The sequence below is a fragment of the Pedobacter psychrodurus genome (assembly GCF_032678585.1).
Classification (GTDB): Bacteria; Bacteroidota; Bacteroidia; order Sphingobacteriales; family Sphingobacteriaceae; genus Pedobacter; species Pedobacter psychrodurus_A.
Genome location: NZ_JAVTSN010000038.1, coordinates 1 through 57671, shown reverse-complemented (window position 1 = coordinate 57671; position 57671 = coordinate 1). Strand labels below are relative to the sequence as shown.

The window sequence follows — 57671 nt, the reverse complement described above, 5'->3', positions numbered from 1 at the left end:
TATGAAGTTAATATTAATAACATTGCTGACAGGCACTTTCTATTTTAGTGCTCATGGACAGACTGCCGGAAAAGAACATAAGTCTTACAGGCGCGAAAAAAGCGTAGTGGATAGTAGTTTTATCAAACTGGTATCCGGGCTCAATCAATTGATAAAAGATAGGGTAAAGGCCGATTTTCCAAAATTCTCATCAGTGGCCTATTCCGATTATGTGATGATTGATCAAACCGAAAAAGTGAGCATGGATAGTTTATATAAATACAAACTAAAAGATTTCAAGAGTATCACCGTTTCTTTTGGGGAATCGCCTGCGCTTTATGGTGGGAAATCCGATTATGGGGTCATAATATTGAAAAGGAAAGATTAAAAGTGATCCTGCCATTTTAATTATCGCGATGATCAAGCCGGTTTTTTTGTAGAGCTATCATCAGTGCACTCTTTAAACCTACAGTCAACCGGAAGAATTTCCGGTAGCTGTAGGTTTACCCATATTTTTTCGCTAAAATGCATACTATCGTTTATCAAACAGGGTATGAAGAGTGAATGTTTACAGCGGGTATTTCAGGGAAAATAGCCAATATTGTGACCTGTCCTGAATTTACTTGTCCGTTGAGATATAAAAACGATTGCAAGGAGCCATAATTGCCCTCCTCTAATATGCCGGCTTAATTTTTTTCGAGCTCTTCCATAATCTGATCCTCCATTTTCTTTTTGAAACCGTTGTCAAGTTTGGTGACCATTCCTGCTGTAGTTACGGCTGTGTTTTCCAGTTAACGAATGGAACAGATAAGAATAATCATGGGCAGGCCTTGTTAAATTGCCTGCCCTTTTAAGTTGCTGGTTTAGCAACACTCCAACAAGCCAAGGGAACGGTGATGTTTTGGTATAAATTATAGGATGGATTCCAGTATTTTAGGTCGCGGAATATGTCCAATCCCTTTGTGTTGGATTACGATAGGTCTCAAAAAGCTAAATTCTTGTGGCGCACAACAGACATGCAAATTTGATAAGGCTATACCCAGTACTGGGTATTTTGATTAAAAGTATTCCAGAAAGTTTTGTATGATAGTTAATCTTCTTAAATTCAGTTGATTATTGTATGGTGAGCCTTGATATTTTTTTTTGCCAATGTTACCATCGTTTTTGTAAGATTTAATTCCCGGTTGGGAAAAACGGACACCAATATCTAAACCAAACGCTAAATATGCTCCTCCAATATCTAAAATGCTCAGTGCGTTTTTGCATTCCGCTCATCCTGTTGACCAGTTTTCAGGTCTGTGCCCAGACGGTAATAACAGAAAAGACCAAAATAAAAAAAGTTACCACCGGCGCGGTCGTGACAGGATCGTCAGAGGAAGTTGAGGTGGACCTTGGACAAAGAGGCTTCAAGACCTTTTTGCCTTTTGATACTCCCTTAAGGATTAAGCTTACGCTTACCGACAAGACCTTTATCAAGAAGGATGAGGCGCTATCGGTAAATGCCTATTATAATAAGATTTCCTTGGCAGGCACGCCTAGCATAGATTATATTAAGACTATAATTTCGGAAGCGGCTGCTAACCGCAAGGGGGTAAATTATCAGTGGAGAAAAGCAGAGGGTACCAGGGGTGGACCTGAGGATCCGTTCCATTTCTCGATTGGTAAGCTTCCCCCGAACCGTGACTTTACCTTTATTCTCGAGATCGAGAGGAAGCTTAAGCCCGGGGAAACGACAAAACTGCGGGAGATTGCCGGGGAAAAATTGAAATCTTTAAAGGATAAAAAGGGCACGTTCGGATTTTCCATTAAGGAAGTTGACAGTATTACTGGAATGCTTAAGGATAGTATAACACGTTACATGGCGAGCAAGGATCTTATCGCCAATTTTAAGGATAACAGAGACAGTGAAACAATAAAAGATTCCCTTCAAATTCTTTTGAGCCTGAAGGAAGGAACTGTCATATCTACGGATCCACTTACGCGTGCAAAGGCTTTGCTGGTGGATAATTTCAATTCGCTTAATGCTTTTGTCAAAAAATATGCTAAAAGCATAGACGGCAAGGATAAGAAAGGGGACCTGGCCTTACTCGGCAGATTGGCAGCAATGAAAAGTATTGAGTTGAAGACCCCACTTGTTGATACTGCTTTTACAAGAGCCGATATGGCTAAGCAGAAGCTGTCCTTTGATACTGTACGTATCATCCTTAAGCAGATGAAACTTCCCGGGAATAAAGAATTTGGGTCGATAAAGGCCAATATCACGGATGCATTGGAGGCTATCGGGATACAAACAGAAAACTATTTGAATAATGTGGACAAAGCCAAGGCTGCAACAACTGCAAATGCCAGAAAAATTGCGGATACTTTTGCGCAGGGCATCATCATGTATATGACTGTTTCGGGCACAAGCTTCAACCCTGATTTTGTGACCAGGGCAAATACCTACATCAGTGCGGATCTGGGGCTTGCACTGATTCCTTCTGCCGGAAAAATGGTGCCTTATCTGGGTACCAATATTTACTTTCGACCTGTAAATAGAAATGAGAAGATTACCTGGTCGAGCAATATGGGTAAACGTGTATCGCTATTGGTGGGCCTTTCGGTCGGCAGTATTGCCAAACCCAATTATAGGGATGATCTACTGGCCAATAGTTTCAATCTGATCACGGGCGTGGGCTTTCGGGTGGCTAGTTTTGTTCGCTTCAATGGAGGCTACCTGTGGTATACAAAGGTCAATGAGAACCCATTGAATACGAATAATTCGATAGCTGGGAAGCCATTTGTATCGCTATCCTTTGATATTGATGTGAGGACGGTTTTCAATGGGCTGTTTACCGCGGGACAGACGAAGATATTGACCGGTAAAGAATAAAATAAAAGCTTTTACTATAAACCTTTAAAATAGATAAATATGTCATATATATACCTGAGTGAAATTACGCCAGAGGTTCAGAAGATAACCCTTCCCGGGCTGGTTTCTATAGAATACACCATATCGGGTGGAAAAGATGTTGCTATTGACCTTTTTTACCAGTTGAACCACAGCAATAACATTTATTTTCTGGATGGGAACAATAAGCTTACCAAGGAAATCTCCCTGACTACGGTCCATAAGGGAGGGGATAAGAAAGTGAGCGTAAAGCTTAAGCTGATAAAAGAGCAGACCGGGGCCGATGATTATGATTACTGCTTTCTGTATGTTCAGGTGGTAAACAAGACGAACAAACTAAGTGATATCAAACATTGTATGATCCAGTTCTTATGAGAAAGATAACCTATTCCATACTTTGTTTGCTTGCCTTTCTCTTGGCTGCATGTAAGGATGAGCCGCTAGACTATTCTGATGTGATCAGATTTGAAAATCCGGCAGATGAGAGCATTCCTGCGGACAATCTCTCTACCTTGAAGGTGACTGTTCAGATAAAAGCAGATGCGGACCCGGATAAACGGGATGTTGTTTTTACTTCTGATATCGGGACTTTTACAAATGGGACGCCAACAATCACTATAATTGCCGATAAGGATGGCAGGGCAATTGCGTATCTAAAAAGTGCTGTGGCCGGCCTAAGTACTTTGAGCGCTCAGGTGAAGGACTTCAAAGTGAGCAAGACGGTGACCTTCACATCCTTTGGGGGTATTTCGCTTGAAAATCCAGCTGCAGAGAATTTGGCTGCGGATAATGTTTCGACATTGAAGATTGCGGCGCACATCAGCCCAGAGACAGATCCCTCGAAGCGTGCGATAGTTTTTTCAACCGATCTGGGGACCTTTGGCAACAATACCCCAACGGTAAGCATTGTTGCCGATAATTCGGGTAATGCGGTTGCTTATCTGAAGGGAGCTGCTATGGGGGTGGCTTCTGTCCGTATCTCGAACGAGGGCAACATTGCTACTAAAGTGGTAAACTTTACAGCGCCAGCCCCGGATAATGTATTTACTGTTCAGCCGATAACCGATAATGTGGCATCAGACAATGTCAGTAATGTGGTGATAACGGCAATGGTTAATAAGTCAATGCCGCTTGCTGCCCAGAAAATAACATTTGAAACTGATCAGGGTTCGTTTTCAAATGGTAATAAAACGATAGAGGTCAGTGCGGATATTGATGGGAAAGTTGTGGCCTATCTAAAGAACGATGAGCCTTCTGCCGCGCACGTCGGTCTTTCCTTGGCTGGTATCAACAGGAAATATACAGTTAATTTTATCAGGGCGCTACCGGATTATATCCAGTTGTCTTCAGCCGCTACATTGGCTTCAGGTCCAACCTCCAGTCTTGCTGTTTCAATTACTTTAAAGAGAAATGTGGGCAAGCCGAACGCAGATGTGGCATTGGAATATAGCGCAACGGACAGCAACGGGGCAGTGATCGGAAGTTTCAGTAACGGAACCTTGAGTACTGCTGAAGGCACGGCATCAGTAAATTTCAATCCGGGCGGAAGCACCTACAAAGGATTGGTCAGGATTACGGTCTGGGTGAAGGGACTTCCATCGGTGAAGTCCACGGTCGAGGTTATGCTTATTTAGGGGAAATTATACCAAATTCCAATCCTTGATCCGCATTGAGGTATTTACTTTAAATGACATAGTTTTCTTTAGTTTTAAGCTGATCAACTGTTCACTTTTTTAAAGCTGATTTTTTCTCTATCCGAATGTGAATGAATAGCAGTATTGGTTGTGTAATGAAAAAAAATGAGCGGATTTAAGACCGCTCATTAATTCAAGGTTATCTTATTTTTTAGTTATGAATAATCGGTTAATGAAATAACTCGATCCTGCTTTATCTTCCAGATACCATTCTCCTTTTGTAAAAAATAAACCCTGCTTGTTGACGACCGTCCAACTGTATCAGCTAATTCCAATATTGAAACAGCTAGATCACCATCTGTGCTCAAAATAATAGGTGCGAAGACCACGGTATGTTTCACTTTTCCCATATTTCTGAACCATGGCTTACCAGCGGTTGACAGTGAATAGTTGGAAACAGCAGAAGTATCAACACTGTTTAGAAAGTTTTTCCATTCAGACCTTTTCCAGATATTCGATGCAGATGTATCAATGCCATCTGGATTTTTGAAATCAAAGTTCCTTATCACATTTTTTTTCGTGGTACCATAGACTGTATATTTTCCCTCTGAAGATAAACTTTGCTGCAAGAGCTTGTGGATCTTGTAAAGTTCTTTTTTATCTGTTTGTGCGTGAGCCTGAATTCCTATAATGGATATTAACAGGCAGGTTATAAATAGTTTCATTAGCAATCTTTTTTAGTAGTTGAACCTTGTGTGTGCTTTGCTTCTTTAAGTACATTGGATTCTATCCGTGACTTGTTCGGTGCCGCTCGGTATGCCTTGGTACTCATCAACCCACCCCAAGCAAGATCTTTACAATATTCATCTATAGTTAAAGACGCATCTGGTGAAGTAATATTGTTTATCCTTGCATAAAAAGCCAACATACCTGCCAGTTGTTCAACGTATTTCTTTGCAATTAGCTCATGCTGCGCTTTTTCCGTGTCTTTTACTTCACCGCCATCCTTTTTAAACAAAAGATCATTAGCTGCAACAAAATCAGCATAACCCGGTTCATAGCTTCTTGCCATTCCATAAAGAAAATAAGCGTGCATGCTTTCGTGGATCATTGTCCGTGCAATCGAAAGGTTAGTACCTGCATTCAATAATGTTTTGTTAAAATCAATGTATACTCCTCCATTAAGTCCATAGGTATCGGCATTTACCTGGGTTACTGTTCCACTGAAATCATCAGTTCGGTCAGGAATGATTTTTTCTCCGATCTTAATATTCCAGCCAGGAGTAGTAGCAACCTTTTCAAATATGGCGGATACATTATTCATCCCTGTTTCATAGTTAAAGATCCTTTTAAGAGAAGAAAGAACATTGGCTGATGCCTTTAGGTCTAATAATATACTTTTTAAACAAGGTCTAGCCGAAGTGTCCAATGAAGCCTCTGGATATTCATAACTGTCCTCGCCTGAAGTATTACCTCCAGTGCCTCCGCCAGAACCGCCACCGTCACCATTACCCGTACCGGTACCTCCGCCGTTGTTTCCACCAGGCAGACCGATGGGGTCAACTGGGAATGTAGGATTGCTTGGCGTTGTTGGTGGGGGCGGAGGGGTGCCGTGGATTGTTACCTCTTCAAGGTCAATACCACCACCTTCTGCCATTACCGTATTCATAGGTGTTAAGCTTTGGAGAGTAGCAATTTTCAGCCTCGACTGTCTCATCACACCCCTATCTGAATCATATGCTCCTCCTGTTAAAAGATTTCCTGTACTTGAAAACATTTTTATATCAAGTTTATATTGATCATTCCTGTGATACTTCTTAATAATACCATAAGACTTGCCTTCAACTAAAACCACGTTCATTTCGACATACGTGGAGTCACTGTAAAACATTGGCACACCGATGACTTTTTGATGGTACGAATTATTACGGTATCTGGCCTTTGCCCACATTGGATTATACTCCTTAATATTAAAATCACCTGGCAGCACCGCTCTCGCCACTTTAAGCTGGTCTTGGCGCCATTGCTTTGCCGCTGCAAGTAAGTCGCTGTTGATTGGTTGCTCGGGAGCGGGATCTGATGAGTCTTTCCGACAGGCGTTAATGCCCAATAGTAGGGCAATCATGATGCTGAATAGCACATAAAATTTAGATCTGTTTTTCATTTTTTTTCTTTTTGTATTTAAGTATAGATGATTGTGTTTCGTTTTTTATTAAAATCGATTCGGGGTTTGCGATCTTGATGGGGGTCTGTTCGATCTCCCGGGCGGTTTCAAAGTATTTTTTCCAGTTTCTTGTTTTCTCATAGAGCTTAAACAGGGCAAATTTTTGGCTCAACATGCCGGGCACCATGTTGGCGGATCTTCTAAAATATTCTTCTGATTGTTGGTTATGCGCTATGTTTGCATAGGCCTGGCCAATTTGGTTGTTGATTAAAACGTTGTCCCCCAAATTCCTGCATTTTGTTAATGTATTGATTGCTTCAATTGTGTGTCCGTGCCTTAATAGCTCTGCACCGTAGTTGTACATGAAAGCCCAATTGTAAGAAAGGTTTTTCTCGATTTGCTTATACTCCTGCAATGCATGATACTCATTGTAATCCCACATCGTGCTGGTATTTCTCCATTTTTTTATTGAATAAATTGAGCGAAAAATAGGAGCAGATAGAAAGAGGTAAACTGGAATAATTATCCAAGCAAGCTTGGTAGATGCGGATTTCGCTATGACAGTTTTTGTTGGCATTATTGCGATTAGCGCAAAAAATAAGCAGCTGTTGCCTTCAACTGCAAATGGGTATGAAAAAACTGAAAAAATCAAGAAGGAGAAAATCGAAAGATACACCGGTATGGATTCTGACTTGGTAACTCGGATTGATCGCACCAACTGCACTATGATCAGGGTAAAAAATAATAAACCCATAACTCCTCCTTCAATTAGTATCCTTAGATATTCATTAAATGGGGTATATACGGTGGATGCAAGCATTTTTTCAGAAACAGTTCCCGATGAAGATGCAAAATAGGCACCCTGAAATGAATTGTAATTTGCAGCAAATCCCCCTGCTGCATAACCAAAGAAAGGCTTTTCAAGAAACATCTGAAAGCTGACCTTCCATATCAGCATGCGTCCTTGTACAGAAAGTGGGTTTAGGTAATATAACTTATAAAGTGTGAAAGTGATCAAACATAAAATCACACCTAGATATATCCAAACATACCTGTTCTTGAATATCTTGGACCAAGGAATATAATATATAACAAGAGGTACAGCTGCTGCGATCCAGGCGGTTCGTGATGAACTTAGGAATAATGCGATCCCGAAAATTATGATCAAGGTAACTTTGACCCATTTCAAGTTATTGGATGATGCTTTTATTGTAATTGTGAGCGGTATGGCACAGGCTATGAAACCACCCAACGATCCGGGGTTGGCAAAAAGTCCACTGACCATTTGTAAGCTGTTTGAAATCGGAATAACTTTGAAAAGTTGTAGTACAGCCACCAAAACATTGACCACGCATACCGCAAAAATTACGAGAATGACCGCTCGACCATTATTATCATGTTTATTTACAACCCTTACAATGCTGTATATAATTCCGTAGGAAAAATAAGTATAAAATTGTGATTGGTTAACCAATGGGGCGGAATTTTGTATTGTCCGCAATAGCATATATACGATGAAAACCAACACATACAGATCTAAAATTTTGATCACGATAATTCCAGACTTAAAAAAATAGCCAAAAAACACTACTGCTGCTCCAGCAAGGCAGAATGAATGAAATGAAGGTCCGTGCAGCTGCTTTATGAAGTTATCGCTTCCTGTATTGAACAGGAAGGATGAGAATATGCACACGGTAAAAACCGCTATGCCAATTGTTTTTGTAAATTTATATGAATTTCCAGCTAGCCCAAACATTATTATTCTCCAGTTGTCACTACGTAGATCGTATCAAGAAGTCTAGTAAATTGAATCTAATATATAGATATAAATTGTATTATTAAGCAACAAACATGGCTTGTTACATAGAAAGGTGTATTTCCATTATGAATCGTTTCAAATTCGGGACATGAGCTACAAAAGTTAAAGGGGAAAATTGTCGATCGTTCCGATACATGGCTTGACAAGTCGAAGTTTAGGTAATAACGATAATTATAAGGATAAGTTAATCAAACGTATGTAACAGTTAAACATTACTATGGACAAAAAAAGCAATAGACGACATATTTGGAAGTAGTAAAAAAATGAAACAAAGGACAGGAAGAATACCCGGCTTGCAGCCATTTTGCAGAATGTCCACTGGTTTTAGGACTGCCTGGATAAAATCCTAGTTTTGTTCCAAAACTATTTCTTAGAAATTTATGCTCTCACTTATCAACTGCCCAGTACTACAGTGCGTCATAGTCTATTGTAAGCAATAAAACGAATTGGAATAAATTTCAATTTAATATTTATTTTGCTTGGATTCTTATAATTTTATCTTCAAATTGTTTGCCTAGGCTTCCGTCATCATTAACTTTAGCGACTTTTTCATAGGTAATTTCAATCATATCATTCTCTGGGACTTCAATAGGTAAAATTTCACGAATCGACTTAAGATTAAGTGCTTTTGCAATCAATCTCAGGTGGCGGACGCTGTATTTTTCAGGCTGTCCCAGGGCCTCTATTTTTCCAACAAAGCTTTTGCTTAGACCCATTAACTCACTGAGACTTCGTTGAGAAATACCGTGTTCTTCTCGCAATTTTTTAACGTTTAAAATGATTTTATGGTCAATTTCTGAAATAACTGCTTTAAGATAACTCATTTAATTTGAAAATAATGCTCCCTCTATTTGGAGCGTATGTTAAAATTTATTATACTTGTATTAATTATTGCGACAATCATAAAAGATGGATTTCTATCTTTTTAACGATGTCTCTCGTTCGAAAATCGCCAGTTACCCTCGAGAGTACCGTGAGTTCGCCATTTCTATTGGATATTTCTATCTTTGTGATAATATATTCAATAGGGCGATTCTCATGTTAGTCTTCTGAGGGAACAATTTTCCGCAAGGTTTTTTGTAGGTGTCTGGCGATACCACGAACAGAAGCTTTGAGATCGCCTTATTGATTTCAATTAGGCTCAACAAGCTTCTGAGGGAAGATTTCGTTTATAGAACATTTATAAACCGTCATGAAAACGAAAACATTAACCGCAAAGATCTTGTGCCTGTATTGCACCTATATCTCGTTTGCTCAACAATTGTTAATAAAGAACGTAATCTGTACACCAGAATAGTGTTCGCTATTATCAGAAAGACATACGGGGCAAATCTGTCCAAAACCTAAAAAGCCATTAAGCTTTTGGTTGGTTTAAACAATTGAAGGCCTCTCAGTATGTCTTTTGTATTCCAATAAACTATTTGAAATGAAACTCTATTAAAGTTCTATTTCGGGTTTTTAGCGATTCCTTAAAATTAGACTTTTTTAGCTCAGTTTCAAAATTTATAATCTATTGGAAAGAGGAAATAGATATCTGTGCATATGGGCACAGCGGTTAATCTTAAATAAATTTGTATGAATTCTCTTTTTAACACGTATCCTTTTGATAGGCTTTATGCATTGAAGCCGAAGAACCCGGTTTAGGCGTTTGAATCGGGCAGGGGCCAATAATGGTTAATGATAAATAGGTTCTTTATAATGTCCCTGCCTCTTTCTATAATGCAACTCCCTCCATGGACAGTACGCTCTCTTCTCCCCGTTTTCCTTAAATCAACTAACTAAAAATTTTATGAAAAAATCGATAATATTAATCGTACTGGCTTTGCTTTGCCTAAATTTTTATGGAAAAGCACAAGAAAAGACCATTGCCAAACAAGGGCTGAAAATCGGCGAAAAAGTGCCGGAAGAATTTTGGCAGATTCAGCATGTAGTCTACAAGAATGGTAAGGTTACAAGGCAGAATTTCGAAGCTTACAGAGGTAAGCTGATTATTGTAGATTTCATGGGAACCTACTGCGCCCCGTGCATTGAAGCAATGCCTAAAATGCTCAAAATCCAGACTGATCTACACGACAAGCTTCAGTTCTTTGTTACCTCTGCTCAAAAAGGTGAAGAAATTCTTAAGTTTTTGGAGCGGCCTGATATTGCAAAAAAAAGGCTGTTCGAATTAACCTTTGTGTTGGAAGACCGATCGTTGGACAAATATTTTCCTCATTTTCTCGTCCCGCATTATGCTTGGATCGGAGCAGACGGTATCGTAAAGGCTATCACCTCAGAAGCTGAAATCAATGAAAAAAATATCCGCTCTGTAATTAAAAATGAGAAGGTAAACTATGCACAGAAAAAGGATATCAATGTTGATCATCCCCTTTTTCTTGTAGAGGAGTATCCTAAAAATCTGGAACATTATTCAATTTCTTTCAAGGGGGCGATCGGTGGGACCGGAAGCAGCAAAAGACTCAGGAAAACTGACCGTACCACTGGAATAGTTTTTGCAAATGCCCCTTTGATCAACATGATCGACATCTGCGCAAAAAAACTCATTGCGGGATACGATCGCAAAATGAGAATAATTGAAGGTGTTTCAAACTTAGAACTTTTTGCACCAACGGAGAAAATTGCAAGAAAAAAATGGTTTGAAGAAAATGACTATTCTCTGGATTTCAATATACCGCTCCGCGATTCTGCCAAACTTTACCAGTCTTTATTAGAAGAAATATGCCGTTTTTCTCCTTACTCGGTAGATATTGAGAAACGAAAACAGAAATATTACACCATTAAGGAGATTAAAGGCAATACAGGATTTATTAGCAAAGGCGGGGCCTTTAAAGCTTCAACAGATTCTGTAAAAGGTATCCAGATAACCAATGCTCCGGTAACTCACTTGATTGGGTCGCTTAATAATCTGAAATCCCTTCAATACCCATTGTTTAGCCATATCAAATACGCTGGAGGGATGGATATCCATATCCCACCAGGGAAACAGGATTATGGATCACTCAAGGAATTATTACAAGGATATGGGCTCAATCTCAAAGAAAAGACAGGTGAAATTGATATGCTGGTAATCCGCAGGAAAAGTGCAGTTAAAACAGATTCAAGATGAAAAAAATTATTTATGCCATAATACTGACCATGTGCGCAAATATGCTTTTTGCCCAGAACAGAGTAGAGGGGCTAATTGTGTCGGCAGCGGATCAGCTTCCAGTGGCTGGAGCTACGATAAAAATCGAAGGGAATGCCTTGACACTGAAAAGTGATGAAAACGGAACCTTTGCACTCAGTCTTCCATCAGGGAAAGCCATTCTTGAGATTAACTCGGTAGGCTTTAACACAAAGCTTATTGAGGTTTTGGTACCACTGCAGGGGAAATTAAAAATTCAGCTTGAAGTATCAGAAAACCTTTTACAGGAAGTGACCGTGTCGACAGGTTATCAGGAAATTCCAAAGGAACGCAGTACAGGCTCTTTTACCAAGATAGATGAAAAGTTATTTAGCCAGCAGGTCGGCCCAACAGTAATCAGCCGCTTGGAAGCGGTAGCAAACGGACTGAGCGTAGACCGAAGGACCAATACCGCCGGCATATCCATCAGGGGGCTCAGCACCATACAGGGGATCAGCACGCCGCTAATCGTAGTTGACAATTTTCCCTACGAAGGGAATCTTGACAATATCAATCCCAACGAGGTGGGGAGCATCAGTATACTTAAAGACGCTGCAGCGACATCGATATGGGGAACGAAAGCTGGCAATGGGGTAATTGTAATCACCACTAAAAAGTCCAGATTCAATCAGCCGCTTTCAATAGAGCTGAATTCAAACCTGACCCTGATTGGGAAACCTGATCTGTCGCATGTCAACAGGATTTCTTCTGCTGAATATATCGAGCTTGAAAAGATGCTCTATTTTAAAGGTTATTATGCCTCACTGATCAATTCTGCCAGCAAACCTGCGCTATCCCCGGTGATAGAACTGCTCATCAGCCGGGAAAATGCATCTGTTGATGAAGCCGCATCGATTGATACGCAGATCGAGTCACTTAAAAATAAGGATGTTCTTAACGATTTTAAAGATTATGTGTATTCGACATCAGTCAACCAGCAGTATTCCCTTTCATTAAGAGCAGGTAGCGATAAGGTACGCTGGGGGATTTCGACAGGATATGATAATAATATCAGTAACCTGGACGGGAAATATGACAGGTTAAACCTGGCTTACAAGCTGAGTTATAAACCTGTTAAAAGACTGGAACTCTCAAGTGAACTTTATTTTACAAAATCCGCGGCGCAGAGCCCACGGCCGGGTTACGGGGATATGAGTTATGGCAGATATCCCTATACTGCTCTAGCAGTTGAAAATGGCAAACCGCTTGCTATTCCAAAGGGGATACGGAGCAGTTACCTCAATTCCATCAGTGACGGAAAGCTGCTGGATTGGAAATATTATCCACTCACCGATTATCTCAATGATCGGACCAAGACGGGTATTCAGGATGTTCTGATCAATACCGCTGCTAAATACAGTATGACTGACTGGTTATCGACGGAAATAAAATACCAGTATCAAAATCAACAGACAGATATCAGCACCGTCCATAGTCTTGAAAGCTATTTTACCAGAGACCTGGTGAACCGCTTTACGCAGATCAGTTCCACTGGCTCAGTCACCTATAAGATCCCAAATGGAGGTATTTACGATTTTTCGGCAGCCGAGCTGAATGCATATAATCTCCGTGGCCAGTTATCAGTAAACAAAAAGTGGAAAAAACATAGCCTAGTTGCAATTGCGGGAGCTGAACTGCGTGAAGCTAGGATTTCTGGAAACAGCAATAGATACTATGGTATAGATGAAAATACGCTGAAAGGAGGGAAAGTTGATTACACCAGTCCATATCCGAACATTATCACCGGAAGTACAGAATACATTCCTTACATCGATGGCCTGTCAGAAAATGTAACGCGATATGTTTCCTTATTTTCCAATGCGGCCTACACATATCTTGATAAATACACACTCTCTCTTAGCGGAAGAAGGGATGCATCAAACCTGTTCGGGGTAAGTACCAACGATAAATGGACACCGCTCTGGTCCAGCGGTGCTGCCTGGGACATTTCAAAGGAAGGTTTCTATCATTTAGACTGGCTGCCGTTTTTAAAACTGCGTGCAACTTATGGCTTTAGCGGAAATGTTGATCAGAGCAGGTCAGCACTGACGACAATATCGTTTTTGGGAAGCTCAGTTTATACCCAGATGCCGTTTGCAATGATTGCCAGGGATGCAAATCCCGATCTGAGGTGGGAGCGGGTTTCAATGCAGAATATCGGTCTTGATTTTTCCAGCAGAAACCAGCGCATCAGTGGTAGTGTAGAATATTACGAAAAAAAAGGAACAGATCTCTTTGGTCCAAGCGTGTTAGACTATACGACGGGTATATCTTCCATCAGCAAAAATGTGGCGGCGATGCGAGGCCGCGGATTGGATATTCAGCTGAACAGTATCAATCTGCAGGGGAAGCTGAAATGGGTAACTACGTTGAATCTCAATACATACCATGACAGGGTCACCCAATATTATCTCTCTTCTCTTCAGGGAAGTAATTTCATTGGTACGAGTAGTCTAATAGGTATATCTGGCCTTACCGGTAAACCCGTCCATGGCATTTTTTCCTATAGATGGGGCGGACTGGACCCGGCTACAGGAGATCCTAGGGGTTTTGTCGCGGGTCAGGTAAGTAAGGACTATACCAAGTTAACCGGGGCCTCCACTCAGCTCTCTGATCTGGTATATCATGGATCCGCTCTGCCCACCACATTTGGCTCAATAGGCAATTCATTTACCTTCAAAGACCTGACCCTTGATATCCGTCTGATGTATAAGCTTGGGTATTTTTTCTTTAGGCCATCCATTGCCTATAGCACGCTTTATAGTTCGGGTATTGGCCTTAATGAGTATTCCAGCCGATGGCAAAAGCCAGGCGATGAAGCCCTGACAAATGTTCCCGGTGCAATTTATCCCTCAAACTCGGCAAGGGATGCATTTTATAATGGCGCAGAGGTCAATGTACTCAAAGGGGATCATCTCAGACTGCAGTATATTACCTTAAGTTATGACCTGAAATCCAAAGGGCTCGTTAAGTTAAATATCAAAAAGATAAACCTTTATGCTTCAGCAAATAATTTAGGGATAATATGGCGGGCAAATAAAGAACACATCGATCCAGAATACCCGATAGGAACAGTACTGCTGTCTCCAAGCTATTCAATCGGTTTAAGGGCAATTCTTTAAAAAAACTAAAAATATGGAAATGAAAAATTTTAAATTGATAATCCAGCTTGTGTCATTGGTATGGCTGAGCAGCTGCGAAAAATTCCTGGATGAAAAGCCTGTGAAATCTTATGCAACGCCTTCCAAAGTGGTTAATCTTCAGGCCATACTGGATTACTATCCATCGATGAATACCTCAGATATATCGGGCGGCGAGATAAGTGCCAGTGATTATTATCTATCCGATGCCCAATGGGCGGCGCTTGCAACCGAAAACTTTCGAAATATGTATGTCTGGTCTGCCAAAGATGTTTACCCTCTGGGTTCAAATGACTGGTCAAATGCATATAAATCTGTTTATATTGCCAATACCGCAATCGATGGGCTCAATAAAATTAAAGCGGACCAATCAGGATTTGAATGGAATAATGTCATGGGGCAGGCACTGGCATTCCGTGCCAAGTTTTTCCTGCAGATTGCGTCGGTCTGGTCCATGTCTTTTGATTCAAACAGTGCTGCTGCAGATCTTGGCATTCCCTTGAGATTAAATTCTGATTTTAATGAGCTCTCAGTGCGTTCCTCCCTCCAGCAAACCTATGATCAGATCTTGAAAGATCTTAAGGCCGCAGTGCTGTTGTTGCCTGTTAGTCAGGTGAGCCCGCTCCGCCCGTCAAGGCCTGCCGCTTACGGCCTTTTGGCCAGGACTTACCTGAGCATGAGAGACTATGTTTCTGCAGGAAAATATGCGGATTCATGTCTTCAGCTCTCTAATCAGATTTTGGATTTCAATACCCTCAATCCAAGCGCTGCTTACCCCGTTCCAAAACTTAATACAGAGGTAATTTTTGAAAGTTATATGACCACCGCTGGCCCGATCAATCCAACCCGGTCTTTTATAGACCTGGATTTGTATAACTCATATGCTGCAGATGATCTTCGAAAGGTTGTTTTCTATAAGGACAACAACAATGGGACTTATGCGTTTAAGGGAAGTTATGAGGGGAGCGCAGTACTTTTTTCAGGTCTGGCAACGAACGAAATATATCTGACCAGGGCGGAGTGCGCTGCGAGGGCGGGAAGGTTGCAAGATGCGATGAACGATGTCAATACATTGCTCTCCAAAAGATGGAACAAATCGAAACCGTACGTACCTTACACGGCTAGTTCTATTAAAGAAGCCTTGGACATTGTACTCAAAGAGCGAAGAAAAGAATTGGTGATGAGGGGACTTCGGTGGATTGATATTAAAAGGCTGAATAGGGAAGGAGCTGGAATTGTTCAGTCTAGGCAACTAAATGGAATAACCTATACATTACCTCCTAACGATCCCAGATATGCACTGGCTATTCCTGAAGATATTATTACCCTGTCCGGAATCCAGCAAAATCCCAGATAAAATTAAAGGGTAAGCGCAGCTGCGCTTATCCTTTAACCTAAGGGTTATTAGGGTTATTGAATCGGTTTTTTTTCGATTGCATCATCCCTTACATCTGCTGCAGGTGTTGCCATCAAATAGTTCTCCAACGGTGTATGGCCAGGGGTAGAATAATCATCTGCCTCAAAACGGATTTCACATGGAAGTTCAGGGTCGAGCTCAGGACATCCCGTTACAGGCGGTGTTGCAGAATATAACGAGGCAGTATTGACATCTGTCAGGGTATTTCCTGTATAAAACCAAGTCTGTACGGCTCTGGAGTTATTGATCTCGTTAGCTGACTTAGTTGAAAGGGTAGTAAACGCACTTCCTAAAATAGCTAAAACAATGGCACTTGTGCCCAAAATGTACTTTTTCATAATGTTAAAATTTAATTTGAAATAATGGTTTTTATTTACGGTGAGGTGGTAATCCTGTTTTTCCGGCTTACTTTAAGCCAGCAAAGCGTATAGTTTTATCTATTTCTCGCCCCGACCTCCCGCTTTAGATAAATAAAACCCGAACGATGAAAGGGATATAAAGATGATATTAAACCAAAGGTGGGCCTTGAAACCCATTGACTTTAATACCCCTCCACAGCTGCATGGAGTCTTTTCAAAATAACCCAGTAAAACAAGGCCGATATATATACTGAAAATGATCAGGATAAGGGAAGAGATTAAAAACCCCGTCCGTCTGGTTCTGCTGAAAAAAAGCAGGACGGAAATTGCGGTTTCGATAGGAGGAAGGGACCAGATCAGCAGTACCTTCAACCATCCGGCAAATGGTTTGGCCATCATTTCATTTGCATATCCTTTAAAGTCAGCTAATTTGCTGAAGGTAGTATAGAGAAATAGCAGGATTAGTACCGATGACAACAGATCTGTCATTAACGGTTTAAATTCCTTAGTGCGTTTCGCCGTTCTATTTTCTGATAACCTGTTAATTGTTTCCATGTTCCGATATATTTTCTGCCTGTTTATTTTTCTGAAAACCGTTCAGTTGTTGAGCCGATAATCTTTCAAAAGTTTTCTTTAATGGTATATCTGCCAAGCGACCTATCATATCTGATCTCGTGTCCGGAGTCCCTGAGTTTTGAGAGATAGTTTTTAATGGTGCGTTCACTGCAGCTCAATTGTGCCGCTGCCTGTTTAGCAGTTTTTAATCTGTTGTGGCGGACCATAAAGAGCATCCGCTGCAGTTTCTCACGGTGAGCTATAATTGACATCTTTTTTCCATTGTCCATACAAATTTGGAAGACATGGGGGAAAGCAGGCATTCGGAAACCAAATAAATTTTAGTGAGTTTTCTTCGGTTTATAAAGAAGCTCCTTTAGAATTCCGCTCATTGTGGGAGCGGAAACCCCAAGATAGGAGGCAATATGCTTTTGACTGATCAGATTTGTAATCCCGGGGAACTCACTGCATAGAAAAAGATATTTTTCAACGGTAGTGGCCTTACGGAACAATGCCCTTTCCATGTCATACTTCAGCAGTGATTCGCGAAGAATTTTATTGCTCAGCATTAAAAAATCAGAAGAGAGATCCTCCAGTGCGAGCCAGTCATAATAGCTGATGCGCAATAGCGAAGCTGATTTTTCACATATAATTCCCTCTTCTCCTTTGGTTTGCAGCACAAAACTTTTAACCGAGGTCAGAAGTTGCCCCGTCCCGGAAAAACCGACGGTTTCCTCAATTCCCTCTAAGTACCTGTAGCTTCTGAAGAACCCTTCATTGATGAAATAAATATGTTTGCACACCTCTCCGGGAAATAAAATCTGGCTGCCTTTTTTAAATTCAACTTCGCTCATCCTTGAGCGTAATGCCGATCCCAGTTCTTCTTCCATGGAGAGATGATGGCAGATGTATTCGTTGAAAAAATCAAATTTCATAGGTATAGATTTTAATAGTTAATCAAATTTTTAGTTCACCTTTTCTGTTCTAACTTGCTTCAGCTCTCCATTTATGTTTAACCAAGCTTTTGTCATTATGTACTCAGATCTTTTTTCAAAAATGGAAAATCTCGCACAGCTACTTGAGAAAATCCTTTCTACCATTCAGTCCAAAGAACCACCTTCTGTCAAAAAAGTGGAAGAGTGGCTTGACAATGCAGATATCAAGATGCGGCTTAATATCAGCGATAGCTCAGTTTACAGACTGAGGAAAAAGAAGGTTCTTCCTTCCAGGCGTATATCCGGAAAATGGTATTATCAACTTCCCGATTTTAAATCCGGCACTGATGATGGACGGCACCCTGATAAAATATCTGGTAGTGAATGAGATCCCATTTATGTTGAATTTCGATCTTTTTTTGAAAGAACGTCAGAATTTATGTCAATAGGCAGTTTGTAATTGTGAATCCGGATAAAGTCCATGTTAACCCACGATTTTCCAGTGTTTTGTGCCGATGATATGTTGGTTTTTAGTAAAGCTGATTTTTAGTTTATTCCTGAAATGTTTAAATTATGCTTTTTTAAAAGGAATCGCTATGGAAAACAAACTCAGATGTGCCGTCGTTGACGACGAGCAAAATGATATCAAACCACTCAAAAAGCTGATCATTGATCACCCCCATCTATCTCTGGTCGCAACCTATACAGACCCTTTACGGGCGCTGGCCTCCATTTCCAGCAGAAGGGATATCGACCTGCTTTTTTTGGATATTGATATGCCTGTAATAAATGGCATTACACTCGCGGAGCAGATCCGTGACAGGATTACTTTTCTTGTTTTTACTACTGCTCATGCAGACTACGCACTTAAGGGTTATTCGGTTAATGCTGATAATTTTTTGGTTAAGCCAATCACTCCGTTTAATTTTCTCACTGCCATCAACAACCTCAGAGAGATAAATAATTCAGTTACCCAGGCCTCAGATTCGAAAAGGATCGATGACGGTTTATATTTCAGGGTCGAAAATAAAAGTAAAACAGTGAGGGTCGCGCGTAATGAGGTACGCAGTATCGAACCACTTAAGGGACTTAATTATATGAAAGTGACACTCTTTGAAGAGGAGCATGTTTTTGGATCAAGTCTCAACCATCTAGAGGAATTTCTCCTAGACGACAAACGCTTTATGAGGGTTAACAGAAGCTCAATTATCAATCTGACAAGGATTAAGGGAGTTGAGGGAAACCGCATTACGCTGGATAATGGTCACGAAGTGCCAATTGGCGTGGGTTACCGGGAAACTTTGATGGAGTATATTACTGAAAAACTTGGAAGCCATTCCGCGGACCGGATATAATAGAGGACCGGTCCGCGCAAGAGCTAAATTACGTGTGAGGTTACCGAAGAGGTAGTCACTGTGGGATCGGTTGATGATACTGTAGTTTCAGTTGTTCTTTTTTCGTCCCTCACTTTTGTTCTTCTAAATACAAAAACTGTTCTTGCAGTTAGTTTTGTGTTGTTCTTTTTCATCTTTTTTCTTCCAACCTAGTCAGGGAAGATGACGTGAAAAAGGTTTCTCTGTCAGTGGCAGCATTAGCCATGTTAACTTAAAAATACCCCATATGAATAAATTGCAAAAACTGTCTAATTACCGGTTCCATATAATTTTTTGGTGCCTGTATGCGATTTTAGATTATACACTTGGTGTATATTTCACAGGTAAGCCGATACCATTTTTTGGTGCACTGTTACATTACCTTTTAAATATTGCCTTTTTCTACCTGTTAGCTAACTGGGCCTTTCCCTTTGCTCTTAACCAAAGGAGGCTGATACCCTACCGTTTTCCTGTTATAATCATGGTGTTGATTATTTATGTGGCAGCAAAATTTTTGTTGGATGTTATTTTTGGGTACCATACTACAGTCAATATCTTGGAAAGCCTGGTTTCTAAGAAGATAATAGCAGGATATCTGTTTAGGTTCCTATCTTTTGCCTTTTTAGCTTTTGGAAGTTATTATCAAGTTAGATATTATAAGGAACGCGAGGAACGGTACAGTTTTATGGAAAAACAGTTCAATGCCATGATTAATCCGCCTAAGGAAATTAATAAAGAATTTCAGCTTCGCAATGATATCATTGAAAGGCACCCAGATGTGCATTTTGTATTTTCAACATTAAGTTACCTTTTTACAAGACTGTCGAAAAAAAATGCGGTTGCTGCCCGGATAATTGAGGGCCTTAGTGAGCTTATGAGATATCCTTTAAAGTTTTCTGACCGTTTTGCAAGTTCAGTGCTATCAGATGAAATTCATCAATTAAAAACCCGCATTGAAATTAATCGATTGATGGGGAAGGACAATCATGATCTCTTGATCAACATCCCAAAAGAGTTAATGAATAGATTAATACCGGCAGGGATATTGATGCCCATTATGGTAGGGATAATGAAGACCGGGAGGTCTGGAAGGCCGGTGAGTCTCGATTTGATCCTTGATAATGAAAGTCTGTTCATCTCTTTTTCCAATTTTAAAATAATAAGCAGCTCTGAAAAATTTACAGAGGATCTGGAATGGATCAGGGAAAGGTTAACAGAGGAATATGGGGCTTATGCCTACCTTGAAATTAATATTAGAGAGCCTTCTGACAATATTTTTATTCGGATTGATAGGTTTGAATAGGCGGTTTTTACCCTGGTATTAAAGAACAGCAAAAGAAATCTTTTTTTTCTTTGAAATGAGATATAAAAGAAATTTTGGTAATTGCAGAATTTTCTCAAATGCTTTCATAAACTTTCAAACTAGGTCAGACATTCGCTAGTGCTTTCTTTTTTTTTTCCATTGCCTTAGCTTTAAGTAATTACTGTATTGTGTGGCTGTTATTTTTAGATTACTGAAAAACTTACAGTGGAACGGGCTGGAAAGTCATAAATTTTTGATGGACAGCTATTTATGAGTATAAGTATATCCGCACAATATGAGTTGTTAGGTTGAACATTTACCCATTATATGATGATGAAGAAACTATGTGAAAAACTATACGGGAGAATGAAAGAGACTTTGGAAAAGCTTGAAGAAGAAAAAGACACTAAACTGGAGGTTCTAAAAAGGTCGATACTGACCGTTCAAAAATATCTTGATGAATTAAAAGAACTGGTTGACCGTTATGCCTTTGCCAATGAAGATGAAGAAATCTGGTTTTTTAAGTCTGAAAAACCCAGGTTCTACCGCTGGCTCATCTTTTATTCCGAACTACTCAATATCGAGAGCACAAAACCCATAGCCAGGGAAGGAAAAATAAAGGATCATTACCGTGAACAGATGCGCTACATCAACTGTTTTTTTAGATCCTATGAATTTCAGTACCAGTATTACAGGTTAGGTACTGATGAACTCGACCATTTGTTTTTCCTTCGTGGAGGCTGTTCCAAGGATATCCGCCTTAGCTCAATACCCAGGATAGATCCCTCATTCGGTACAGGACATGAATATCTTTTTTCAAGGTTTAAAGCTTGCGAAATGCTTCAGAAACATTTGACTGGACTCCTTATCAAGCAGCAATACGCCGGTTCTGTAGACAAACAGCGCAATGTGGATAGTAGCAGACTACGATGGACTGGAGATAGTCTCAATCTGATTGAAGTCCTTTACGGCCTCTACAGCACCGGGCAGATCAATAACGGGAAAATCGGACTCTCGGAAATTGCGGAGGTTTTCCAGCATGTTTTTCAGATCAATTTAAACAGGTATCACAGACGCTTTGTCGAAATCAAACAGCGCAAAGGGATGAGCAAGACCAGGTTTCTGGATGAAATGCGTGACGGCATACTTAAAAAAGTCGATGAGTCGGATTCCTTCGGGCCAGAAAAAGGGAGGTAGCATAGGCATTGAAGATAAGAATTGTCCCTAAAGAATTTTATATTTTCAGGATGGACGTAGAAGGTTTCACGATATTAAAATTAACCACCTTTACGGCCACTGCCGTTGGTATCATCTACAGGCAACTTTCTTATGGTTCATCGGCTTCTTGAGCTGTTGATTCGTCCAGCAGAACTTCTTTTGCGGTTTCCGGCGGATGGGGCGATAGGGTCTCATCTGGCAGATTCAGAGCCATATTTTTGGCAATATCCTTCATTTGTTTTCGGTTTTAAGTTGGCAGGTAATCCCTCTGGACACCGATGATCAAATTTACAATTAATCTGTCTTTATCCCGGCGTGCAAAACTTTTCTACCAAGGTTAATCTCTTATTCATTTTAATGCTCAAGCTCTTGAGATCAGTAAACGTTATTTTCCCAGTTTAATACTTCTTTCTCTGACCGGGAGCAGAGGGTTTGGCTGATTTAGAGCCGGTGCCTTTTTTTGCTTGTCCGGGAGGAACTTTCCCACTGTTTCCGGCAGTTCTGGAAGTATAACATGAACTGGTAAGAAGAATGATTGATATAGCAAAAATAAAGTAGGTATTTTTCATATCTGTTAGCGGAGCTATTATTGTGCCATAATTCGCAGGCAAATAAGATTGGAAAATCAGAGCTGAAATTTTTATTTTTACCAAAAGGTGTAGCGGCAGGGAGGGGATCTGCGTTTACCTATAAAATTAATACCTAAACCACTAATGAAAAAATTACTTCCAATAGTGCTGCTCTTGTTCTTCATCAGCAGCTGCAAAAAAGATAAACAGGGGGATTATTCAGAGACCATTACCACAGGAGAAAAATGGGGAATTAAAATCGGAAGTTCCCATGCCGAAGTATTTGCCCAGCTCAAGAATGCCGGGCCGACGCTTGACTTTCAGAATGTGGCAATAGTTGGCCACAAGCCTTATAGCTCTCCTGCAAGTCTCGAGCAGCTTCTTCCATATTATTATGCACTTACCATTTACAACGACACCGGAACCTTGGATCGTGTAGTGCTGCTTTTTACAGGCGATAAGGTGCAGCAAATTGCCACAGGTGGTGGACTTACCGTTAATGTGACCAAATGGCCCGAGAGTGCCGCTGATGATACCGCGATCAAAACCGATGATCCTGTTTCAGGCTTGGCCGCAAAGTTGGCAAAGATCCGTCAGTTGCCAGCCTATGCTACTTACGGATTTGTACTCTCGGATAAACCTTTAAATAAGCCCTTTGATCCCGACCTTGTTAATTACAATGACTGGCAGTTTGCATTTTCCGATTTTGTGAGCGCAAGCGTGACCGGATCTTCAACGGTGAAACTGCACTTTAATGCCGGTAAACTGGAACGTATAGACCATGACTATCGTGAAGGGCAGATCTTTAATTAGCTTGCAATAGGCTAAAATAAAAAAGCGGATGTATCCAGAAAATGAAATGTCGCCTTAAAGTTTTTATCCAACTTTAAGGCGACACCTCAAAAACAATGTTTGGTACCTACTGCTTAAGCTAATAATTCTTCCATTCCAAATAGCGTTAAGCCTTTCCCGTATTGCTCCGCTATAGCCTGGTTTGTGGCTTCAACAAATTCTCCCGTAATTGGATCCACAACAGTACGTAATGGTCTTTTGCCTTTTTCTAAACCGATCAGTTTAACAATGGCATCTGCCACATCCTGCGGATTAGGATTGTGGGCTTGGATCAGTCCGCCGATGGCGTCCATCATTTTGCCAGGAACATCAGCAATAGCACTGTAACCCTCATAAACCGATGCATCTGAGGCTGGATTTGTTTTTTGCGACATTTCAGTAGGGAAGGCGCCTGGCTCAACGATGGCTACATCCACACCTAAAGGCCTGACTTCGTAATGAAGGCCCTCGCTCAATCCTTCCAGGCCGAATTTGGAAGCGCTATATACCGAAGCGAATGGGAAAGAAAACCTTCCAAATCCGCTGGTTACATTAATGATCAGCCCTTCTCCCTGTTTACGCATTGCCGGTAATACCTGCTTGATTAATCTCCAGGGCGCGAAAACATTTACCTCGAACACGGCCTGCACATCAGCCGTAGTAAAACTTTCCGCTACACCGTTCATCGAAAAACCGGCATTATTAACCAGCACATCTATTCTTCCTTCTTTAGCAATTAAGCTGTCGACTGCTTGCTTAACGCTTTCATCATCGGTAATGGTAATATCTAAAACGGTCACATTTTCTACCGCCGATAGGGCTTTTGCTTTTTCTGCATTCTTACCCTTTGTATCTCTCATGGTCGCGTAAACCTGATGCCCCAAGGCGGCAACGCTGTGGGCAGTAAGCCAGCCAAAACCACTGTTTGTTCCTGTTATCAATACGATTTTTTTGCTCATCTTCTTTTTGTTTAATGAATAAAGCAAATGTTGGCAACAGAAAGATAAAAACATTTACCATTTGGTAAAAAGTGAATTTAGCGGATATTTCTTCGTATCCTGCTTAGTGATTGCTGGGTGATGCCTAGGTAAGATGCTACATAGGATAACGGTATACGGTTAATAAGGGCGGGAAAGTTTTCAATAAATGACAGATATCGGGTGGTGGCATCTTCCGAAACCAATGGACTTCTCCGTTCCATCGCCAACATCAAACATTTCTTAACCACATTGGCTTTGATCATTTCAAAACCAATGATGGTGTTAGAAAGATCATCCCAGTCTTTTTTTGTGAATGTAAGTACCTTACAGTCGGTAACCGCCTGTACATATTCTGAAGCCTCTAACTGTAATTCAAACTTCTGGTTATCCACCACAAAGTTACCCTCGTCGATAAAATAATTGGTGATCTCTTCGCTTTTGTTGTTGTAATAACAAAAACGGAATACGCCCTCCAAAACAAACCCGACATACCTGGGCACTTTACCGGCTTCTGAAAAATACTCGTCCTTTTTGAGTTCAAGAATTTTAGTCTTGCTCAAAATCAGGTCGATCTGCTGTTTATTCAGATCCCCAAATTGCAGAATGAGATCAATTAGCGCTTTCATGGGCGAAATATAGAATTTACCGGGTGTACTTCATTTACCAAATGGTAAAAAATGAAATTTAGTAAACATAAGCGGGAGGTAGATAAGACTCGAATAGTGGTTTCGATTGTTATCGGCACATTTGTAAAAAAATAAGATCAAATTAAAAATGTCTAAATAGCAGTTACCATTAGATTTTATTGTTCAGTCGATTTTTTAGTGTTTTTACTGTTTCCTATTACTTGCAACGCAATTGCTAAAAATGCAATATCTTTGATCACAAAGAAGTCTGTTACTATAATTCCATCGCTGAATTTCCAGACCCCGGGAGTTGTGATCAAAAAGCTCAATGTCGTCAGGAAAATAATAACGGTTAAATATCCTGCAATTTCTCCCACTTTACTGCTCCAGAATGATCCAACCAATAGTATGGCGGTTACAATTTCATAAATGCCAATGATATTTGATACGCCTTGAACAGAAGTGATGCTATATAACCAATTCATCAAAAAGCTGTGAGATACATAACCTTTTATCGCCATTGCTTCAGGGGGAGTGAATTTTAATAATCCAATCCAAAAAAGTACAATAATTACGGAAATCACGCCTAGCGTGTATCCTGATTTTTTTAAATCTAAATTCTTCATCATGTTTTTTCCTGTTTGGTCGGATCAGATCAAGAATCCTTACAGATAAATTAAATCATTTTATACGCCTAAAAATCATCAGCCCAAAATTTACTTTAACTTTTTTGTAAGGAATTGAAACAGGATTCGACAAAGGGGGAAAAAACAATTATGAATAGCACAAAAATTACAACCTTATTCGCGCTAGCGGTGCTGGCATCAACCTTTGTAGCATGTAAAAAAGATAATGTTGGCTTACCAGACTCAGCAGCAGAAAAAACGGCCGTTTCAATTGAAAATGTACTTAACGCTAAGCCACTTGTAGAATCTGGTGTTTTTCAAGGTCCGGTAACACCGCTCATCCTACCCGGGCAATCGACCACAATTCAATTCTCTGCAGCAAAGGGCGAGGCCATATCGTTTGCAACAATGTATGGCGCTTCGAACGATCTGTTTTTTGCGCCTGAAAATCCGGGTATCCAGGTGTACACCGGTGATGGAATACCAATTGAAGGAGATGTATCCACACAAGTGAAATTATGGGATAACGGTACACGGATAAATCAAAAGCCTGGAGCTTCAGTTTCGCACCCCGGTGTTGCTGAAAATAAGAATGTTAGTGAAGTTATTGCAACCGACGCTCAGGGTAATCCTTATCTTTCTGCAGCTAAATTGGTTAAGGCTACCTTAAAGTATAACGGTAACTCTGTTTTTACCTTAACGCTCGAAAATACTTCCGGCGGAACAGCAAATGAAACACCATTAAGTCCTGGTGTTTGGTCGGTATCTTACATCGTGGGTGGAAATCTGCTGAATGCAGCGCCCTTATTTGCTAAAGATAAACCCACAGCAAATGGCCTGACCTCAATTGCCGAAGCTGGGGATAATGGCGCATTATCTACTTATTTGAAAAGCATTACCGGGATATTCACACCACTTTCACCGATCTTGGTCGTAGTTTACAACGGAATTGATAACCCGCTTTATAAAGTCGGAGAGAATGACCGTAATCAGGGACTTAAAGATCTCGCCCAAAAGGGAGATGCCAGTATTTTAGCTGCATTTTTAAAGGGTAAAAGTGGTATAAAATCAGTGTATGTGCTTGCGGCTTCCGGAACAACCGTATTGCTTCCAAAAATCAATGGTCAAGCAGGCAGCAAGGTATCGCAGGAATTATCCGTTACCAAGGGCGATCGCATTGCAATAGCCACTATGTATGGGTTCTCGAATGATTGGTTTTTTGCAAGTGGTGCTGAAGGGATTGATCCATTCAAAAAAGGAGATGCATCAGCTAATATGGCACTTTATAATAACGGAACTGCCCTTGATCAATTCCCTGGTGCGGGTATAACACAGTTTAACCTTGCCGGAACGCCATTGGCCGAAAGTAAGCTAATTACTGCCGTGCCTAATCCAAATCCGTTTACAACTTTACCCGATATTCAGGATTTTATAAAAGTGAGTATACAATAAATTTGACGGTACAGATTGCAGCGCACTAATGGTGATGGCGTGCAAATTTTGCAGTGGGATCCGATTATTGAAAAAGAACCTGTTTACTGCTAAATATAATCTTAAAGGAGATGTGGCACATTGACGATATTGTGCCGCATCTTTGCTTTTGACCCAAAATTCACAAATGAAAAATATAAAAGAGCAGATGATTAACGCTGAGTTAATTGATCCACATTCATGGGTAGTAAGATATGCAGATTACCTGTTTACCTATGCAGTTTCCAGGCTAAACGATGAAGAAGTTGCCAAAGACCTGGTTCAGGAAACCTTTCTGGCCGCCCTGGAGCGTTTAGACAAGTTTGAAGGCAACTGTTCAGAAAAAACCTGGCTCACAGCTATCCTTAAATACAAGGTGATTGATGTGTACCGAAAGAAGGCAAGGGGACTTGATCAAGAAATGAAAAAGGTGAAAAATGGTGAAGAGGAAGATGAATTCTTTTACCCTGAGGAGGGAAATTGGAGAGTTGAGCATTGGCCACAAGAAATGGGTATTGAAGAACCCGACGCCCTCATTAGCAAGGAGTTTATGGAGATTTTGCAGAACTGCATGAAAAAGCTGCCCCAATTGTGGCTTGCAATATTTACAATGAAACATATGGATGAAGAAGAAACTTCAGAGATATGCAGCGCGTTAAGTGTCACCTCGGCTAATTTTTGGGTAATTATTCACCGAACAAAGGTTAATCTTAGGGCATGCCTTCAAAAAAACTGGATGTAATCTTAGAGAAAAATGAAAGAGACAGAGATCCGAAAAATAGCCTATAATTGTCGCAAAGCGACATTTTTAATAGAAAAACAGCAGCTAACGGCTATAACAATCAGAGAAAAGCTCGAGCTGAAGATACATTTGGCCGGATGTTCCATTTGCAGAACATTCATGCAGCAAAGTATTACCATTAACAAAGTGGTCCGTAATATATTCCAATCCTCTGCCAGAACAGATCTAAAACTCAATGCACACTTTAAAGAAGAGTTGGAATTGATTATAAAGGAGAAACTGGATAAAAAATAAAATAATTTGATGGCGTCAAAAAAAGCAGGCATAAAAAAAACGAGGCTTATCACAGCCTCGTTTTAATATATATGATAAGGTTACTTAGCCAGTGAAGCAGTTTGTATCATAGCTTCCGGTGTGTTCATCTCAGTTTTTAATGATGCAAATTTATCCAGGTTTAATTTTTGGGTTTTGCCCATTACCAGGCTGTGGTTTTTGGTAGCACCAGATAATTTTAAGTCCGAATTGCCCTCAATTACAGTGTATAAACTTTCAGAGTTTGAGTTGATTTGTGCAACTGCGTTTCCTTTTAAAAATACCTGAAGATAGGCCACGTTCAGTTTCCCGTCTGTTTTTACCACTGCATCATCTGATGCCTGAACCCTGTAGATATTTTTTACATAAACGGTGATTTTAGCAGGGGCTTTATCTTCCGAGCTGATCTTAAGTGCATATCCGTCCTGGATTACTTTTACTTTTCCGGTATTGTCGTCGTTATAACTTACGCCTTCTCTGCCGTTTTGGATCAGGGTAACTTCTACATTTCCGCTTACGATCAATTTATTAAAGCTGTTTGGTGCAGAAATTTTAACCGGTTGTTTTTCATCTGCTGAAACGGTGGTAGCGAAGATCGATGAAGTTAAAACGATTGCTGCGAATAAAGATTTTGCTAGGGTTTTGATTGAGGTTTTCATAATGCTGTTGTTTTATATTTTTATAATATTTTGTTTCTGTTTTAATGATAAGACGCCAGTAGGACAGAAACGTTGCAACAGAATTAGGGGTATTATACCAACACTACTATATTGTCGACGAACAGCTTTTAAAATCGGGCGAACAAAAGATTTATGATGCAGATTTTCTGGTATCATCTTTATCCCGGATGGAAACCGGGGGTTAGTTTTTTGCCCAAATGGGGAATAAGCCAGATGGCTTTAACAGAAAACGGGAACTATCTGATCGATAGTCCCCGTTTTGACCTAAATTTTGCAACAGTCGATGACGTATGTGCACCTGCAACCGTATACTATTTATTATTAAATTTCTGTTCCGGAATCCTGATTGCGGGGATTTCCTTCTGGAAAATTCTGTTTGTCAAAATGGTGGTGACGGTAAAAATTTGCACGGTCGATCTCTACAATTTCATCTTCTATACGCAATGCCGCAGGGCTTCCGATCACCGAACGGATTTCGTTCTCAATCTGAGGCGTTACCTCACCGATGATATACCTTGGCAATGCCCTAAATTGATCTAAATGGATATCGGGTAAAACTACCTCTTTTTTATCCTCACCCAAATCAGCCAGTCCGATCGGGATCAGTACAGCTTTTTCCTCCAGATCTTCACCCAGATCGGCAAGTTCTACAATAACATATCTAACCGCATTTTGCTCTGGATCAAATAAAAGATCACGCACTTTACCTACCGCATCTCCGGCCTCGTTTCTAACGGGCCAGCCTTTAATATCAGCTTCACCATCAGTTAATTGATAAATACTTTTTGAGAGCTCCTCTAAATTACTATATACAATTGTTCCTGAATCCATAACTTGTTTTTTTAAAGGGACGTTACTATTGTGTCCATTTTTACAACAAGTTTAGCAGGATATGGTTTTGGTACAAATAAAGCAGCTAAAGAATATGAACAAAGAAAACAGCTTATTATTTAAGTTTGTTTTTGCTGTAAATGTTTGTTTTTTAGTGTTTTGTAAACCTGTTGTATAGCGGGCAAATGAACAGGATATCGGCCGAAAATTATTTTTTTATGAGATGCATTTGACGCTGTTTATGTCCTTTTCGCATCACAATTTTTAAAATGTTTTACGAAAATTCAGGCTTTGGAACATCATTTATAGCTGCAGCAACCGCGCTCAAAACTTTGGCACTAAAAGGATGTTTCCCAATCAGCCATCTCTTGATTTCATCCGGATTAATATCCAGTAAGGTAGCGAGGTCGAGATCTGATAAACCTTTTTCAGCCTGGGTTTTTGCAGTTTTAGCTGCAAGCTGCTGATTCATCTCTGTTAATTTCTCAATTGCCGGATTTCCGGTTTCTTCAAGCCAGATGGAAACAAAATCGTTTTCTTCCATTTTGTGGTTATATTGTTTTGGTATAAGATGTTGAAACTGTTCTGTGTTTCAAATTTAATTACGGCCGCAAAATTAAACATTAAGCCTGTTTTTACAAATCAGCTGAGAAAATGTTTTCATATAAGCAACTTCTATGTTTATTTTGTATAATCGCTTAAATAGAAATCCATCGTTAATGAAAAATATATCAGAATTTAAATTGTCTTTAGAAAAGGATAGCCCTGATAGTGACTTATCTATCCAGCTCCTGGCCTTATGGTACGATGCAAAGGGCGATTGGAATACCGCCCACAAACAGGTCGATCATTTAAATGATCGCGCCTCAGCCCGGATTCATGCTTACCTGCACCGTAAAGAAGGCGATATCTGGAATGCCGATTATTGGTATGCCAAAGCGGGAGAGAAACGGCCTCAAATTTCGCTAGATGGGGAATTGGATGAACTTATACAGCGTTTTCTGTAAAAAGCGGGAAATATTCCGAAGGCCTTCACCATTTATCGTTTATTCCCCGCATTAATCCTTAGCTTATTTAGTTGGCATTTTAAATGATGGTGGAAGCGAACTGTCATCAGATGCCCAAAGTTTGTTCGGGCGTTTCCCCATTACCAGTTCCAATTTTCCGCCTTTCATTAAATCCTCGTGAGAAAACCACGATTTGTTCCAAACCTGTCCGTTTAGCTTTGCCGATTGGATATATTTATTTTCAGGAGCATAGTTAATACAGTTCAGCTCAAATTTTTTGCCATTTCCCAGATCTAATTTTACGTTGGCAAATGTTGGGCTTCCAATCACATACATGGGTAAACCCGGGGTTATAGGGTAAAAACCCATTTCTGAGAATACCACAAAAGAGGTCAGGCCGCCGCCGTCTTCATCACCGGGGATACCCATTAGATCGTTACGGAACCATTGGGTAAGTAAACTGCGGACCCTTTTCTGGGTGCGCCATGGCTGTCCAGCATAATTATACAAATAAGGAATATGCATGGCAGGTTCATTTCCCATAGAAAACTGACCAACATTACCCGTATGATCAGGCAACTGGGAATAAAAATCATACCTGCTTTTTCCAAGCGGCGTATCGTACATTTTCTCCAGTTCATCAACAAAGGCCTGTTTACCACCGATCATATTAACCAGATCGCCCAGATTGTGCAGAACGTCCCATCTGTAAAGCCAGCCGTTATTTTCATCGTAAGTCTCTCTTGCGCCAAGTCCTCCCGAAAAACGGTAATCCAGCGGTTTAATAAATTTGCCCTCTGCATCTTTTGGGTGAAAAAATTTGGTGTCGGTATTAAATACAGTATGGTAGCTTGAACTTTTATCTAAAAAGTATTTTGCCTCATCGGTTTTACCCAACCTCTGGGCGATACTGCCCAGGCACCATTCATCGTACACTGTACCCAGCGTTACGGCTATTGGCTGGCGTTTTTCGAAATCATGAACTTCTGGCGCAGTCTCTTTTTCTCCGGCAGGTAAGGCTGGGAAGTATCCCTTGTCCTTAAAAAACTGATCTAGAACACCCGCTTTTTTCGATGACCATGGTGCTAAGGTTTTTTCGGTAATGCCAGCTTTACAATACTGATAAGCTTCTTCAAGATTAAAGCTTCTCAAACCTTTGTTATAGGCATCAATAATGGTGGCCACACCATGGTTACTGTTCATTCTGCGGCTATCGCCGGTAACTTCCGGGAAGGTCGGCATCCAGTGGTCGTTCATCTGTTGAGCCATGCGCAGGTAAGAATTAATCATATTGCCTTCCATTTTAGGCTCAATAATCACACGCAGCGGATGTGTTGCGCGGTAAGTATCCCAAATCCAGTCGTCGGTGAAAAAAGGAACACCATTGTCGTTGTGCACTTTTCCATCAAAAGCGCTGAAATATTTTCCGTCTTCGGATAAACTGATCATCCGTTCGTAAGTGCGGTAAAGAGAAGTATAAAAGATGGTTTTGGCTGTTTCATCAGTTCCGGTTACCATAATTTTTCCAAGGGTTGCATTCCAGATACTTTTTCCGGTTTGCGCCACCTGATCCAGGTTATAATCCTTTATTTCGCGGCGGAGATTATTTTTCGCCTGCTCCACGCTAATAAAGGAGATACCGTAACGCGCTTTGATCTGTTTGCTATTTGTTGGGTATTTTAAAATCAGATAAGCATCACGCCCTGAGGTAAACTGTTCTTTCGAATCAATCGTTTCACCTTTGTGGATTCCTGATTCAACGGGCGATAAATCGGTTTCCAAATAAAGGTATACTTTGGTGTTGTTGCCCAGTTTCTGAAAACCGCTCACTATATTTTGGTTAACCTTCAGCTCTCCGTTTCTGGTATTCAAAACCAGATATGCGGGAAGATTTTCCTGCGAAAAGTGGAGGGCATAAATTCCCGATTGGTGTGAAGGGGCAAACTGTACGTTTATACCATAGTCATCCAGGTCGACCTGGTAGTAATAAGGTTTAATCACCTCATTGTCGTAGCCGTAGGAAATTACACTACTGGCATTTTTTATATCACCCTGAAAAGGACTCAGATTGAAAGCCGAACTTCCCCTGTGACTCGTTACCACAACAGGAAGGCCATCGATGGTATTGCTTGTAAAATTATCACGCTCCGGATAAACCCGCAATAAACTGTTTGGTAAATGCACCGTAGGGTAGGTGGGTACAAGCAAATGACTGATGTTGCCGATATATGGATTAACATAATCCACAGGTTGTTTTTGCGTTTGGGCATTTGCCGGGTTGATGCAGATGTTAAGCAAAAGGATAGCGCTCAGTAAGGTATATGTATATTTTTTCATCTTTAAAATTTCCATAGGACGCGGCAAAATAACATTTTTTGAAAGAGATATTTGGCTATCCATCCACTCTGAATGTATTATTCTTGATGTAGATTTTTTATGTGGTGGTAAAAATAAGTAAAACGATTTATTAGTGCGCACTGGATGAACAAAAAAAGAGCGATGGATTATTTTCCACCGCTCTTTAGCATTATATTTTTGTTGATTATTTTGATAATGAAGCCGTTTGTGTTGTGCCGGTAGCTGGAGAGTTCATTTCTGTTTTTAAGGCAGCAAATTTATCTAAGTTTAATTTTGGTGTACTTCCCATTACCAGACTGTGGTTTTGAGTAGAACCGCTTAATTTTAGGTCTGCGCTTTCTTCCATTATGGTATATAAACTTTCTGTTTTAGAGTTGATCTGCGCAACAGCATTTCCTTTTAAAAATACCTGAAGATATTTTACATTCAGTTTGCCATCAGTTTTTACAACGGCATCATCCGAGGCCTGTACGCGATAAATGTTTTTTACATAAACGGTAATTTTTGCAGGGCTGTTATCGGCTGATGTGATTTTTAGTGCCGATCCATCCTGGATTACTTTTACTTTTCCGGTATTGTCATCGTTATAACTAACGCCCTCTCTGCCATTCTGGATCAGGGTAACTTCTACGTTTCCGCTTACCACAACTTTGTCGAAGCTTTTAGGAGCAGAAATTTTAACAGGTTGTTTTTCTTCTGCCGATACAGTAGTAGAAAAAATTGAAGCGCTTAATACTGCAGCTGCCAATAAAGATTTTGTTAGGGTTGTGATTGAAGTTTTCATAATGCTTTTATTTATATTTTTATAAAATGTTTTTGTGATTGTTTTGATAATGAGACGCTGGTAAGTGCAAAACGTTGCAGCTGTTTTCCTCGCTTTATACCAACGCAGTGTATTTCTCGACGAACGGCTTTTATAAATCGGCCAATAGGAATGTTTTTACACAGGTTTTAAAAGATTAAGGAGCTGTTCTTAAGGCGTGATAATAAAAAATAATCTTTTATCGATTCTTCAAGACAAGAGGTATTGCTTTTGATTACATATTGTTCTCTATCGAACAGATCGTTTTAAAACATTTTGAATGATCACTGTGTTCTGAGGGATAATGGGATTAATCCTGGCCTTTTTATATTCATGAGTGCATTCAAAACGTTTTTTTTGATGCATTATTTGCTTGTCAATGTCGTCAGGCGTGATAAGAAAAATCAAACTGTATCATGGGAAAAACTAAACAGGTTAACTTGATTGAAGGAGAAAGCGCGCTCAAATGCAATGCTCATGATATAAGCGGGGCCGAGTACTAAAGTGCTCACCTCCCAATCGCAAGCTACTGTACCAATCACCGCTGGGATTTCATTTCTGGCCTCTATACAGCTGATCAGTTTCAGGTCATTGATCAAGCCTTTCCCCAGTCCTTTCAGAAAAGCTTCTTTCCTGGTCCACAAGCGAAAGAATTCCAGATGCGGATGATTACTTTTTTGTAAATAAACTGCTTCTGTTTCCGAAAATGCATATTCTACAATAGACTGGTATTCAAAACCGGTTTTCAGGAATTCCACATCTATTCCTACAGCTTGTTTTGCAATGGCAATAACAGCCCGGTTAGCTGAGTGGGATACATTAAAATGAACTTCGTTGTATTTGGCAAGAAATGGTTTTTTATTTTGAGCGCTAATAATATCAATTTCCTTTGGGTCCAAAGCCAATGCATCTGCCAGCAGTATCCTTAATACAGCACGGGTAATGATAAACTGCTGCGCATCTTTTTCCTGATGGAAACGTGCAGAACGGGCTACTTCTTCTTTATTAAGTAATTGCTTCAGTCCTGCCAGGCCAGGGAGCAGACTATCGATATCTATTGTACAGATATTAATTACGCCTTCAGATCTGTCGGGAAACCGGTTGTCTGTTTTGAGATTGATATCCCCGCAGTATAGGTAATAATTTTCCAATGCTTTTACTTATGAAACATTATCCAATACTTCCTGCAGTTTTCTGGCAAAGGATTTGTCGTATGGAGCCAGGAGCATGGTTTTGTGATCTCCGGGAACATCATAAACTTCAACTCCTTTTTTTGCATATTTTTTCCAACCCAGATATTTGTAGTCTTCTACAAAATAGATATTGTCAGTTGCCCTGAACAGGTGAATTTTTTCATCAAAAGGAGTAAGTTTATAGGCCTGGTAAGCGATCTCGTATTTCTCATCAATTCTACGCATAATCTCATAAATAGCGCCGTCGGGATGTTCCGCAGCATGATTCACTCCCGGTATAAAGTTTATTTTTTTAGAAAGCCAATAGCCCTGGTACTTAAGGGTCTTTTTGGGGTTACGGATAAATGATTTCACTATCCACCAGAATTTTGGCAGTTGTTTTTTTATTTTCTCCAGATATACAGTCATCCCATTTCCATGGAAATCGAGATTTTTTGCGTTGGTATCAAAAATTGCAAGTAGTTTAATGTCATGTCCAATCAGCCGCAACTGCCTTGCCATTTCGATCACCACATAGCCGCCAAATGAATACCCTGCAAGTGCATATGGGCCTGTGGGGTTCTGCGCAAGGATACTTTCGATGTAGTACCTTGCTATATCTTCCATATTGTCCATTGGTTCTTCGATACCATCAAGCCCCTGCGCCTGGATACCAAATACAGGCTGCTCGGTATCCACGTGTAATCCGATGCCGCTAAAGTTTAATACATTGTAACCACCACCGTGAACGATATAGATAGGCGTTTTTGAGCCCGAAGGTTTAATTGGTACCAGCGGGGTATAGGCTGTTGGTTTGTTCTGTCCGTCAAATAATCTGGCCAAAGTTCTTATTGTAGGATATTCAAAAAGGGTAGCCAGGGGCAGGCCATGACTATTAGTCTTTTCAATCTGGATCATGAACTGTACCGCAATCAGGGAGTGTCCCCCCATTTCAAAAAAGTTATCATCTATTCCGATATCCTTAATCTGGAGCAGTTCTTCCCAGATTTTTGCAATTTGTTTTTCTGTGTCTGTCTGCGGCGCAATACAAGTGCTCTGGTTTGCAAAATGAAGCTGATCTGGCGCAGGGAGCACCAGCCTGTCAATTTTGCCGCTGCTTGTCCGTGGAAATTCCTTGATCCATACAAACACTGAAGGGATCATATATACAGGTAATTTGTGCTGTATTTCCGCTCTTACGTAACCGGTATCTTCCTGCCCGTTAGCAGATGAAATATACGCCACCAGTCTTTTCTGGCTGTTGTGATCTTCTTTTGCTATAATGACGGCCTGCGCGATCCCTGGCACACGGTTGAGCATCACTTCAATCTCACCAACCTCAACCCTGTATCCCCGGATTTTCACCTGGTCATCGTTACGGCCAATAAATTCCAGGTTGCCGTCGCTTAAAACCCTGGCCAGATCTCCGGTGCGGTATACACGGGTCTGCCGGTTGTTCTCAATATTTAGTTGTAAAAATTTCTGACCGGTGAGCTCAGGTTTATTCAAATATCCTGAAACAAGGCTTGCTCCGGCAATGCACAGTTCCCCGATTTCTCCATCATCGAGGATCTCCATATTTTCACCGGTAATGTAAATTTCTGTATTGTCAATAGGATTACCAATATTTGGCAGACCCGGCCATTTGGCAGGATCTCCGCTGAGTTTCAATTGTGTGACTACATGGCATTCCGTAGGACCATATTGGTTATAGAGGACGCAGCCGGGAATTGCTTTGAAGAAATTCTCAATCTGTGGGGTAATCTTCAACTGCTCTCCTGCTGTCATGACCTCCTGCATGGCAGAAGGGAATGTACCAATGCTTCCCGCTGTTTCCGCAAGAAATTGAGGTGCCACGAAAGGCAAATATATCCTGTTGATTTTATCCCGTTCGATCTTTTCCAGCAGATTATCGGGGTTCAGCCGCATCACATCGTCTTTGTTAAACTGAGTCTTAATGGTGCCAATTCCATTCTGAATTGTATATTATCTTCCAGTCCATAACTCTCCCTAAAATGTCCAACAAGGTCAGCTATGTAGGTATGGATATCAATGAATACCATATCGTCAGTTTGATAAAGCCTTTGATGGATTAGTGCTATAGATTGCATCCTATGTTCGCTATCTTTAATAATGCTCAATGCAACTTTATTTTTAATGAACGACGATTGCCGATGTAAAAGTGCGGTAACGATCTGCAGGTTGTTTTTGACCCGATGGTGAATTTCTTTGATTAGCCACTGCTTTTCGGCTACAAGGTCATTGAGTTCATTATTCTTCCTGTTGATTTCACGACCGGATGACAGGCTCTTCCTATAACTCATGTAAAGAATAATGAGAATAACTGCTAGCCGGCATAATCCAATAATAGTTGCATTCCGGGTAAATTCCGCCCGCTTTAATGAACTGTTCTGGATGGTTCTCTGCTGCTTGAGTATTCTGATATCTTGTTCCTTTTGTTTTGTTTCGTATAATACCTGAAGCTTTTCTACTTCCCGGATCTTGGTTACATTGAAAATGGAGTCGTTTAACTGATTGAATATTTTATAATTTTTCAGTGCTGAGGAATAGTTGCCTGATGCGGAATCAATTTTATGCAGGAGATAAAAAATTTCTTTTTTGCGTGAAGCAGGAATTCCCGGGTAAAGGGCAGCTTTTAAATAAAATGCTCCCTTTGAATAATTACCGGTTTCAATATAAAAGCGCCCAAGATCCTGCCTGGCGATGTAGGCCATCTCGTTGCCAGGAACGTTATAGTTTTTTTCTGCGAATAGATAATATTTTTCTGCTAAACCATATTTCCCCAACGCTTTATAACAATTTGCTTTGATCTGGGCAATGAAAGCAGCCTCATGTTTCCCATCCGGCGGATGTCGCCTTTCATAAGCCAGGATCTGAGAAAGTGCTTCCTTACTTTTTTTAAGCCTGATAAGTCCTTCTGTCACAAATCCTACAGTCCTGATTAGGAATTCCTGTTTCAGGTATATCGTATCACGGAGGTATAAAGTTTTCTTATATGCCATGATGCTCTTTTCAGTCTGTCCGAGTTCCTGATAAATCAACCCAAGTTCTCCATAGTATAGATCTTGCCTCTCATAGTCATAATTTTTTTTCATCCAGTCTATACCTTGTAAAACGTATCGTAGCGCAAGGTTTAAGTTACCGTCATACCTCTCGAGTTTAGCCAGTAGATAATATAACCTGCCCACTGCAGGTGCCTGATATTTACTATATTCAGTAATATAAGCCTGAGCTATGTTTTTAACATTTTTTCTATCAACATTGATGATAAAATAAGTATCATAATAGGCCATCTCACAAGCTGCCTTGAAATTACGCTCGCCTTTAAAAATTGACATGGCATTATCTATGTAAATTTTAGCCCCGACGCGATTTTGTGTGTATGAGAAGATTTTTTTAACGGCTCTTGCCATTATCATCGCCTTACGATGTCGGTCTGATCCATCCCTGAGATAATTTAACGCTTCATTAAACCTATCAAATCCTTCGTGGGCATTGTTCCTTGCAAATTCGACCTCGCCAAGCATGCAAAGTGCTTCAACTGTCAGCGTTAATGCTGGACGATGCAGGCTCTTGCTGTCTGCCAGCGCGGCGTTGAAATATACAATTGCAGAGTCCATATCAGTGGCATCCTGTCCATGTCTCAGTTTAAGGTAATAGGATCCGATCATCAATCTGGCCTTAACTTTAGATTGAGGATCTATACTGTTGCGAAGATTTTTTTTTAGTTTAACAATATCTCCTGTCTTAAAAATCTGTTGGGCTGAAACATTTTCTGCCAAAAAAACAAAAACAATAAACAAATACGTTTTTAATAAGGAATGATGTTTTTGTGGGATTTTTTGCATAAGTGCTAATTTGCAGAACTAAGGTAACTATAAGCGCAATAAAATAAAACAAGCGGGATGCATACCTGGATATAAATTCAAACATCGCTTTGGCCAGTTTTATGGCCACCTGACCAAGCCCCCCAAATACTGATTATACCTGCTTTTGCCCGGTCTTCACACCAAAATGTTTAAGTGGTGAATAGGTTGTTACCCCGGCACAAAGAATAGGAGCTACTGACTTTATTTTGAGATTTTCGGATCTGGTCATTACGGATTTTTCCTGGGCAACGAGGTTGTTCGAATTACCGCCAAAGGTATTGAACTCCGGATCTGGCTTACTTGTAGCCTTTTAGTTCATTGTCTGGCCATTAAAGTATTCACAGAACTGTTCTTCCCCGTCCTGGCATGCTGGGCAGGTTTTACTCGATCGATCATGCATCCTACACCAACTTTTCGCCTGTTTTAAACCTGGTTACTGCTGATCCGGTCGAAATCATTTTTCCAATAATCTCATGATCACTGTGGTTAATTATTACACAATGGGAGTCTATTCCCGGTACTGAAATAACCCGGAGAACCTTTTTCTTTAAAGAAGGCCGTCTTTATGGTGCATTTTGAGTAACTAACATCTGCGAAGGGGTTGTGATGTCAGGTAGATCCTCAGGATGTAAGAATTTTTCTACTTAAATTTTACCAGCCGGTCCTGCGGCAGGTCATACTCGTAAATCAGGTCCGTGTCATTGTCAATGTACAGCCACTGAATGGCTTCAGCATGTTCTGCGGTAACAGCTGCTATGGATAGCAAAATGTATTCTTTTCCTTCCCTGGTCTGCATTTCGATAGAGTAACTTATCTCGCCCTTTTTTTTGATCTGCTGTTTCAATAGCGCATTGCTCGAATTTGCAATATAATATTCTGTGAGGATGTAGAGTTTGTCTAAATATGATTTAGTATAGTGCTCTTCCTGAGGCCAGGTGTATTTGAGCGGCTGCGGATAGTCTTTTCTAAATCTGGAAACATTTCCATCCTTTATTTTTTTTACTGAAATGATCCGTTCAGCTTCTACTCTGGTTTCACCGTCTCCTGCGATATAAATGCTATCCTTTTTCCAGGCGATATCAATAATGTCACCCCTCAAAAGGCTTCTGTCGTCGTTACTGTCGTTGATAAAAGAAAATGTTTGTTCTTTCTGTTTTGCGTTCAGTAAAAAATAATCCCCATCGTCATTATAGGATACAAATTCCATAGTGCCATTTGAAACTGGCTCAACTTTATTGATTTTTGTTGATGGAACTGATTTTTCAACAGTTTTGGAAACGATCGGTCTGTTTTTCCTTTCTGAATTCGAATGGCAGGAAACACAGCTGCAAACCAATAAAATTTTCCAGATACTTTTCATTTATCAAGTGAGAGTTATAAGATGTAAAAAGTAAATATATGTTTTGTGCCTGGAAAAATATAAAATGCTTTTTATTGGGCATAAAAAAAGCGACAAACCAATTGTCGCTTTTAAAAAGAAAAATGTATTATTTTTTATTTTGCTAAAGAAGCAGTTTGGATGTCACCTGTTTTCGGTGTGCTCACCTCTGTTTTTAATGCTGCAAATCTGTCCAAGTTTAATGTTGGGGTGCTTCCCATTACAAGAATGTGATCACCTGTAGCACCTGTCAATTTCAGATCTGCTCTTTCTTCCATCATGGTATATAAACTTTCTGTTTTAGAGTTGATCTCTGCAACTGCATTTCCTTTTAAAAATACCTGAAGATATTTTACCTCCAGTTTGCCATCAGTTTTTACAACAGCATCATCCGATGCCTGTACGCGGTAAATGTTTTTTACATAAACGGTAATTTTTGCAGGGCTGTTATCTGCAGAGGTAATTTTTAATGCAGATCCATCCTGTATCACTTTTACTTTTCCGGTATTGTCGTCGTTATAACTTACTCCTTCCCTGCCATTCTGGATCAGGGTAACTTCTACGTTTCCGCTTACCACAACTTTGTCAAAGTTATTCGGAGCAGAAATTTTAACGGGTTGTTTTTCTTCTGCTGATACAACAGTAGAGAAGATTGAAGCGCTTAATACTACAGCTGCCAATAAAGATTTTGTTAGGGTTGAGATTGAAGTTTTCATAATGCTGTTATTTATATTTTTATAAAATGTTTTTGTGATTGTTTTGATAATGAGACGCAGGAAGGGGCAAAACGTTGCAGCGGTTTTCGATCTTTATACCAACGCAGTGTAATTCTCGACCAACGGCTTTTATCATTCGTCCAATAGCTGTTCATTTTTTGATGAGATGTTGTAATTTTTGCTTTTCGGGTACAAAGTTAAGGGGCTAATTCCTATGCTATATTCCATCATTATTATCAATGCGTTAATAAATAATGAGCTTATACGGAGTGATCTGCCGCCCAATTCAATAGAAGAACATTAAATTAACATGCAGCGAACACCAGCTTAAACTCATGTTGATACCTTTGCCTTCACTGGCATTCAGGCCATTTTTTGATCCTTATGAAGAACAATTACCAAATCCTTAGCAATATATTATTATTCGCAACCCTCACATCTGTTTCCTTTGCACAGCGTCCGGCCGAAAAACTCAGTGCGGTTTTTCAGCAGAAAAACAAAACGGTACTAGTGGCTGCGCATAGGGGCGATTGGAGAAACGCTCCCGAAAATTCAATGCAGGCACTTTCCAACAGCATCGAAAAAGGCTTTGACCTGATGGAGCTCGATGTGAAAATGAGCCGTGATAGTGTGATGGTGGTGATGCATGACAATACCATCGACCGGACCACAAACGGTAAAGGAAAGGTAGGGGATTATACCCTGGAAGAATTGAAAAAGTTCAGGCTAAAAAATGGCCTTGGGCGTCTTACCGAACATCAGATTCCCACTATGCGCGAGATGATGCTGGCGGCCAAGGGCAAAATCCTGATCAATGTGGATAAAGGAAATGATCATCTCGATATGGTATTTAAGGTGCTGCGCGAAACTTCTACCATCGATCAGGCCATTGTTAACGTGGGCGATAACATCCCATATGGAGAACTGACAGCAAAAAACACCGTTCCAAAAGAAGCGTATCTGATGGTGGTTGTAAATGCAAAGAACAAAGATATGCAGGCGGTGATCAGCTCTTATGCGTCAAATAAAAAAACGGTCATTCAGCCTATTTTTGATACTGATACTTTAGTTAACCTAAAGTCTTTAAAAGAAACAAAAAATAAACCCCTGATCTGGCTGAACAGTTTATGGCCATCACTCAATGGGGGACATGATGATGACCGTGCGGTGGAAAAAAACGAAAAGGAAGAAAGCTGGGGTTGGCTGATTGCCTACCGGCCCATTTTCCTTCAGACCGACAGGCCTTCTGAACTGATGATTTACCTCAAAAAAAGAGGACTACACTTATAATAGCCCACTGTCCGCGGCTAAAATAATATCGCGATCACCTAGCAGGCCACTATTGTGTACCCCGCAAATTAACCCGATGACTTACCGTTTCGCCTTGCAGATGCAGTAATTACAGGCAACCAGATATTGCTGTAAGGTCAACTGTTACCGCTCCAATGGTAGTGGATTTTTTGGTCCATTATAAAGGTTTTAAAAATCCTTAGGCACTGTTACAGGACTGTCAGATAAATCCGCAAAATTTACAGGGTTGCATTCGGAACCTTTTTCCGCCCCCTTCTTGGGCTTAATTTTTCTCTCTACATAGCTTTCTTTGTTAGTGGCTTAACAGAATATTTAAATTGCCTGAGAAATGTTGCCTGTATGGGGTTTAAACAGCGCTCTGAAAAAAAATCGTTGGGTAGTGTTACAGGACTGTCAAAGAAAAATGTGCACATGTCAAACCTTTGTTCTGTCCCTGTGTGCAGACAGCAACCGTTGCCGCATCGGCGGACTGAAGGGTCTTTGACATGCAGGAACGAAACATTAACCCAGCTACGGCGGGAAATTTTGCGAAACCTTGAGATGACGTCAAAAAGGAGAAAGCGCATTGGCAGGCCCATGAGGCCCGGTCCGTAGGGGCTGACGCGAGTAGTTCCGGAATACTATAAATTCTGCGGGTTCACCGCCCGCAGGACCATTGGGCAGGCGCACAGCGTTATGCCCATTTTTTTTGGCCTTTCTACGGACAGATGTCATTCCCTGCAGTTGGTTGCTATGTCCGTGTACCATAACGCCTGGTTTTCTCTTCCGGTTATATAAGGGAATCAGATTTTACCCGATAAAGAGAAATTGACTTATGGAAGAGAACCGCTTTGACCTCAAAGGGATCAGGGAGCAGACAGATCTGGTTTCCCTGCTCTCAAAACTTGGCTTTGAGCCCCTGAAACGTTCAGGTGGAGAGCTTTTTTATCTCTCCATGCTCAGGGAAAATGACACCGCTCCATCGTTCTGCGTAAATGAAAAGCTCGGGCTCTGGTATGACCACGGGCTGGCAAAGGGAGGAACGGTTATCGATTTTGCACTCGCTTACTGGACCGGCTGCGATTTCCGTCAGGCCATGGAAAAACTGAATGAGGCTTCAGGAAGCCTTCAGTTGCCCCCGCCAATCAGGCCTGCGCAAATGGAAATACCTCTGCGGCACCCCAGCTACCAGATCAGGGAAATAAGGGAAAGCGTCGGCAATCCTGCAATCAGCGCTTATCTGTCCCAGCGCGGGATTTTAGAGGTGGCCGGGCCTTTTATCAAGGAAGTCTATTACAGCATTAAAAAAGAAAACGGCAGGCGCATGGAGCTCTTTGCTGCAGGCTGGCAGAACGATCTGGGGGGATGGGAGGTGAGAAACAGCCATTTCAAAGGGTGCCTTGGCAAAAAATCGATGCGCTTTATCAGTGGGGAAAGCCATTTGGCGGTATTCGAGGGCATGATGGATTTTTTGAGCTGGAAGCTTGAACATCCCAGTGATGCCGCCAGCGTGCTGATCCTGAATTCTGTCGCTTTTTTAAAGCCCGCTATGCGCTTCGCGCAGGGTTATTCTGCAGTGGAGCTTTTTTTTGACCATGACCCATCCGGGAAAAAGGCCAGCGGGGAATTTCTGAAAAACCTTCCCTGGGCGGCTGACCGCTCTGAACTCTACGAGGGCTTTAATGATTACAATGAAAAAATACAGCATATGACAGGGAAACGCATGAGCCGCGGCGGAGAGAAGCAGATCCCTGCAATAAAAGGGAAACAGAGGTAAGCCTGATTTTTTTACCGCAGGATCACATTTGAGCAATATTTACGCTAAAGTGCAGGCATATCCCGGGCTGCAAAAGAATAAAACCCATTACCAAAAACTTTACATTATGGCAAAAAGAAAAGAAGGCGGCCGAAGGGCCAACCTGGTCCGCTGCTACCTGACCGATGGGGAATATACCCGGCTGATGTCCTATACTACTTCCCTTAATATTTCAGTTTCAGACCTGATCAGGGCTAAGATAGTATATGGGGGCATGCTGGACGTTGACCCCGTAAAACTGCTTGATGTATTTGTGCAGATTGCAAGGGATATCGCCCGGATCAGCTCGTGTATCTCAGAGACCAAAGATCACCTATCACGGACAAAGGAAATATCTATCGGAAGCCCTATAGCAGATGCCTGTAGATACATGATGGAATACCAGGCCGATATCACCTGTCTGGAAAAAGCCATCAGGATGCTGCTGATCAGAATGGACAGAAAAGAAAAAATGTTATGAACACCATGATCGTAAAACTCTTTACCACCTCGGTGGGTTTTTCAGCCATCCGCTACAATATGGATAAAGTCCATGCCGGTGATGCAGAACTGCTCTGTAAAAGAAACCTTGAACTGCTGGATCTTTATTCTGCGCTCAGAACTGTAGATCTGGAACATTATTTCGGCGCATTGGCATCGCTAAACCCTACAAGCCGTTTCGATCAGTTCCATGCGGTTCTTTCCATCCGGGGCACAGATATCCATAAAAATGCATTTTTAACGGTTGCGGAAAAATGGCTTGCTGAAATGGGCTATGCCCGGCAGCCCTATCTGGTTTTTTTTCATACCGACACCAAAAACCGGCACCTCCATATCGTATCAACTGACGTGCGGCCGGACGGAACCAAGATATCGGATTCCTTTGACCGCGTGCGGGCCATAACACATCTCAACAGGCTCTGCGGGATTGATGAGGCCGAAGGCTTCAGAAAGGATATTTCCCGTCTGCTGGATTACCGTTGCAGCAGTACTTTTCAACTGCGCATCCTTTTTGAAAAAAGCGGCTATCGTTTTTTTTTACATAACCAACAGTTTTTAATCCGCAGGTACGGAAAGACCTTTCTCCGGCTCCCTTCGGCTGGTCTCCAGCGAAGCCTGCAGGCCTCTGTCAGGGACGATAAAAGGGCAGCAGAAATCCGCACGCTGATCACAGGGGCATTAGGGCTCCATAGCGGAAGAACCTTTCCTGTATATCAGGCAAGTGCGGGGAGAGGAAAAAAAAAGATCAAAGCATTTCGCTCGGACCTGGCCGATTTTCTTTTCAGTGCGGCAGGTCTTGAAATCTGTTATCTTTTCTCATCCACTGTGGTTAACGGTTTTATCCTGATCGACCACAAGCAACGCCAGCTCTTTGACAGCTGGCAGATCATGGAGCTCTCCAGGATAACTTCTTCTTCCGTCCTGAACCCGCAAGCAGAGCAGGCCAGGGCTTTTCAGCGTTAGGAAAACGAGTTTATCTAAAGGGGTCCCCTTAAAAAAAACTAAAAAAGAATATATGGTCATTGCATTTGGAAACACCAAAGCCGGGACAGGCAAGAGTTCCCTGCTGCTGCTTTTGGCAAGCTATCTCTCTTCTTTGCATCACCGGGTTTACCTGATTGAAGTAGGGGACAATGGTGCTCTTAACCAGTTTCATCAGCGCTCAAAGATTCTCGAGCACTCCCTGCCCTTTGAGTATTTTGCCTGTGGCCTTTCCGGTGCAAACCTGTTGATTTCCAGGCTCAGTGCAGAAGCGGAGACTTTTATACTCGTGGAATTTCCCTCTGAAGGCTATAATGAGGATATTGTGCCGCTGTTTTTGGCTGCCGACCTGCTGGTTATCCCATTTTGTTATGACGTCCCGACGCTGCATTCCTCTGTTTATTTTGCCTGTCTTTCCAGGCGCATCAAAAAAGGGATTTCCCTGCTTTTCCTGCCCAATAGGGTCAGTTCCAGGGCAGCCCATGATTTACGGGAAGAAACTGACCGGGTGCTCCGCCAGATTGCCCCGGTTTGCCCGGGGATCACTGAGCATATCGGTTTTCAGCGCATCAGCTCGATGAGCTTAGGTGCGGCATTTTTAAAAAGGAGCCTTCCCGTGCTTGATCTGATCTATCATCATTATCTGCCAAAACAGGCAGACCTTAACAATAAATCCTAAACATATATCAAAATGAACAACTGGAGCCAATTTATCTACTGCCTGAGCGCGGGCTATTTTCTTTATTATCTCTTCAACCTGGCCTACGACCTGTCAAGGGGAGGAAGATCAGGCCCTGCATCCACAGGATCATCCCTGATGCTAAATATCGCTGATCTGGACGTTCCTGTGGATGCTGACCTGATCAGTGTAGGCACCTCTCCAGGGCGGGAAGATCTGCCCGAAGGACTGCTGAGTTCAGGGCCCATCAGTTCAACTGGAGGGATAACACTCAAAGAGGCCATGGGAGATGCCCTTAAAGAAAGTATCCTTTACTCCTCACAGATCCCTTCTTAAATCCACAGCGGTATGGGCAAGGCTAATAAAGCTGTGGCTTTTCTGCTGCTGTTGACAGGGATCGGCCGGACTGGTGCTTTCGCGCAGGATCCTCCGGGCATCAATGAATTTTACCGGGCATCGGGCACTCTTCACGACTATTATTACAGTTTTTCAGATCTGAGCCTGGTGCTTGGGGCAATCGTGGGCCTGATTGGCGGACTGCGTGTATTTGCCAACTGGCAGTCGGGCAGGCACCATATAGATGCCCAGGTCACCGGTTGGTTTTATTCCTGTCTTTTTCTCCTTCTGACCGGGGTTTTTCTTCGTGGCCTGTTCGGACTGTAAACATTTTTATTCATCCATTAAATTCAATTTTATGAAAATTCTAAAATCAAGGGCCCTTTTTGTCCCTGCAATGCTGCTACTGTTTTCCCAGGGTGCCTTTGCTCAAGGGGGAGGAACAACGGGTATCAACGCAGCCACCTCATCGCTGGCTGCTTATGTGGATCCGGTGGGAAACCTGATCCTTGGCATCGGCGCGGTAGTCGGTCTGATCGGAGGGGTCATGGTCTACATCAAATGGAACTCCGGTGACCGTGACATCAGCAAGGAAGTGATGAGCTGGGGCGGATCCTGTATTTTTCTGGTACTGGTATCGGTGGTGATCAAGGCATTTTTCGGAGTATAGCTATGCGGCAGTATCCTATCTATAAAGGCCTGCAGAAGCCTTTGAGCTATAAAGGGCTAAAAGGAAAATTTATCGCTTGGGGCGCCGCTGCCCTTGCTTTGGGACTGCTGTCCGGCGGGCTAAGCGGAGCCCTGGTCAATATGTACCTGGGCTCAGCGGTTACCCTTTTGAGCATTCCGGTGATGTTTTCATTCATCCTTTACCGGCAGAAAAAGGGACTGCATTCCAGACAGCGGGACAGGGGCATTTTCATCCAGCCTTCAAGACTAAAAATAAGCTATGAAAACAAAAAACAGAACCTTTGAACTTCCCTATTCCGGGATTATCAGCGCGGAAGGCGTGGACCTGCTGTACTCCGGGCGCGGGGATTTTTCGGTCGTGATAGAAATGGTCAACCCCGTACTGCAATATGCCGCAGATGCTTCTGCATACCAGGAGTTCCACCACCTGTTGGTCAATATCATCAAGATCCTGGGAGAAGGGCACATGATCCAGAAACAGGATATTTTTTCCATGGAGCGCTATCAGGAAAACAGGGAGGGCGGTTTTCTGCAGCAGAGTTACCAGGAGCATTTTCTGGGCAGGACCTTTGCAAAAATCCATACTTATCTTACCCTGACCAGACTGATCAAAAAGGGAAGGTTTTATGTATACGAGGCCTCCGCCCAGGGTGATTTTCTCTCCAGGGTCAATAAGATCATGGACCTGCTCGCCCAGAACTCCCTTTCGCCCAGCCTGCTCAGCGCCCGGCAGATCCAGCTTTTTACCAGGCGTATATTGGCTATGGATTTTTCATCCGGCCACGTAGCCCTGGATAATATTCTGGCCGGAGATAATGGCCTGGAGCAGGGGGAGAAAAGTATCAAAAGCATCTCTTTCATCGATACCGATGCCATCGATCTCCCTTCAAGGCTCGGCACTTATCAGCAGAACAGCGATGGAAAGGCGTTCAGTGATTTTCCCATGGACAACCTGTCCTTCCTTCATCACGTGCCGCAATTCAGATGCATGGTCTACAACCAGCTCATCGAAATACCTGCACAAAGCTCAACCCTGTCCAGGCTGTCGCTCAAACGCAGGCGCCATGCCGGACTGACCGATCCTGCCAACCAGATGTGCGTAGAGGATATCGATCAGCTTCTTGAAGAGGTGGCAAGGGAAAACCAGATGCTTATCCATGCACATTATAACCTGGTGCTCTGCGCTGCCCCGGAGCTGCTTTCCAGGGCGGTGAACTTTGTCGAATCCTCGCTGTTTCAGCTTGGGATCATTCCTTCCAGGAATGCCTACAACCAGCTTGAACTCTTTTCCTCGGTCCTTCCCGGTAACGGGATATCACTAAAGGACTACGACTGGTATCTGCTGAGCTGCGAGGCGGCAGCCTGTCTGATATTCAAGGAGCGGCTCCAGGAAAGCGAACAGTCCGGTTTTCTGATCCGTTTTACCGACCGGCGGGGCATCCCTCTGGGCATTGACCCTGCTGATCTTCCCATGCGGAGCGGACGGATCGCCAACCGCTCTAAATTCGTCCTTGGCGGATCGGGATCCGGAAAGTCTTTTTTTATGAACGCACTCATCGAACAGTACATGCACTATAATATGGATGTGGTGATAGTGGACACCGGGCATTCCTATAGTGGGCTCTGCGCTTATTTTAAGGGGCGCTACCTGACATACAGCGAACAGCATCCCATCACCATGAACCCTTTTGCCATTACCATGGCAGAATATAATATAGAAAAAAAAGATTTCATTAAAACTTTGGTTTCCCTGCTGTTCAAAGGGGCTGAGGGAACAGTTTCCCAGGTGGAGGATACGGTGATATCCAGCGTGATCTCCTGTTATTATGCCCATTATTTTGCGATGGAAAATCCAGAATGGGGACTGTGCTTTGATTCTTTCTACCATTACTCCTGTACCCAGATCGCGCAGATCAGAAAGCAGGAGCGGATCAGTTTTGATCTGGATGAATACCGCTACGTGCTAAAAAAATTCTGCAGCGGGGGCGAATTCGGCCAGCTGCTCAATCAGCATGTTGATGCTTCCCTGTTCAGTGAGCGCTTCATCGTTTTTGAGATCGATGCGATCCGCGAGCATAAAACCCTTTTCCCAATTGTTACCCTGATCATCATGGATGTCTTCCTGCAAAAAATGAGGCACCGGAACCACCAGCGAAAGGCCATTATTCTGGAGGAGGCGTGGAAAGCAATCGCATCGCCACTGATGGCCTCTTATCTGGTCTATATGTACAAGACCGTCCGCAAGTTCTGGGGGGAGGCCATAGTGGTCACCCAGGAATTAGGGGATATCATCGGTAACCCCATCATCAAGGACAGCATCATCAGTAACTCCGATACCATCTGCCTGCTCGATCAGGGGAAATTCAGGGAAAACTACGGCCAGGTGGCCTCGCTTTTATCGCTGAGTGAAACCGAACAGAAGAAAATTTTTACCATTAACCGCCTGGACAACCGTGCCGGGCGGGCCAGGTTCAAAGAAGTCTACATCCGCAGGGGAATGACCGGAGAGGTTTACGGGGTAGAGGTCTCATTGCGGCAGTATATCACCTTTTCAACCGAAAAACCGGAAAAACAGGCACTCGAACACTACATATCAAAGCAGGGGTCCTATGAAAAGGGCCTTGATGCCTTTATTGCAGACCTGGAATCCTCGGGAGAGACCCTTGAGGCTTTTGTCGCCCGGGTCAATTCTTCATCCAATCCAAACGGTATATTATGAAAACAAGGATCTATTTAATTTATTTAATGCTCTTGGGGCCATTATTTTCTTCTGCCCAGATCTATGTTGACCCGGCCGTCTCGGCCGCAGTGGCGGCAGGATCGGGGGCAATGAATTCTCAGCTCAACAGAACAAACGACAGACTGACGCTGATCGGGAGATCCCAGCTTGCACTCACCGGTCAGCTTGCCTTTGCAAATGACCTGCAGGCAGGGCTATACAGGGGGCTGAGCGAGGTATCCGGAGTGATGCGCTCGCTGCTTTCCCTCAAAGATATCTATGAAATATCCCAGGACATCATCACTGATGCCTCGCGGGCGGTGAAACTTGCCGAAAATAATCCCGCCCTGCTTTTTTTTGCAGAAAGCGGGGCCAGGGAATTTAAGGCCCGTGCTACAGCCCTTGCAAGCGAAGTCTCCGCCTTTGCACTTAAAGGCGGAAAAAACGGGCTGATGGACTCTGGAGAGCGCGCCAGGCTGCTGGGAAGCATCTGCCAGCAGATGAGCATTCTTCGCGGGGTGGTTTATGGTCTCTACCGCTCGATGTACTGGGCAAAGCAGCGCGGGTTCTGGAATTCGCTAAATCCATATAGCGGGTTTATCAATCTGGATAAGCGAATCGCTGATGATATCCTGTTAAACGCCAAAATGCTCAGGCCATGAAAAAGTTCATTATTCTTATTTTCTGTTTGCTCCTCTGCAAGCTCACCTGGGCCCAGATCAATATTGCCCTGCTGCACCAGCTCGTCTCCGAGAGCAAATCAGAGCATTCCCTTCAGTCCAGGGCCAGGGACAACCAGGCTGCATCTACACTGGCTGAAGAATTCAACAGTGCATCGATGGGAAGCCTGAAAAAAACTTACCGTGAAATCAGGTCCCGCTTTTCTCTGCTGGGAAACGCAGCGGCTTTTCTGCAGACCGGCCTGGAAGCCCGCCCCCTGATCGGGGAAATCCATCAGGGCGAATCTGAGCTGATCGGGCTGTGCAGTGATGATCCCGCGCTGATCCCGCTAGTGGCAGTGGCCCAGGCGGATCTTGCCCGAAGGGCGGAAATGCTGCTAAGGTTTCTTTACGGGATCATCCTGAGTACGGGTGATCTGGGACAGATGAGCCAGAGCGGCCGCAGGCTTCTTTTCTCCCACGTGATAAATGAACTCCGGTCTATCAATGGATCCCTTAAAGGGCTCTGCCTGGTAGCCAGGGCGGCTAAGGAAAAATACCAGCTCAAAAAAAGCCCTTTCAGCGGCTTTGTGGACCGGGACCGGTCCCTGATCGAAAATATCCTTCAAAGGGCCAAAACCTTAAAAAACTAACCATGAAAACTATTCTCATCCTTTTGCTGCTGCTCTGCCAGAGGGGCTTTTCCCAGCGGATCATCCTGGACCGGGACCATTTAAAAGCCGTGATGGAAAATAACGCTGCCAGGATCTCTGCCGAGCTTTTCCATATCGGAAGCCTTGAAGACATCAATGGCCGTCAGAAGGAGATCAGTCGGAACCTTGGCGCGGTAATCCTGACCGAACAGCTCATCTTCAGTTCACTTACCCAGGTAGACCAGGGACTGAAAAGTGCGATGGCCGTCCGGCAGATAGGCCAGCTCAGCCTGGAGATTATCAGCGAAAGCAGGGCCGTGCTCGGGCAGGCTGCGGCGGCCCCTTATCTGCTTGCTTTTGCCGAGGCCACCTGCCGGCAGCTCTCTGACCGTGGGTTAAAGCTCGCAGGGGAAGTCTCCGTGCTAATATTAAAAGAGGGGAAGGACCTGCTGATAGATTTCGCAAAGCGCGATGCGCTGCTCAAAAAAATATCCTTAGAGCTCAAAACGATCCGGGCACTGCTGTTCAGTATCAAAAAATGCATGTACTGGGCCAGGGTCAAGGGCGTGCTGCACTCAGTAAACCCTTTTGGCGGGTTTGTCAATACCGATAAGCGGATGGTAGAAAATCTGCTGTTAGACCTTAAAACACTTAAACAAAAATGAAAAAGTTGCTATTTACCCTTTTCACCGCCATGCAGGTAATGTTCTGCAGCGCACAGCGGACCATCAGCGACGGCGCGGTCACCAACCAGCAGGAGCGCATGGTTTACAAACAATGGGACCGGGACAAGTTTACCCCCAAGCCGGGCTTTTTGGGACTCAATCCCAATTACTGGCTCACCTGGGCCCTGCACCCCAACTATCCCAAAACAGACCTCAGACCGCTTGGTCCTTCGGGGCCCCAGACCCAGCGCTTAGGTCTTGTCATAGCCATGGCAGAAAGTGAAAGGCGCTTCAGGTTACACAGTGATACCCTGCGGCAGCAGGCCCTGATCAAGGCGTCTGCGTATTCGGGGATGCTCAGCGATCTTGACCCTTTATGGAACCTGTATTACCGTCATGAATTTTCTCCGCTCCTTGTCAGCCCCGCTCCCCTGGACCTGGGCCATCTTGGAGAAAAGGAAAGGCAGTACCTGATATCCTCGGGACTGTCCGAGTGGTATTCTTCAGAGCGCAACAGTCTTGCCGAGCGGCTTTTCCTTACCCGTAAAACCACGCTTGAACGCAGTGAACGGCTCCTGTCCTATCAGCGGCTGCTCATGGAATACCGTACGATAGAGGCTTCCTGGTCCGAGAAAAAACGCCTGGCCTGGAAGTATATCTCCATATCCTCGGCCAGGTCCGCTATCAGGGATGATACCCAGGGGATCAGCCCGAGGGCAAAAGGGGACATTGAAATAGCAGACAGGATTTTAAAACATTCAAAACTATAATTATGCAGACCATAAGTTTTTTGACCGGCACCGCCGGTTTTTTTATGCAGTCCAACCCGGTCCAGGTGCCGGATTCGTTCAAGGATACTTTTAATTTCCTGCAGGGGAACGGGGTATACGAGGAGGGGATGATGCATTTTTTAAAACAGATGAAGTCCACCATCTGGACCCATTATGATGCCTTTATTGCCGATGCGCAGGCACTCAGCGCAATTTTTATGCTTATTTTTTTTGCCATTAAAAGCTATGAGATGATCTCTGGCGATAAAAGGCTGGAAATTATGCCCCTGCTCAGGCCCTTCGGCCTTGCCATGGTCATCCTCTGGTGGCCGGTCTTTACCAGGGTGGTTGCCTATCCCGAAGAAGTCGTGGAGGTACGCACTGCCGCGCTTTTTGAGGGCAGCCAGCAGAATATCAATTCCCTGCGCATGCAGCGTGCAAAGCTGATGGTGGAAGTGGCCGATGAGCTTCTGAAGGTTCAGGCAGAGACCGAGGTGGCCAGCAAGGAAGCTGACAGCTGGTATGAACATGCCTGGGAATCTGTAAAAAGTTCGGTCAAGGAAGGATTTTCCCAGGTCTGGAACCCGGTTGTGGAAATGCGCAACCGCCTGCAGATCGGCCTTCAGCTGCTGGCCACCTCTCTTTTGGAAACCCTGGCGATATGGATACTGAGGATCAGCGTGTATGTGATCTTTATCATGCAGATCATTTTTTCCACCATACTCATCATCCTGGGGCCCTTTTCCGTTGCAGCGAGTATCCTGCCCATGTTCAGGGATTCCTTTTCAACCTGGATTGCCCGGTTTGTTTCGGTCAATCTGTATTCGGGCATCGGTTTTCTGGTCATGTATGTGGCCTCCCTATTTCAGCATTACGCCCTGGAAGCCGAAATCAGCCGGTACCAGGAGCTGCTTGGCCCTTCGGGGGCGAGCATGGAAAAACTGGGCTGGTTTGCCGCCAACGGGGTGCTGTCCTTTGGCATGGTGATCATCACCTTTATCATCGGGGCCCTTACCATGTTTACCGTGCCGAGCATTTCCACCTGGATCGTCTCCACCTCGGGAGTGAGTTCTGCAGCCAGCGCGATGGGATCCGGCGCGAGCAGAATGGGAAATATGGCCACTCAGGCGATGGGAGGATGAGAATATGCTGATCAAAAATATCGAAAGCAAGGTACGCCTTGCTACTTTCCTTTCCCTGGGAAGTTTTATCCTGTGCTTCTCTATTGCCTCGGTAGTGTCTTTCTTTGCCTATCGGCAGGTAAGCGATTCCAGGAAAAGCATCTATCTGCTCGATAACGGCAATATTCCCATTATGGCCAAAAGAGTGGATGTGCAGGCGAACAGGGCCGCTGAGTACCGGGCACATATTGCCCGCTTCCACAGTCTTTTCTTTTCACTCATCCCCGATGAAAAATACATCGAGAGCCAGATGAGGCAGGCGATGTACCTGATTGATGAAAGCGGGGCGCAGCAGTACAACAACCTCAAGGAACGCAGTTTTTTCTCTTCTGTACTTTCTTCTTCGGCAGTGCTCACCATTCAGGCAGATTCTATCTTTTTAGATGAAAAGAACAGATATTTCCGCTACTATGGAACCCAGCGGATAGACCGTATGAGTTCGGTCATTACCCGTTCACTGCTCACCGAGGGCCACCTGAGCGATCTTTCGGCACGCTCGGAAAACAATCCCCACGCGGTAATCATCACCGGATGGAAGACCCTGGAAAACAGGGACCTTTCCAATACCGCCAAAAACCCGCTTTAATCAATTCCTTATCCTTATGAAAACGATGAATATCTTCTCTCAGCTCACCCGGCAGCTTTCCGTTTCCCGGGGCCGGGTTTCAGGTCATGCAGATCTGCTTTTTAAACGGCGTCCCAGGCTGATCTTTTGCCTGATGCTGCTCCTTCTTGCAGGTTCTGCGCTACTATGCTTTACCCTGCTCAGGAGCGGGCCGCTAAAACATCAGCAGTCTGCCCATATCCCGGACATGGCAGCAGGCCAGATCGGCGGTGCTTACCATGCTGCAGGCCAGCTTTCCGATGTGTTTAAAATGCAGGCTGAGCTCGGTGCGATGATGGCTGAAACCGGGCCCGGTGCAGCCGATAGCACGCGTATGGCGGAAATGATGGAAAAAATCAAAAAACTTCAGCTTAATATCCAAGACCATGAAAAAAATCAACCTTAAAAGTCCACGGTACGTCATCCCGCTGATCTGCCTGCCCTTTATTATCATACTGTACAGCGTTTTGCGGCAGCGGGAAGCTAATGGCCCGCAGGATCCTGCACTGTCAGCAGATTCCCTGCGCAGCGATATTGCCGGGGTGTCCCAGCAGATCAAAGGGCAAAAGCTCCAGGATAAGCTCCAGGCTTTTCAGGACCGTTACCGAAAAGGGGACGGCTATACCGCAGTTGGCAGTCTATCAGAAGAGCAGCAGGCTCCGGCGATGAGCGGCGCAGGCTATTCCGAGAAGGAAAAACGCATGCTCGACTCCATTGAATCCTCGATAAAGTCCCGTTATGGAATCGATCAGGCAGATGCCGTCCCAGTGCCCAAGGTCTCTTACAATTACCGCGGGCCAAATGAAAAACACATTTCCCCCAGCCTTTCCCAGGACCGCGCGCTTGCTGCAGCAATTGAGGCCATGAGGTCAGTCCAAAGCGAGGCTGCTGTTACAGAAAAAATAGATCCGGGAGATCCCATGGCAGTATTCAGGGCGCAGATGGCTATTGTGGACAGTATTGGAAAAGCAAACGATCCGGCCAAACGTAACCAGTTGATGCAGGGAAAAAAGCCTGCAGGGAATGGCGATTCCACCAGGGAAGTGAAGAACCTCACTGTATCCCTTGAGCGTGGAAGCCAGGGAACCTTTAATACCGTTAGGGCAGAGCAGGGTACGCCGGCTTATATCCCGGCTATGATCGATCAGGAACTGACTGCTTATTCCGGGTCCAGGATCCGCTTAAGGATCCTGGAAAATATCAGGGCAGGCACAGTCACGTTAAAAAAAGGGAGCCTGGTGTACGGAACGGTTTCTTCCTTTTCCTCCCAGCGCATCCAGATCTCGGTTTCCTCTCTGCTCAGTGAAGGGGGCATCCTTCCCGTGCACTTAGAGCTCTATGATCTGGACGGATTAAAGGGCCTTTATGTACCTTCTTCTGCTTTCCGCGATCTCACAAGGGAACTCGGCAGCTCGCCGCTGCAGGGAATGTCCGTAGCGGGCGGTGGGGAAGAAAACAGGCAGCTCATGAGCATCATGGGAAGGGTCTTTCAGTCCGGCTCGGGAGCGCTCACCCGCCTGGTCCGCGCGAACAAGGCAAAAATACGATTTGCAGCCATGGTATACCTGATCGATCCCCAGCAACTTTCCTTAAATAAATAACAATAAGCCAATTGATTATGAAAAAAATATTTACTGCAGCACTGATGCTGCTATTCTCTCAAGCTCTTTTTGCGCAGTCCAAGGGCATAAGGCCCTTATCGGATCTGCCCTGTATCGCAGTGTCCCCAGGATCTTCACTGCATTTCCGCTCTCCCGAGCCGATCAGTTACAGCGATATTTCTGATCAGCGTATCAGTGGGGACCTTCCTCTAAAAAATGTGCTCCGCATTAAAATCCCTTCCGATTCGGCGCTTAAAATATCCCAGGGTGATCCATTGGGGACCATTACCATAGTAGGGGAAACTTTTATGGCCCAATACCGGCTGGAAAGATCCTCTTTGGCAGTACCTGCCCCCGCTACGGAAATCGAGATCCTGCCCGGGGCGATGCTGCCCCTGGATCCCCAGCGTAAGCGGATTTCCACACCTGCCATAAAATCACATGCGCTGGATATGCTGCTGGAAAGGGGAAAACGGCCTTTGCGCAAAAAGACCATGCAGGGGATCAGTATCAGCCTTAAAGGAGTGTACAGCGTCGGGGAGCTTATCTTTTTGGACCTTTGTTTCGAGAACTCTTCCCAGCTCATTTATGATGCCGGAGAACTCAGGTTTTCATTGGAAGATAAAAAGATCAATAGGGCTACAAACTCACAGTCCATAGCCCTCAGTCCGGTATTTTCACTCTATCCCCTTCGCAGTTTCTCCAGGATATCCAGGAATATTTATGTGATCGAAAAGGTCGCTTTTTCCCATGAAAAGCGCCTTGAGATTACAATGAGCGAAAAGCAGCTTTCCTCCAGGACCGTTACCCTGCCCATAAAATATGGGGATCTACTGGGAGCGGATACCTTTTAGCTCCGGATATTAAAGCCTTAAAAAAATGGAAGAAAGTAAAGAACAGCAGGGACTGCACCGTTTTATGCAGTTCTGCATCTATCTCTGTGTCGCGATGGATATCTTCATTTTTATCTGCGCGCCCAGATTGCTCAATTTTCCCCAGTTTGGGAGATATGGCCTGATAAGGGTGTATGATGCCATATCAAGACTCTCCATCTATTCCCTTCCTGTATATTCCAGGGCTTTTATCCTCACTTTGGTGGTACTGGTCTGTATCGGCACTTTAAGTAAAAAGGAGAAAGACCTGGACTACCGCCGGGCCATACTTTATCCCTTAAGCCTGGGGCTGCTGCCGTTTTTTGGGGGCTTGTGGTTTTATGGCCTGCCTGGAAAAACGGTTTTTCTCCTGTTCAGCTGGAGAGAAACCGCCTACTGCGCATCTCTTTTTTTTGGGACCGTGCTGATCCATGCCGCCATGGGCAACATTTCCAAGATCATCAGCTCACGCCTTGGCAAGGACCGCTGGAACATTGAGGAAGAATCCTTCATGCAGGCTACCAGGAAAAAAAACGGGCCTTACCAGGTAAGCATACCCAGTCTTTTTTATTACCGCAAAAAGGTGCACAGGGGGTTTATCAATATCGAGAATGTCTTCAGAGGGACCCTTTTGATCGGTACACCGGGATCGGGTAAAAGTTTCGGGATCGTGATGCCCTTCATCCGGCAGCTGATCGAAAAGCAGTTCTGCATCTGTCTGTACGATTATAAGTTC

59 protein-coding genes are annotated in these 57671 nt (G+C 43.0%); 36 read left to right on the top strand and 23 right to left on the bottom strand.

Annotation, left to right across the window (positions count from 1 at the left end):
- Position 1 precedes the first annotated feature (1 nt).
- The 4 genes from R2S57_RS22140 to R2S57_RS22125 all read left to right on the top strand — a co-directional run bounded on the left by R2S57_RS22140 (position 2) and on the right by R2S57_RS22125 (position 4503).
- Complete coding sequence (locus R2S57_RS22140; RefSeq protein ID WP_316847123.1) at positions 2 to 367, top strand: hypothetical protein; 366 nt, start codon at positions 2 to 4, stop codon at positions 365 to 367.
- A gap of 837 nt (positions 368 to 1204) precedes the next feature.
- The gene (locus R2S57_RS22135; protein ID WP_316847122.1) at positions 1205 to 2851 is read left to right on the top strand and encodes a hypothetical protein; all 1647 of its coding nucleotides are present in this window, start codon (positions 1205 to 1207) and stop codon (positions 2849 to 2851) included.
- A gap of 39 nt (positions 2852 to 2890) precedes the next feature.
- Positions 2891 to 3244 carry a hypothetical protein gene (locus R2S57_RS22130; protein WP_316847121.1) on the top strand — a complete coding sequence of 118 codons (354 nt, stop codon included), beginning with the start codon at positions 2891 to 2893 and terminating at the stop codon, positions 3242 to 3244.
- Positions 3241 to 4503, top strand: a complete 1263-nt coding sequence (locus R2S57_RS22125) for a hypothetical protein (RefSeq protein ID WP_316847120.1) — start codon at positions 3241 to 3243, stop codon at positions 4501 to 4503. The genes R2S57_RS22130 and R2S57_RS22125 overlap by 4 nt, the downstream gene beginning before the upstream one ends.
- A gap of 215 nt (positions 4504 to 4718) precedes the next feature.
- On the opposite strand, the gene R2S57_RS22120 is transcribed toward R2S57_RS22125, so the two are convergent.
- From R2S57_RS22120 to R2S57_RS22105, 4 genes are all read right to left on the bottom strand, one after another.
- A complete protein-coding gene (locus R2S57_RS22120; protein WP_316847119.1) occupies positions 4719 to 5228 on the bottom strand; it encodes a hypothetical protein in 510 nt (169 codons plus the stop codon).
- Positions 5228 to 6667 carry a hypothetical protein gene (locus tag R2S57_RS22115; RefSeq protein WP_316847118.1) on the bottom strand — a complete coding sequence of 480 codons (1440 nt, stop codon included), beginning with the start codon at positions 6665 to 6667 and terminating at the stop codon, positions 5228 to 5230. Before R2S57_RS22115 ends, R2S57_RS22120 begins: the two co-directional genes overlap by 1 nt.
- Complete coding sequence (locus R2S57_RS22110; RefSeq protein ID WP_316847117.1) at positions 6651 to 8423, bottom strand: O-antigen ligase family protein; 1773 nt, start codon at positions 8421 to 8423, stop codon at positions 6651 to 6653. Before R2S57_RS22110 ends, R2S57_RS22115 begins: the two co-directional genes overlap by 17 nt.
- A 533-nt stretch (positions 8424 to 8956) precedes the next feature.
- Positions 8957 to 9310, bottom strand: coding sequence for a helix-turn-helix transcriptional regulator (locus tag R2S57_RS22105; RefSeq protein WP_316847116.1), 354 nt, complete (start codon positions 9308 to 9310; stop codon positions 8957 to 8959).
- Positions 9311 to 10275: 965 nt separating this feature from the next.
- Here R2S57_RS22105 and R2S57_RS22100 point away from each other — a divergent pair.
- The 3 genes from R2S57_RS22100 to R2S57_RS22090 are packed head-to-tail and all read left to right on the top strand — an operon-like array spanning position 10276 to position 16146.
- A complete protein-coding gene (locus R2S57_RS22100; protein WP_316847115.1) occupies positions 10276 to 11592 on the top strand; it encodes a hypothetical protein in 1317 nt (438 codons plus the stop codon).
- Complete coding sequence (locus R2S57_RS22095; RefSeq protein ID WP_316847114.1) at positions 11589 to 14771, top strand: SusC/RagA family TonB-linked outer membrane protein; 3183 nt, start codon at positions 11589 to 11591, stop codon at positions 14769 to 14771. The genes R2S57_RS22100 and R2S57_RS22095 overlap by 4 nt, the downstream gene beginning before the upstream one ends.
- Before the next feature lie 19 nt (positions 14772 to 14790).
- Entirely contained in the window at positions 14791 to 16146 is a 1356-nt protein-coding gene (locus tag R2S57_RS22090) for a RagB/SusD family nutrient uptake outer membrane protein (protein WP_316847113.1), read from the top strand.
- Positions 16147 to 16199: 53 nt separating this feature from the next.
- On the opposite strand, the gene R2S57_RS22085 is transcribed toward R2S57_RS22090, so the two are convergent.
- From R2S57_RS22085 to R2S57_RS22070, 4 genes are all read right to left on the bottom strand, one after another.
- Positions 16200 to 16544, bottom strand: a complete 345-nt coding sequence (locus R2S57_RS22085; protein ID WP_316847112.1) for a hypothetical protein — start codon at positions 16542 to 16544, stop codon at positions 16200 to 16202.
- Between the two features lie 99 nt (positions 16545 to 16643).
- Positions 16644 to 17054 (bottom strand): MauE/DoxX family redox-associated membrane protein, encoded by a 411-nt coding sequence (locus tag R2S57_RS30590; protein ID WP_410479101.1) that lies wholly within the window; start codon positions 17052 to 17054, stop codon positions 16644 to 16646.
- A 131-nt stretch (positions 17055 to 17185) separates the two neighbouring features.
- The gene (locus R2S57_RS22075) at positions 17186 to 17392 is read right to left on the bottom strand and encodes an HTH domain-containing protein (protein ID WP_316847110.1); all 207 of its coding nucleotides are present in this window, start codon (positions 17390 to 17392) and stop codon (positions 17186 to 17188) included.
- Positions 17393 to 17461: 69 nt separating this feature from the next.
- Positions 17462 to 18055 (bottom strand): Crp/Fnr family transcriptional regulator, encoded by a 594-nt coding sequence (locus R2S57_RS22070; protein WP_316847109.1) that lies wholly within the window; start codon positions 18053 to 18055, stop codon positions 17462 to 17464.
- A gap of 121 nt (positions 18056 to 18176) precedes the next feature.
- Here R2S57_RS22070 and R2S57_RS22065 point away from each other — a divergent pair, with 121 nt between their 5' ends.
- The gene (locus tag R2S57_RS22065) at positions 18177 to 18443 is read left to right on the top strand and encodes a helix-turn-helix domain-containing protein (protein WP_316847108.1); all 267 of its coding nucleotides are present in this window, start codon (positions 18177 to 18179) and stop codon (positions 18441 to 18443) included.
- A gap of 208 nt (positions 18444 to 18651) precedes the next feature.
- A complete protein-coding gene (locus R2S57_RS22060) occupies positions 18652 to 19410 on the top strand; it encodes a LytTR family DNA-binding domain-containing protein (protein ID WP_316847107.1) in 759 nt (252 codons plus the stop codon).
- A gap of 23 nt (positions 19411 to 19433) precedes the next feature.
- On the opposite strand, the gene R2S57_RS22055 is transcribed toward R2S57_RS22060, so the two are convergent.
- Positions 19434 to 19583 (bottom strand): hypothetical protein, encoded by a 150-nt coding sequence (locus R2S57_RS22055; protein ID WP_316847106.1) that lies wholly within the window; start codon positions 19581 to 19583, stop codon positions 19434 to 19436.
- Between the two features lie 92 nt (positions 19584 to 19675).
- Between R2S57_RS22055 and R2S57_RS22050 the strand changes: the two genes are divergently transcribed.
- Both R2S57_RS22050 and R2S57_RS22045 read left to right on the top strand, forming a co-directional pair.
- Positions 19676 to 20731, top strand: a complete 1056-nt coding sequence (locus R2S57_RS22050; RefSeq protein WP_316847105.1) for a hypothetical protein — start codon at positions 19676 to 19678, stop codon at positions 20729 to 20731.
- 366 nt (positions 20732 to 21097) lie between these two features.
- Positions 21098 to 21928: an RteC domain-containing protein gene (locus tag R2S57_RS22045; RefSeq protein ID WP_316847104.1), complete on the top strand. Its 831-nt coding sequence runs from the start codon at positions 21098 to 21100 to the stop codon at positions 21926 to 21928.
- 130 nt (positions 21929 to 22058) lie between these two features.
- Here R2S57_RS22045 and R2S57_RS22040 read toward each other — a convergent pair whose 3' ends face one another.
- Positions 22059 to 22184, bottom strand: a complete 126-nt coding sequence (locus tag R2S57_RS22040; protein ID WP_316847103.1) for a hypothetical protein — start codon at positions 22182 to 22184, stop codon at positions 22059 to 22061.
- A 478-nt stretch (positions 22185 to 22662) separates the two neighbouring features.
- Between R2S57_RS22040 and R2S57_RS22035 the strand changes: the two genes are divergently transcribed.
- Entirely contained in the window at positions 22663 to 23331 is a 669-nt protein-coding gene (locus tag R2S57_RS22035) for a hypothetical protein (RefSeq protein WP_316847102.1), read from the top strand.
- Positions 23332 to 23444: 113 nt separating this feature from the next.
- Here the strand turns inward: R2S57_RS22035 and R2S57_RS22030 are convergent, their stop codons facing one another.
- The 3 genes from R2S57_RS22030 to R2S57_RS22020 all read right to left on the bottom strand — a co-directional run bounded on the left by R2S57_RS22030 (position 23445) and on the right by R2S57_RS22020 (position 25584).
- Positions 23445 to 24308, bottom strand: coding sequence for an SDR family oxidoreductase (locus tag R2S57_RS22030; protein ID WP_316847101.1), 864 nt, complete (start codon positions 24306 to 24308; stop codon positions 23445 to 23447).
- 77 nt (positions 24309 to 24385) lie between these two features.
- Positions 24386 to 24955: a Crp/Fnr family transcriptional regulator gene (locus R2S57_RS22025; protein ID WP_316847100.1), complete on the bottom strand. Its 570-nt coding sequence runs from the start codon at positions 24953 to 24955 to the stop codon at positions 24386 to 24388.
- 176 nt (positions 24956 to 25131) lie between these two features.
- Positions 25132 to 25584, bottom strand: coding sequence for a DUF417 family protein (locus tag R2S57_RS22020; RefSeq protein WP_316847099.1), 453 nt, complete (start codon positions 25582 to 25584; stop codon positions 25132 to 25134).
- Between the two features lie 147 nt (positions 25585 to 25731).
- Between R2S57_RS22020 and R2S57_RS22015 the strand changes: the two genes are divergently transcribed.
- From R2S57_RS22015 to R2S57_RS22005, 3 genes are all read left to right on the top strand, one after another.
- On the top strand, positions 25732 to 27033 hold the full coding sequence (locus R2S57_RS22015) for a spondin domain-containing protein (RefSeq protein WP_316847098.1): 1302 nt from the start codon (positions 25732 to 25734) through the stop codon (positions 27031 to 27033).
- Between the two features lie 166 nt (positions 27034 to 27199).
- Entirely contained in the window at positions 27200 to 27793 is a 594-nt protein-coding gene (locus R2S57_RS22010; protein ID WP_316847097.1) for a sigma-70 family RNA polymerase sigma factor, read from the top strand.
- Between the two features lie 12 nt (positions 27794 to 27805).
- Positions 27806 to 28087, top strand: a complete 282-nt coding sequence (locus R2S57_RS22005) for a hypothetical protein (RefSeq protein ID WP_316847096.1) — start codon at positions 27806 to 27808, stop codon at positions 28085 to 28087.
- Positions 28088 to 28167: 80 nt separating this feature from the next.
- On the opposite strand, the gene R2S57_RS22000 is transcribed toward R2S57_RS22005, so the two are convergent.
- The 3 genes from R2S57_RS22000 to R2S57_RS21990 all read right to left on the bottom strand — a co-directional run bounded on the left by R2S57_RS22000 (position 28168) and on the right by R2S57_RS21990 (position 30160).
- The gene (locus R2S57_RS22000; protein ID WP_316847095.1) at positions 28168 to 28764 is read right to left on the bottom strand and encodes a GIN domain-containing protein; all 597 of its coding nucleotides are present in this window, start codon (positions 28762 to 28764) and stop codon (positions 28168 to 28170) included.
- Between the two features lie 342 nt (positions 28765 to 29106).
- A complete protein-coding gene (locus R2S57_RS21995) occupies positions 29107 to 29616 on the bottom strand; it encodes a PRC-barrel domain-containing protein (protein ID WP_316847094.1) in 510 nt (169 codons plus the stop codon).
- Between the two features lie 274 nt (positions 29617 to 29890).
- Positions 29891 to 30160 (bottom strand): helix-turn-helix transcriptional regulator, encoded by a 270-nt coding sequence (locus R2S57_RS21990; RefSeq protein WP_316847093.1) that lies wholly within the window; start codon positions 30158 to 30160, stop codon positions 29891 to 29893.
- Positions 30161 to 30335: 175 nt separating this feature from the next.
- On the opposite strand from R2S57_RS21990, the gene R2S57_RS21985 reads away from it, so the two are divergent.
- Positions 30336 to 30623, top strand: coding sequence for a hypothetical protein (locus R2S57_RS21985; protein ID WP_316847092.1), 288 nt, complete (start codon positions 30336 to 30338; stop codon positions 30621 to 30623).
- Positions 30624 to 30686: 63 nt separating this feature from the next.
- Here R2S57_RS21985 and R2S57_RS21980 read toward each other — a convergent pair whose 3' ends face one another.
- The 7 genes from R2S57_RS21980 to R2S57_RS21950 all read right to left on the bottom strand — a co-directional run bounded on the left by R2S57_RS21980 (position 30687) and on the right by R2S57_RS21950 (position 40939).
- Complete coding sequence (locus R2S57_RS21980) at positions 30687 to 32960, bottom strand: GH92 family glycosyl hydrolase (RefSeq protein WP_316847091.1); 2274 nt, start codon at positions 32958 to 32960, stop codon at positions 30687 to 30689.
- Between the two features lie 205 nt (positions 32961 to 33165).
- Positions 33166 to 33765 (bottom strand): GIN domain-containing protein, encoded by a 600-nt coding sequence (locus R2S57_RS21975; RefSeq protein ID WP_316847090.1) that lies wholly within the window; start codon positions 33763 to 33765, stop codon positions 33166 to 33168.
- A gap of 422 nt (positions 33766 to 34187) precedes the next feature.
- Entirely contained in the window at positions 34188 to 34934 is a 747-nt protein-coding gene (locus R2S57_RS21970; RefSeq protein WP_316847089.1) for a 4'-phosphopantetheinyl transferase family protein, read from the bottom strand.
- A 9-nt stretch (positions 34935 to 34943) separates the two neighbouring features.
- Positions 34944 to 36884, bottom strand: coding sequence for a non-ribosomal peptide synthetase (locus tag R2S57_RS21965; protein ID WP_316847136.1), 1941 nt, complete (start codon positions 36882 to 36884; stop codon positions 34944 to 34946).
- Positions 36884 to 38824 (bottom strand): histidine kinase dimerization/phosphoacceptor domain -containing protein, encoded by a 1941-nt coding sequence (locus tag R2S57_RS21960; protein WP_316847088.1) that lies wholly within the window; start codon positions 38822 to 38824, stop codon positions 36884 to 36886. Before R2S57_RS21960 ends, R2S57_RS21965 begins: the two co-directional genes overlap by 1 nt.
- A 661-nt stretch (positions 38825 to 39485) precedes the next feature.
- A complete protein-coding gene (locus tag R2S57_RS21955) occupies positions 39486 to 40205 on the bottom strand; it encodes a hypothetical protein (protein WP_316847087.1) in 720 nt (239 codons plus the stop codon).
- Between the two features lie 134 nt (positions 40206 to 40339).
- On the bottom strand, positions 40340 to 40939 hold the full coding sequence (locus tag R2S57_RS21950; RefSeq protein WP_316847086.1) for a GIN domain-containing protein: 600 nt from the start codon (positions 40937 to 40939) through the stop codon (positions 40340 to 40342).
- Positions 40940 to 41323: 384 nt separating this feature from the next.
- Between R2S57_RS21950 and R2S57_RS21945 the strand changes: the two genes are divergently transcribed.
- The 20 genes from R2S57_RS21945 to R2S57_RS21850 all read left to right on the top strand — a co-directional run.
- On the top strand, positions 41324 to 42229 hold the full coding sequence (locus R2S57_RS21945; protein WP_316847085.1) for a glycerophosphodiester phosphodiesterase family protein: 906 nt from the start codon (positions 41324 to 41326) through the stop codon (positions 42227 to 42229).
- Between the two features lie 835 nt (positions 42230 to 43064).
- Positions 43065 to 44006 carry a toprim domain-containing protein gene (locus R2S57_RS21940; RefSeq protein ID WP_316847084.1) on the top strand — a complete coding sequence of 314 codons (942 nt, stop codon included), beginning with the start codon at positions 43065 to 43067 and terminating at the stop codon, positions 44004 to 44006.
- Positions 44007 to 44112: 106 nt separating this feature from the next.
- Positions 44113 to 44505, top strand: coding sequence for a hypothetical protein (locus tag R2S57_RS21935; RefSeq protein ID WP_316847083.1), 393 nt, complete (start codon positions 44113 to 44115; stop codon positions 44503 to 44505).
- Entirely contained in the window at positions 44502 to 45488 is a 987-nt protein-coding gene (locus tag R2S57_RS21930) for a relaxase/mobilization nuclease domain-containing protein (RefSeq protein ID WP_316847082.1), read from the top strand. The genes R2S57_RS21935 and R2S57_RS21930 overlap by 4 nt, the downstream gene beginning before the upstream one ends.
- Before the next feature lie 52 nt (positions 45489 to 45540).
- Positions 45541 to 46185: a hypothetical protein gene (locus R2S57_RS21925; protein WP_316847081.1), complete on the top strand. Its 645-nt coding sequence runs from the start codon at positions 45541 to 45543 to the stop codon at positions 46183 to 46185.
- Between the two features lie 12 nt (positions 46186 to 46197).
- A complete protein-coding gene (locus tag R2S57_RS21920) occupies positions 46198 to 46521 on the top strand; it encodes a hypothetical protein (protein WP_316847080.1) in 324 nt (107 codons plus the stop codon).
- A 12-nt stretch (positions 46522 to 46533) separates the two neighbouring features.
- Positions 46534 to 46848 (top strand): DUF4134 family protein, encoded by a 315-nt coding sequence (locus tag R2S57_RS21915; protein WP_316847079.1) that lies wholly within the window; start codon positions 46534 to 46536, stop codon positions 46846 to 46848.
- Positions 46849 to 46879: 31 nt separating this feature from the next.
- Complete coding sequence (locus tag R2S57_RS21910; RefSeq protein WP_410479099.1) at positions 46880 to 47191, top strand: DUF4134 domain-containing protein; 312 nt, start codon at positions 46880 to 46882, stop codon at positions 47189 to 47191.
- A gap of 2 nt (positions 47192 to 47193) precedes the next feature.
- Positions 47194 to 47496, top strand: a complete 303-nt coding sequence (locus R2S57_RS21905) for a DUF4133 domain-containing protein (RefSeq protein WP_316847078.1) — start codon at positions 47194 to 47196, stop codon at positions 47494 to 47496.
- On the top strand, positions 47471 to 49930 hold the full coding sequence (locus R2S57_RS21900; protein WP_316847077.1) for a TraG family conjugative transposon ATPase: 2460 nt from the start codon (positions 47471 to 47473) through the stop codon (positions 49928 to 49930). Before R2S57_RS21905 ends, R2S57_RS21900 begins: the two co-directional genes overlap by 26 nt.
- Positions 49927 to 50592 (top strand): hypothetical protein, encoded by a 666-nt coding sequence (locus R2S57_RS21895; RefSeq protein WP_316847076.1) that lies wholly within the window; start codon positions 49927 to 49929, stop codon positions 50590 to 50592. The genes R2S57_RS21900 and R2S57_RS21895 overlap by 4 nt, the downstream gene beginning before the upstream one ends.
- Complete coding sequence (locus R2S57_RS21890; protein ID WP_316847075.1) at positions 50589 to 51242, top strand: hypothetical protein; 654 nt, start codon at positions 50589 to 50591, stop codon at positions 51240 to 51242. Before R2S57_RS21895 ends, R2S57_RS21890 begins: the two co-directional genes overlap by 4 nt.
- 2 nt (positions 51243 to 51244) lie before the next feature.
- Positions 51245 to 51907, top strand: coding sequence for a hypothetical protein (locus tag R2S57_RS21885; RefSeq protein ID WP_316847074.1), 663 nt, complete (start codon positions 51245 to 51247; stop codon positions 51905 to 51907).
- The gene (locus tag R2S57_RS21880) at positions 51904 to 52677 is read left to right on the top strand and encodes a hypothetical protein (RefSeq protein WP_316847073.1); all 774 of its coding nucleotides are present in this window, start codon (positions 51904 to 51906) and stop codon (positions 52675 to 52677) included. The genes R2S57_RS21885 and R2S57_RS21880 overlap by 4 nt, the downstream gene beginning before the upstream one ends.
- Before the next feature lie 2 nt (positions 52678 to 52679).
- The gene (locus R2S57_RS21875) at positions 52680 to 53819 is read left to right on the top strand and encodes a plasmid transfer protein (protein WP_316847072.1); all 1140 of its coding nucleotides are present in this window, start codon (positions 52680 to 52682) and stop codon (positions 53817 to 53819) included.
- A gap of 4 nt (positions 53820 to 53823) precedes the next feature.
- On the top strand, positions 53824 to 54444 hold the full coding sequence (traK, locus tag R2S57_RS21870; protein ID WP_316847071.1) for a conjugative transposon protein TraK: 621 nt from the start codon (positions 53824 to 53826) through the stop codon (positions 54442 to 54444).
- A gap of 16 nt (positions 54445 to 54460) precedes the next feature.
- Complete coding sequence (locus tag R2S57_RS21865; RefSeq protein WP_316847070.1) at positions 54461 to 54868, top strand: hypothetical protein; 408 nt, start codon at positions 54461 to 54463, stop codon at positions 54866 to 54868.
- The gene (traM, locus tag R2S57_RS21860; protein WP_316847069.1) at positions 54849 to 56063 is read left to right on the top strand and encodes a conjugative transposon protein TraM; all 1215 of its coding nucleotides are present in this window, start codon (positions 54849 to 54851) and stop codon (positions 56061 to 56063) included. The genes R2S57_RS21865 and traM overlap by 20 nt, the downstream gene beginning before the upstream one ends.
- Before the next feature lie 17 nt (positions 56064 to 56080).
- Positions 56081 to 56917 carry a DUF4138 domain-containing protein gene (locus R2S57_RS21855; RefSeq protein WP_316847068.1) on the top strand — a complete coding sequence of 279 codons (837 nt, stop codon included), beginning with the start codon at positions 56081 to 56083 and terminating at the stop codon, positions 56915 to 56917.
- A gap of 25 nt (positions 56918 to 56942) precedes the next feature.
- The coding region (locus R2S57_RS21850; protein WP_316847067.1) for a YWFCY domain-containing protein at positions 56943 to 57671 on the top strand (729 nt) is incomplete at its 3' end.

Coding starts and splice junctions, on each gene's coding strand:
- R2S57_RS21975 (WP_316847090.1), bottom strand. CDS start 33,765: ATGAAAACTTCAATCACAACCCTAACAAAATCTTTATTGGCAGCTGCA.
- traK (WP_316847071.1), top strand. CDS start 53,824: ATGCTGATCAAAAATATCGAAAGCAAGGTACGCCTTGCTACTTTCCTT.
- R2S57_RS22055 (WP_316847106.1), bottom strand. CDS start 19,583: ATGAAAAAGAACAACACAAAACTAACTGCAAGAACAGTTTTTGTATTT.
- R2S57_RS21945 (WP_316847085.1), top strand. CDS start 41,324: ATGAAGAACAATTACCAAATCCTTAGCAATATATTATTATTCGCAACC.
- R2S57_RS22110 (WP_316847117.1), bottom strand. CDS start 8,423: ATGTTTGGGCTAGCTGGAAATTCATATAAATTTACAAAAACAATTGGC.
- R2S57_RS21985 (WP_316847092.1), top strand. CDS start 30,336: ATGAAAAATATATCAGAATTTAAATTGTCTTTAGAAAAGGATAGCCCT.
- R2S57_RS22125 (WP_316847120.1), top strand. CDS start 3,241: ATGAGAAAGATAACCTATTCCATACTTTGTTTGCTTGCCTTTCTCTTG.
- traM (WP_316847069.1), top strand. CDS start 54,849: ATGAAAAAAATCAACCTTAAAAGTCCACGGTACGTCATCCCGCTGATC.
- R2S57_RS22105 (WP_316847116.1), bottom strand. CDS start 9,310: ATGAGTTATCTTAAAGCAGTTATTTCAGAAATTGACCATAAAATCATT.
- R2S57_RS21995 (WP_316847094.1), bottom strand. CDS start 29,616: ATGGATTCAGGAACAATTGTATATAGTAATTTAGAGGAGCTCTCAAAA.
- R2S57_RS21910 (WP_410479099.1), top strand. CDS start 46,880: ATGAAAATTCTAAAATCAAGGGCCCTTTTTGTCCCTGCAATGCTGCTA.
- R2S57_RS21900 (WP_316847077.1), top strand. CDS start 47,471: ATGAAAACAAAAAACAGAACCTTTGAACTTCCCTATTCCGGGATTATC.
- R2S57_RS21865 (WP_316847070.1), top strand. CDS start 54,461: ATGAAAACGATGAATATCTTCTCTCAGCTCACCCGGCAGCTTTCCGTT.
- R2S57_RS21885 (WP_316847074.1), top strand. CDS start 51,245: ATGAAAACTATTCTCATCCTTTTGCTGCTGCTCTGCCAGAGGGGCTTT.
- R2S57_RS22040 (WP_316847103.1), bottom strand. CDS start 22,184: ATGAAGGATATTGCCAAAAATATGGCTCTGAATCTGCCAGATGAGACC.
- R2S57_RS21920 (WP_316847080.1), top strand. CDS start 46,198: ATGAACAACTGGAGCCAATTTATCTACTGCCTGAGCGCGGGCTATTTT.
- R2S57_RS21965 (WP_316847136.1), bottom strand. CDS start 36,884: ATGCGGCTGAACCCCGATAATCTGCTGGAAAAGATCGAACGGGATAAA.
- R2S57_RS22025 (WP_316847100.1), bottom strand. CDS start 24,955: ATGAAAGCGCTAATTGATCTCATTCTGCAATTTGGGGATCTGAATAAA.
- R2S57_RS22015 (WP_316847098.1), top strand. CDS start 25,732: ATGAATAGCACAAAAATTACAACCTTATTCGCGCTAGCGGTGCTGGCA.
- R2S57_RS22120 (WP_316847119.1), bottom strand. CDS start 5,228: ATGAAACTATTTATAACCTGCCTGTTAATATCCATTATAGGAATTCAG.
- R2S57_RS21955 (WP_316847087.1), bottom strand. CDS start 40,205: ATGAAAAGTATCTGGAAAATTTTATTGGTTTGCAGCTGTGTTTCCTGC.
- R2S57_RS22005 (WP_316847096.1), top strand. CDS start 27,806: ATGAAAGAGACAGAGATCCGAAAAATAGCCTATAATTGTCGCAAAGCG.
- R2S57_RS22090 (WP_316847113.1), top strand. CDS start 14,791: ATGAAAAATTTTAAATTGATAATCCAGCTTGTGTCATTGGTATGGCTG.
- R2S57_RS22045 (WP_316847104.1), top strand. CDS start 21,098: ATGAAAGAGACTTTGGAAAAGCTTGAAGAAGAAAAAGACACTAAACTG.
- R2S57_RS30590 (WP_410479101.1), bottom strand. CDS start 17,054: ATGACAGATCTGTTGTCATCGGTACTAATCCTGCTATTTCTCTATACT.
- R2S57_RS22100 (WP_316847115.1), top strand. CDS start 10,276: ATGAAAAAATCGATAATATTAATCGTACTGGCTTTGCTTTGCCTAAAT.
- R2S57_RS21890 (WP_316847075.1), top strand. CDS start 50,589: ATGAAAAAGTTCATTATTCTTATTTTCTGTTTGCTCCTCTGCAAGCTC.
- R2S57_RS21990 (WP_316847093.1), bottom strand. CDS start 30,160: ATGGAAGAAAACGATTTTGTTTCCATCTGGCTTGAAGAAACCGGAAAT.
- R2S57_RS21950 (WP_316847086.1), bottom strand. CDS start 40,939: ATGAAAACTTCAATCTCAACCCTAACAAAATCTTTATTGGCAGCTGTA.
- R2S57_RS22130 (WP_316847121.1), top strand. CDS start 2,891: ATGTCATATATATACCTGAGTGAAATTACGCCAGAGGTTCAGAAGATA.
- R2S57_RS21925 (WP_316847081.1), top strand. CDS start 45,541: ATGGTCATTGCATTTGGAAACACCAAAGCCGGGACAGGCAAGAGTTCC.
- R2S57_RS22000 (WP_316847095.1), bottom strand. CDS start 28,764: ATGAAAACCTCAATCAAAACCCTAGCAAAATCTTTATTCGCAGCAATC.
- R2S57_RS22065 (WP_316847108.1), top strand. CDS start 18,177: ATGGAAAATCTCGCACAGCTACTTGAGAAAATCCTTTCTACCATTCAG.
- R2S57_RS21930 (WP_316847082.1), top strand. CDS start 44,502: ATGAACACCATGATCGTAAAACTCTTTACCACCTCGGTGGGTTTTTCA.
- R2S57_RS22030 (WP_316847101.1), bottom strand. CDS start 24,308: ATGAGCAAAAAAATCGTATTGATAACAGGAACAAACAGTGGTTTTGGC.
- R2S57_RS21855 (WP_316847068.1), top strand. CDS start 56,081: ATGAAAAAAATATTTACTGCAGCACTGATGCTGCTATTCTCTCAAGCT.
- R2S57_RS22020 (WP_316847099.1), bottom strand. CDS start 25,584: ATGATGAAGAATTTAGATTTAAAAAAATCAGGATACACGCTAGGCGTG.
- R2S57_RS22035 (WP_316847102.1), top strand. CDS start 22,663: ATGAAAAAATTACTTCCAATAGTGCTGCTCTTGTTCTTCATCAGCAGC.
- R2S57_RS22070 (WP_316847109.1), bottom strand. CDS start 18,055: ATGAAATTTGATTTTTTCAACGAATACATCTGCCATCATCTCTCCATG.
- R2S57_RS21960 (WP_316847088.1), bottom strand. CDS start 38,824: ATGCAAAAAATCCCACAAAAACATCATTCCTTATTAAAAACGTATTTG.
- R2S57_RS21915 (WP_316847079.1), top strand. CDS start 46,534: ATGGGCAAGGCTAATAAAGCTGTGGCTTTTCTGCTGCTGTTGACAGGG.
- R2S57_RS22060 (WP_316847107.1), top strand. CDS start 18,652: ATGGAAAACAAACTCAGATGTGCCGTCGTTGACGACGAGCAAAATGAT.
- R2S57_RS22010 (WP_316847097.1), top strand. CDS start 27,200: ATGAAAAATATAAAAGAGCAGATGATTAACGCTGAGTTAATTGATCCA.
- R2S57_RS22095 (WP_316847114.1), top strand. CDS start 11,589: ATGAAAAAAATTATTTATGCCATAATACTGACCATGTGCGCAAATATG.
- R2S57_RS21880 (WP_316847073.1), top strand. CDS start 51,904: ATGAAAAAGTTGCTATTTACCCTTTTCACCGCCATGCAGGTAATGTTC.
- R2S57_RS21980 (WP_316847091.1), bottom strand. CDS start 32,960: ATGAAAAAATATACATATACCTTACTGAGCGCTATCCTTTTGCTTAAC.
- R2S57_RS21875 (WP_316847072.1), top strand. CDS start 52,680: ATGCAGACCATAAGTTTTTTGACCGGCACCGCCGGTTTTTTTATGCAG.
- R2S57_RS21935 (WP_316847083.1), top strand. CDS start 44,113: ATGGCAAAAAGAAAAGAAGGCGGCCGAAGGGCCAACCTGGTCCGCTGC.
- R2S57_RS21895 (WP_316847076.1), top strand. CDS start 49,927: ATGAAAACAAGGATCTATTTAATTTATTTAATGCTCTTGGGGCCATTA.
- R2S57_RS21940 (WP_316847084.1), top strand. CDS start 43,065: ATGGAAGAGAACCGCTTTGACCTCAAAGGGATCAGGGAGCAGACAGAT.
- R2S57_RS22085 (WP_316847112.1), bottom strand. CDS start 16,544: ATGAAAAAGTACATTTTGGGCACAAGTGCCATTGTTTTAGCTATTTTA.
- R2S57_RS22075 (WP_316847110.1), bottom strand. CDS start 17,392: ATGTCAATTATAGCTCACCGTGAGAAACTGCAGCGGATGCTCTTTATG.
- R2S57_RS22140 (WP_316847123.1), top strand. CDS start 2: ATGAAGTTAATATTAATAACATTGCTGACAGGCACTTTCTATTTTAGT.
- R2S57_RS21905 (WP_316847078.1), top strand. CDS start 47,194: ATGCGGCAGTATCCTATCTATAAAGGCCTGCAGAAGCCTTTGAGCTAT.
- R2S57_RS22050 (WP_316847105.1), top strand. CDS start 19,676: ATGAATAAATTGCAAAAACTGTCTAATTACCGGTTCCATATAATTTTT.
- R2S57_RS22115 (WP_316847118.1), bottom strand. CDS start 6,667: ATGAAAAACAGATCTAAATTTTATGTGCTATTCAGCATCATGATTGCC.
- R2S57_RS22135 (WP_316847122.1), top strand. CDS start 1,205: ATGCTCCTCCAATATCTAAAATGCTCAGTGCGTTTTTGCATTCCGCTC.